Source organism: Xenorhabdus anantnagensis (genome assembly GCF_028598555.1).
GTDB lineage: Bacteria > Pseudomonadota > Gammaproteobacteria > Enterobacterales > Enterobacteriaceae > Xenorhabdus > Xenorhabdus anantnagensis.
This window is the reverse complement of sequence record NZ_JAQRFN010000009.1, coordinates 1-57,671: the sequence shown is the minus strand read 5'-3', so window position 1 is coordinate 57,671 and position 57,671 is coordinate 1. Positions and strand designations below refer to the sequence as shown.

Below are 57,671 nucleotides of genomic sequence, written 5' to 3'. Positions count from 1 at the left end.
GATAACAACCGTACGGGGTCCTCTTTCTTTCGCAGCTTGAGTCAGCTGTTTTTTTGCACCTTGCTCATGGCGATTAGAGACTGGCTTAGTTTCTTTTCCTGTTTCTTTTCCCGTCATTGACGCATTACTTGTAAGTAACCACTTACTTTCACTTTGTGATACGTGTTTATTGGATACAGATGAGTTTATCCCTGCGCCATTGGCTTTCAGCGTCATTACTACTTGCGATTTATTACCAACATGTTTCACCGTGGAAGTGGTCGTGGCCTTATGTGCCAATTCCAGCACCAGCCGCTGATGATGAGCATCAGGTGACTGGCTGGAACGTACAAGTTTTACCAGATTCCGATCAGATAAACGCATCGGCAACCCAGAAATTTTACTGGCTTGGCGAATGTCCACCACCACTCGTTCAGGAGAATGCAAAGGAAAGAATCGATAATCAGGATACCCGCCAACGAATTCCAACGTCACTACGGTCTCAGATGGACCATTACTCACATGAATATTCGACAACGTAGCCGCTGATGCTGCTGCCATGACCAACGGGTTCAACATGAAAAACAAAACACAGGCCATCACCCAACGGGCACGCCAATTTTTTATCACATTCACGAAAATATTCACGAAAAAGGCATTCATCATGGTCGGGTATTCCTTCATAAGGACTTCAAATTATCCAACAGATTTTCACCATATTCAGATAACGCAACAAAACAAGCCTGTCGCCCTTCACTGTCATAACTCAAGTGCAACTCAATATCAGCGTCAGGCAAAACACCCGCCCCCTGCTGAGGCCACTCCACCAAACAAATGGAGTCCTGATGAAAATAATCACGTATCCCCATAAATTCCAGCTCTTCAGGATCAGCCAGACGGTAAAGATCGAAATGATAGACAGGCCGTGGTTGTAAGGTATAAGGCTCGACTAGCGTATAAGTTGGGCTTTTCACATGCCCCTGATGGCCGAGAGCTTGTAAGAAACCACGACTGAACGTAGTTTTCCCCGCGCCAAGATCGCCGTACAAATAAATAACATAGCCGCGATCGCCAACTGCCGCCACTGCATTACCTAATGCGACTGTGGCATCTTCATTTGGAAGTGATAAAACGAGTTCTTTCATCGAAAAATATCTATTTTGATTTATTGAATTAGAGACTAATCAGGCAGACATATCAGTTAAATAGCTTAACCAATAACCATAACATAATTCAGACATTACCATTTAGCATCTTCTACACCGCCGTAACGGCCACATACCACATTTTTTGTATTCAACCCCCACTGTGTTAAGCTAAATGCCCTCTTTCAGCAGTAATTTGATATCCCATGACAACCCCCCTCGATCTGAATCTTCTAGCAACAAATATCAAGCAATGGGGCCTTTCCCTTGGCTTCCAGCAAGTCGGCATCTGTGACACCGATTTATCGGCAGAAGAGCCGAGACTACAGGAATGGCTTGATAAGCAATATCATGGCGAAATGGACTGGATGGCGCGTCACGGCATGATGCGTGCACGCCCTCATGAACTTCTGCCGGGAACTTTGCGGGTTATCAGTATACGCATGAATTATCTGCCCGCTAAGGCCGCGTTTGCCAGTACACTTAACAATCCGCACATGGGTTATGTCAGCCGCTATTCGCTGGGCAGAGATTACCATAAACTGCTGCGTCAGCGTCTCAAAAAACTGGGTGACAAGATTCAAGAATATTGTGACACTCATGAATATCAGGGAACTCTGAATTTTCGTCCTTTTGTCGATTCCGCCCCTATTATGGAACGCCCACTCGCAGAAAAAGCAGGGCTTGGATGGGTTGGTAAACACTCACTTATATTGAACCGTGAATCAGGCTCCTGGTTTTTCCTGGGCGAATTGCTGATTAACCTTCCCCTACCTATTGATGCTCCACAAGATGAGCAATGTGGACGCTGTGTAGCCTGTATGACAACTTGCCCAACGGGCGCTATTGTCGAGCCTTACACTGTTGATGCCCGACGCTGTATTTCTTATCTGACCATTGAATTGGAAGGTGCCATTCCGGAAGAATTTCGTCCACTGATGGGCAACCGGATTTATGGCTGTGATGATTGCCAGCTTATTTGCCCCTGGAACCGTTTTTCTCAATTAACGGATGAAGCCGACTTCAGCCCACGTGCAGCACTGCATACTCCTGAGCTACTGGATCTATTCAATTGGAGTGAGGAAAAGTTCCTGCGTATCACAGAAGGCTCAGCAATTCGCCGTATTGGATATTTACGCTGGCTACGCAACATTTCCGTCGCGTTGGGCAATGCGCCGTATCAAGCTGATATCGTGTTGGTATTGGAAAAAAGAATGGGTTTAAGTGAAGTTTTGGATGAACATATCCACTGGGCTATAGCTCAACAAATGGCTCGCCGAAATGCTAATACAATTGAAGTTCAAACCTCACAACAAAAACGATTGATACGAGCAATAACCAAAGGATTACCGCGAGATGCTTAATAATCAATCAGCTTAATTTATTGTCAAAAAAATCTTTTATCTCCTTGTGAATAAAATAGAAATACTTTTCTAACCAACTAAAAAACAGAAAATGAACATTGATAATAATATTTTAAAATCAGATCAATTATTTCAATTAATCAATAAGTTAAGTTTTAACTATTATTTTAATACATAAGTTAGAGAAGCCAAATACGAAATAGTCTCCTGTGGATAACTCTGTGTAATAAGACGAGCATCATCAGGTGACTCAATAGAGCGGTAATGTTAAATTCTGTGGATAAAAAACAAGGATTGAATTCTAGTAGAAAACACCAGAAATCAGCAGCGAAGTCATAGTCCACTCATCCATTCTAGACGCTAATGGAGAAATTTTCCTCTGCCTCTTCAAAAATGAGGCGGCATTATGGGCTTGTTGAAGCAGGATAGCAAGCGCTTTATTGACAATTTTTTTTGAGTGAAATTGTATTTTTAATAGGGGGTTATATTTTGGGTGAGATTAAGGTGATTATGTGAATATAAACCCGTTGAAATATAATATATTGCTTGCAATAAGTGCCAACATCTCCACGCTGGCACTATTTATTACTAACTACTTTATTACTAACGACTTTATTACTAACTACTCGCTACCAACTACCCCTTACCAACTATTCCCACCGACAATGTCCCATAACCAAGGTCAGTAGGTTTAGTAGATAAAAAGCCAGATTAAAGCATTCTTATTTGCTCAACCAATGCCTTTGATGCTTCCCAATCATATTGTTTGTAAAGGCTCCCTAACGTCTGATAAGGAGCACCTGCATAAAACAATTCATATTGGTGATGCCTTGAAGCACACTCTGACCCAACCGCATCCCACACTAGCCTCATTAACCTGACTCTTTCGACAGGGGAAACAATTGACGAATACTGGGTTTTCTCAATTATTTCTAAAATTTCATTATTTTCTAAATCTGCCTCGCCTGATGGCAACATCAAAATACCGCCACCAGCCAATTTCCTTATCGTTTCCAATACATTGGGATATATTGACTGCGAAATAACCCGATATGTACAAAGCAGAGTTGTATCCGGCAGATAAAACCCGTTATAAACTTTTGGGCAATGGAGTGCGCTATTTAACAGCCCCTCAATATTCATTGCATAACAGGCTAACTGTGCAAGTGATTCCTTCACTGCGGGGAGCTGGGCAACACCGTTTGTTTCAGCCATAGTTTGAGCCAAACCGGCTAAAAAATGTAATTTGACAGCATAACGGGCCAGACTTTGGATATCCATCATCGTTTCTGCAGCAGTTGAGTCTATTTGCTTGAGACACATTTCAATGTCTTCGAAAACAAATACCCTTTCCCAAGGCACCAGCACATCATCAAAATAGAGCATTGAATCATTTTCATCAAACCGGGACGATAGTGGATAATCCTTGGGATTTGCGCCTAATTCGTAAGATTTCCTTGAAATGATTTTGATACCTTGCGTATTAAGTGGCATAGCAAAAGAGAGAGCATATCGCTCATCCACTCCCTCTTTGAAGGGAAAATACGTACCAATCAAAACTTCATCTGCCAGAGCTGCTCCCGTTGCCAGCATTTTTGCTCCTCTGACAACAATCCCCTTCGCATTCTTTTCCACCACACCGAGAGTGTGATAAATATTTTTAGTGTGTTCACCAGGTGTTTTTGAGCGATCACCTTGTGGATTAACCAACGCATAAGTCAAATAAAGGTCGTTCTCACTCACATAGGAAAAATAATTCCGCAAAGCATTAGCCCGTTCCTGTGAATAAGATTCAAACAATTCAATATGCGTTATCATTCCGGTAAGAGCCGCTGCGACATAATCGGGGCTTCTTCCAAGCCAACCAACCGTCTGCTTCGCCCATTCATAAGCAGCATGACCACGAGCAATTAATTTTTCTGGTGTAGACGGTAATTGCCAGTACAGAGAAATCGGCTCACCTGTCCCCGTCTTAAAAGTCATACTGTCGGTATGCTTAACTTTATAATCATACAATTTCGCAACCGACCTAATAGCATTTCTGAACGCGGGATGATCCACATGATTTGTGATTTTCTCCCCATTAATAAAAATAGTTCGTCCATCACGCAGATCATCAAGATATCTTTCTCCGGTTCTTATCATCTTTTCTACACTCCTATCCTTAACGACGATTTTTGAAAGGCCAAGAAAAGAAGTTTTTTAATCAGCACCGGCGATTAATAGACAAAGATAATTGTCGCTATTTAAGGCAGACATAACGACAATGCATATACATATCATCAGAATATCGCTGAAAATGAGGATCTACTAGTTAGTGCCACCGATACCTACAGTGATTATCCTAAAACCGCAGGTTTCCAATGATGATCATGGAGATACATTACCTTCCCAGTGCAAACAAAAAAGAACTTACTTTTCAACACACTGGGATATATTCATGTGGATTGGCCAGAAAAGCGATATCAAATTCCGGCATCATAGTGATAACGAATAACAGATGGATTAACTTAATCAACAGAAGTTATGGTTTTAAGCGAGGTTTATTAAAATTTCACGGACTGAAAATATAGGAAATAAATAATATAGAAAAAGAGAATGAAGAGAATTGGAGCGGGAAACGAGACTCGAACTCGCGACCCCAACCTTGGCAAGGTTGTGCTCTACCAACTGAGCTATTCCCGCATTTGATGGTTAAGATTATTAACCTGAGATGCAACCTGCATATCAGGAATGGGCGCCATTATGAACATGTTCAAATAAGATGGCAACCCCTTTGCATCCACTTCCGCGCCAAACGCTCAAAAGATATTCGTCCGAGTTTGATACAAAAAATCCATACCGTAACGCCAGTAGTTATCTTAAATACCCAACAGCCAAGAATTAACATTAAATAAACAACTAACTAACATCTAATAAGATTTATGGTTGTCGTAAGTATTTTGTAGAAATAGATTAGCATCGATTTTGGTTGTTACTTAGATGATTATTCTCCTGAGAGAGGGTCAAAAATTATGGCTCGATATTATCAATCTAAATTTGTCACGGGCACTGAAGCGCTGGTTGACCTTCTACTCGCTCAAGCTGAGCTAGATGAAATCCATAATCTCAACACAGCAGGGTTTGTTTCGGGCTATCGTGGTTCACCTTTAGCCCGTTTAGATCAAACATTATGGCAACACAGCAAAGAACTTATCCAAGCCAATATTCGTTTTCAGCCTGCTGTCAATGAAGATCTTGCCGCCAATGCATTGATAGGAACACAAAAAGTCGAAACAGATCCTGACAGGCAGGTTAACGGTGTTTTTGGGATGTGGTACGGCAAAGGGCCCGGCGTGGATCGTTCTGGTGACGCGCTCAAACATGGCAATGCCTATGGTTCCTCTCCGCACGGAGGTGTGCTTGTTATCGTCGGGGACGATCATGGTTGTGTCTCTTCTTCCATGTCCCATCAATCTGATCTCGCAATGATGGCGTGGACTATGCCCATTTTACATCCTGCATCAATTGCTGATTATCGTGATGTCGGCTTATGGGGCTGGGCGGCATCACGTGTAAGTGGTGCATGGTTTGGTTTTAAGGCAATCAGTGAAATTGTGGAAAGTGGTGCTGTCATAGAAAGTAAGCCATTCCCTGATTATAAAATTCCGCAGGTTGATCCTGGCCCTGATGGGCTGCATTGGCGCTGGCCTGATCTCCCCGGCCCGCAAATTGAAAAGCGCTTGTCTTATAAACTGAAAGCCGTTGAAAATTTCGCTAAACTTAACCCCATTGATTACTTACTCGCCCCTTGCGGGCATCCACACGCTTTATTAGTCACTGTTGGCAAGGCTCACAAGGATGTTATGGAAGCCCTGCGTGCCGGAGACTTAACGCCTTCAGAACTGGCCCAACAAGGCGTTGCCCTTCTCCATGTCCGTTTGGTTTATCCTTTATCACCGCTTCTCTGCGAACTCGCCACTCAAGTCAATAATATTTTTGTCATTGAAGAAAAAACCGCCATTGTTGAAATGCTGCTAGCACATCAATTGGTTAAATTACAAAAAAATACCAACCTGATAGGTAAGCATAACCATCTTGGTGAGAAATTGTTGCCCACTGACGTTGAGTTACGCCCCTCACGGGTTGCCGTTCCACTTTCAGGATGGTTACAGCAATTCAATCTATTTCTTTCCGTTCCTCCTGAATGGTCCATAAATCCCATTCAGCACGATACCTCTTTGCCAAAACGCACACCTTATTTCTGCGCCGGGTGTCCTCATAGCACTTCAACGCGCTTACCGGACGGTAGCCAAGCCCAGATTGGCATAGGATGCCATGTTATGGCAGCGTGGATGGATCGCAACACAGGAAGCGGCCTCTTGCCAATGGGGGGAGAAGGTATCGACTGGATAGGACATGCTCCGTTTGTGAATCGCTCCCATGTCTTTCAAAATCTGGGAGATGGCACCTATTTCCATTCTGGTCACTTAGCCATTCGCCAATCTGTCGCTGCGGGGAGCCATATTACTTACAAATTGCTGTTCAATGATGCCGTGGCAATGACAGGTGGGCAGCCGCTGGATGGAAATATTACTACATCGCAAATTGCTTCTTTGATGTTGGCAGAAGGTGTGAAAGAAGTGGCTATCGTGACGGATGACCTTGATAAATACAAAGGTAAAAACAACCTTCCTGCCAATGTGAAACTTTATGAACGGGATTATCTCGAAGATGTGCAAAAACGTCTTCGAGATATCGTTGGCGTGACAGTAATCATCTACGATCAAGCCTGTGCCACAGAGCTACGCCGCAAAAGAAAGCGGGGCTTGGTGCCAAAAGTGACGAGCCATGCCATCATCAATGAATTGGTTTGTGAAGGATGTGGAGACTGTCAAATACAATCAAATTGCCTCGCCGTCATTCCGGTTAAAACGCTTTTAGGCACTAAGCGCAAGATAGACCAACATATTTGCAACTCAGACCTCTCTTGCCTGAAAGGATTTTGCCCCAGCTTTATCACGGTCGAGAATGCCAATCCACGGGCAGATCTCAGTAAAATCATCCCGCATACTGAGTTAGACAAAATTATCCGCAAATTGCCACTACCAACACTGGCTTCTGCTGAAACTCCTTATGAAATCCTGTTAGTCGGTATCGGCGGTACAGGAATCATTACCGCAGGGCATCTGCTTGCAAATTCTGCACAATTGGATAATTGCTTCGTCAGTTTGCTGAATTTTACTGGTTTTGCTCAAAAGGGAGGGGAAGCCATAGCTCATGTTCGGTTATGCCATGATCAGGACAAACTACACCAAGTCAGGATCGATCGCGGACGTGCCAATTTGATCATCGCCGCTGATTTAGTGGCAGCAACAGGGCAAAACTCACTGGAAGTGATGTCGAGAGGATCAACAAAATGCATACTGAACACCCATGAAACCCAAATCGGAACTATGCTTCGCGCCCCTATGCTGGATTTGGATCATCGCAAAATGCTAGATACCCTTAGTCAACACACACAGACATTGCGCTCCATTGATGCAGAAATGATGGCTGCCCAGCTAGTTGGTGACAGGGATCAAACAAATATCATATTAATTGGTTACGCTTGGCAGCTCGGTAAAATCCCAATCACATTATCTTCCATTGATAATGTCATTCAGGAACTAGGCCCCTCCGCCGATAATGCTCGGCGAGCTTTCTATATAGGCCGAATCGCGGCAGCACAACCAGATATTCTGCAAAAAAAACTCAATATGGCTTCGTCAGAAAATATAAAAAGTCTGGACGATCTCATTATGCATCGGTATCAATTTCTAGTGGATTATCAAAATGAAAGATATGCGATGCATTATCTTAGTCGTGTTGCCCAAATCCAAATGGTGACTCAGCAGATCGATGCAGAAGAAATCACTAAATCTGTTGCTGAAAATTTATTCAAATTGATGGCCTATAAAGATGAATATGAAGTCGCCCGGCTCTATGTCAAAACCGATTTTTTCGATAAGCTCCGCTCGCAATTTGATAATACGGATAATATCCGCTTTCATCTCAGCCTTCCGCTCTTTAATCGCAAAGATCCCCGCACAGGCCAACGAGGAAAAAGGGAATATGGCTCGTGGATCATTCCTTTATTGCGTTTCCTTGCTGCATGTAAACCACTGCGTGGTACTGCTTTCGATATTTTTGGCTATCAGGAAGAGCGTAAGCAGGAAAGAAATTTGCTGCTTGAATATGAGCGATTAATTGATATTTTGATCGAAAAAATGGATCGCTATAATTTGATAACCTGTCAGCAACTCGCAGAGCTTCCCAATCAAGTCCGTGGTTTTGGTCATGTGAAACAAAAAGCGATAAAAAACATGATGGAACGTAAGGAAACATTGCTGAAAGAATTGCAAAAAGTGATGTGATAATACGTGTTGGACATTATTGATAATAATGTCCAACACTTTTCGAGATTCTGCTTTTCTTCATAATCCATTATTTCCAGCAATTTTCATTCCTCCCAACTATTCATTTTTTCCAACTATTTATTTTTCCAACCACTCATTTTTTCCAACCACTCATTCCTTCCAACAATTGTAATAATCACGTAACCGCTTTGTTATCTGCTCGTCATGACAAGAAAATGCAACTAAATCAGGGGGAGGAGTATAGATAGCATCAATAGATTCAACTTGCGCACGATACTTATTAAGTAAACATTCATGGATTAATTCATTCCACCCCGGTCTAATATTCCAGAGACATTCATAACCCATCGCTGCCGTTTGCTGTGCCGCCTCCAAAATGGTCATATCTCGGTCAAGTCCGATTAAGGGTCGACGAATCGGTGTAAAATCCCCTAAGTCAATCTCCAGATTAGGTAGCCCCATGAGTGCATTCGCAGCATAATCCGCCAAAAGCGGGGATTGGTGTAGACCATCCCGATATGTCCCAGTCACAAGCCACAATCCATCTATGCCACACTCCCCAATCAATGGAAAACCATCAGCGGAGATGGGCCTATTGCCAACCTGAATTGCAAGAACCTCTGCTTCAAACAAATCAACGTTTATCTGATTGTAAGCGCACTCCACAAGGAACTGTATGGTAGCAACTGTCGCATGTGTACGAGGTTGATTGGACAAAAGATTGGTCGCGCCGACGTAAAGAACACCATCACCACGCGGAACACAATGTAGCCCACAAGCAAATGCACGATTAGGTGTACGAATCACTGATGTTGGTAATTCATCGGGATTTTTAACTTTGAGTAAAACAGACACTCCATAGCCGGCAAAAAGCGGAGGAATTTTCTGCACGATAGAAAGTTGGTCTGATAATATATCGAGTGACTGCACTCCTGCCGCAATAACCACTTTATTTGCGGTAAAGCGCGCTCCATCGACAGTTTCAACGCCCGTTATGGTTCCATTTTCTGTGAGAACGCGTTTAACATTGTTATCGACAATCTCTCCCCCTTCCCTGAGAAATGCAGCATCCAACATTTCAAGCAATATGTGGGAATTAAGGGCATGTTCTTCTGAAATATAAAGTCCTTTTAGCGAACGCACCAAATCATTAGCTTTCATTCCCTTAATCGATTGCGGATCAACAACCTCATAAGGTTCATTATACTCACGAAGAGTACTCTCTATAGCATCATAATTAACACTATCAACAGCAGCCATTCCTGCGGTATTAAGAATGACATGAGTGCCTTTTGCGGTAAACAGAGGGCGGGTATCCCCCGAAGATGCGACCAAACGCTGCGCCCATATTGACCAGCGATCCTTCGCAATACGATCCATTTTGAGTTTCAGTTTTCCATAATCGCTCGCGACAAGCCCGCTGGTCACTTCACCAAAACAACCATTCATTGCCCCTGCGGCTTTTGACGCCGCATTACTACGATCAAGACGTCCCAACCTGCATACTTTCAATTGGCGACTAGCAAGTTCATACGCAATCGAACCTGCAATAGCCCCAGATCCTACAACAATGACATCATAGTTCATCGGCTCTACCTCTTCACATTGATAGATAAACGTCCCTAAGAAACTCTTAGAGACAGATTAAAGATGCTTTGCAGACCAGCTCGGTTATGGAGAGTGCTTCCGTTATGAGCTTATTTTCACTTTAGGGAGAGTACGACAGATTTGTTTCTTATAGTGATTATATCGAATGATTTAATCTACCAAAGGATTTTAATCTTGGTCAACATCAATATGACGCTTACGAATAGATATAAATTTATCCATATATCAATGAATGTACCACTGAGTATTCATGTGGCAGTTGGCTTTGGTTAGATAGTTTGAAAACAAAAAAAGCGCCGATGGGCGCTTTTTTTGTATGACTTGCAGACTCTTATAAAAATCTACCGTCCTGAATTTGGAGCGGGAAACGAGACTCGAACTCGCGACCCCAACCTTGGCAAGGTTGTGCTCTACCAACTGAGCTATTCCCGCGTTTATCATGGCTTCTGTCAGCCAATTCTTTCACACCCAAATAACTTTGAATTTGGAGCGGGAAACGAGACTCGAACTCGCGACCCCAACCTTGGCAAGGTTGTGCTCTACCAACTGAGCTATTCCCGCATATATTTGGTGTGCTTGTACTGTTGAAATTCTTCATCGGTACGGGGAGCGCATTATACGAGGAATTATTCTTCTGGCAAGTCCCCAAAACGTAAAAAATTGTGTTTTTTCTCTGATTGATGATTAAATCAGCAAATAATCCGTTTAACCATCAACTCAGAGAACATTTTACGTACAAGCTATTTGTATAAGCCAATTATGTACAAACCAATTACGTACAAGCCATTCACATACAAAGAATATACTAATAGCTATTGTTTATTGCTGGATATATCTATTTTTGAATAAAGTGCTCACGGTAATACACTAATTCAGCAATAGATTCTCGAATATCATCCAATGCCTGATGAGTATTTTTCTTGCTGAACCCCGACAACACCTCTGGCTTCCAACGACGAGCCAATTCTTTAAGTGTACTGACATCCAAATAACGATAATGAAAATATTTTTCCAATTCAGGCATATAACGGAATAGGAAACGACGATCCTGCCCCACACTATTACCACAAATTGGTGATTTTCCAGCCGGAATCCATTGTTCCAGAAAAGCAATGGTTGCTTTTTCAGCTTGCACATCATCAAATTGGCTCTGCTTTACACGTTCCACCAACCCACTGGCGGTATGCGTCCGTACGTTCCAATCATCCATCAATGCCAATTGCTCATCCGACTGATGAACCGCAATGACAGGCCCTTCTGCAAGGATATTCAATTCCGCATCGGTGACAATGGTCGCAATTTCGATTATGCGATCATGCTCGGGATCTAATCCAGTCATCTCTAAATCTATCCAGATAAGATTGTTCTCGCTTTTTGACATGATATATCCTAGTTTCCTTCAAAAGAGGTAGTCTGTATCCGTGATGTATCATAACGTTTTTGAACATTCACAGCGATAATCAGCAAGATAGGTGAAAATAAGTGAGGTTCGGTGGCTAAAAGTAAACTTTCCAAAGGGCAACAACGCCGTGTGCAAGCCAATCATCAACGCAGGCTGCATAAAGTTGATACCAGTAAACCAGAGATGGATGATAGCCAGTTTGGTGAGCCACAGGAAGGGCTGGTAATCAGCCGATTCGGGCAACATGCCGATATTGAAGCAGCAGATTCTTCCATACAGCGTTGCAATATCCGCAGAACAATACGCTCATTGGTCACAGGGGATCGCGTTGTATGGCGCCCTGTGCTGCAACTCCAGTCTGATGTCAAAGTTAATGGTATCGTGGAAGCGGTTCATGAACGCACTTCCGTACTTACACGTCCCGACTACTATGATGGCATCAAACCAATTGCATCAAATATCGACCAAATCGTGATTGTTTCCGCTATCTTGCCTGAACTCTCATTGAATATTATCGATCGCTATTTAGTCGCATGTGAAACACTCAATATCGAGCCTTTGATCGTACTCAATAAAATCGATCTGTTGGATGCCGAAAGCCGTGAATGGGTCAATGATGTCATGAATATCTACCGCCATATCGGCTACCGCGTACTGGAAGTTTCCAGCTATACTGATGAAGGTATCCCTGAGCTTACCTCTCTGCTGGCTGACAAAATCAGTGTCTTTGCGGGGCAATCCGGTGTCGGGAAATCCAGCTTGCTCAATACCCTGCTACCTGACAATGAAAAAGTTATTCTGGTCAATAATGTCTCAGATAACTCTGGTCTCGGTCAGCATACCACCACCGCCGCGCGCCTTTACCATTTCCCTCAGGGGGGAGATGTGATCGACTCTCCGGGTGTCCGTGAGTTTGGATTGTGGCATCTAACACCAGAACAAGTTACACAAGGCTTTGTCGAATTCCGTGAATATCTGGGAGGATGTAAATTCCGTGATTGCAAACATCAGGATGATCCTGGATGTGCCTTAAAAGAAGCGTTGGAACAGGGTATCATTGCTGACGAACGTTTCGAAAATTATCACCGGATTCTAGAAAGCATGGCACAGGTTAAACCACGCAGAAATTTCACAGACGGTCAAAAATAAGACAATAATTAACGATACCCTGACATTCAAAATAATGGCAGGTACAATAGTCGCCTTTTGTCCAATTTGCCAAGAAAAGATCCAAGAGGTTCACGTGCTGGATAATTTTAAAATCAGGCTACAATATTTACTTCCAAAACAATGCATTACCAACCTAGCAGGTTGGTTTGCCAATAAAAAGGCTGGCTGGCTGACACAGCTTGTAATCAAAGCTTTCGCCAAAGCCTATAAAGTGGATATGAATGAAGCCAAAGATCCTTCATTTACTGCTTACTCAACATTCAATGAGTTTTTTGTCCGTCCCCTCAAAGAGGACATTCGCCCTATTGTCAATGAAACCCACCAATTGGCTCAGCCAGCAGACGGCACAGTAAGCCAGCTTGGGGCGATTCGCGAAGATCAGATTATTCAGGCCAAAGGCCACTATTACACGATAGAAGCACTACTGGCAGGACAGTATCAACTGGCCGAACAGTTCCGCAATGGTCAATTTATCACGACTTACTTATCGCCAAAGGATTATCATCGTGTTCACATGCCATGTGACGGCGTTCTTCAAGAGATGATTTATGTTCCCGGCGATCTGTTCTCAGTTAATCCATTGACAGCAGCCAATGTACCAAACCTGTTTGCACGTAATGAACGTGTTATCTGTTTATTTGAGACGGCATTCGGGCCAATGGTACAAATTCTGGTTGGTGCTACTATTGTGGGCAGTATTGAAACCGTCTGGAGCGGTTGTGTCACACCTCCGCGTGAAGGGATCATCAAACGCTGGACCTACCCAACAGAGGGCCAAGAGGGTGTGGTTTCCCTCAAAAAAGGAGAGGAAATGGGACGTTTCAAGCTGGGTTCAACCGTTATCAACCTGTTTGCGGCTAATCAGATTAGTTTTGCCAACAACTTATATAGCGGTTCACAAACCCGCATGGGAACTATGATGGCGCAAGCCATCACATCAGAAGAATCCTCAGTGAATATTGATGAATCAATGAATAAAGATATCGTCAGCTAATTTTAGATCCATGGAGCCCCTTATTGTGCGCCTGATTATCAGTTTACTGTTCAGTCTCTTAATTACGAATTCGGCTTTTGCCTCTGTAATGCCGTTGGATGAAAACCAACTGAAGCAAGAATTAAAGAAAATTGAAAGTAGCAAAAGCTTACAAGGCTCTGAAATCGCTCAAGCACGTCAAGGGGTTGCCAGTTGGGTTAACAAGGCCAAGACCGCCAATGAGAATACCCAGAAGTACAAAAAAACGATTAATGAATTTCCTAATATCACCCAAAAATTACATCAGGAAATTCTTGCTGAAAGCAATACCAACATATCCATACCAGCCAATCAGACTATCAGTCAGTTAGAGCAAAAAATCACCCAGACAAATAACGAATTACAGAAGCAAAAACTCCAATTACAGAAAGAACTGGACAAATCCAAAAAAATCAGTGAGTTCATAGAAAAACTGCCTGAACAACAGACTGAGGCAAAGCGTTTGCAGGCTGAAGCGGCTTCCCGGCTTCAGTCTCTGAGCTCACCTTCCTCGCCACTGGACTTGACGCAACTGGAACTAGCGCAAGCAGAAGTCAAGGCTCATAACGCTATAATCAATGAGCTGAATATAGCTCAACTTTCTGTCAATAATCGTCAGAAAATTGTGCACATGCGCACCGATTTATTCAAAAAACGCTCTCAACGACTGGAGACTAAACTCCAGCAATTACGCCATCAGTTAAATATTCTACATCAGAAGAAAACGGAATCTGACTTAGAGAATACAGAAGTGCTGGCAGAACAGAGTGGAGAAAACATTCCAGAATTCTTGCGGGATGAAGTCCAGAAAAATCGCAGATTGTTGCAATTAACTGAGCAGCAAAGGGAGAGCTTGGATGACATTCGCTCACAACATCATCATGTAACCAGTTCTATTCTGAAACTTCACAATATACTCAACACAATCCGTGAACAAGCACAATGGCTAAGCTCTTCCGCTGCATTTAGCGAAACTTTTAGAGCTCAAATCGCGTCTATCCCCAAGATGCAAAAAATCCAGCAAATTGACAAAGATATTGCCGAATTGCGTCTCAGCAAACTGAAATATGAAGGTATGCGGGAAGACATACAACCCTCAAAATTATTTCTCTTGCAGACATTACCTTCAAATAATTCACTGACGCCAAAACAAAAGGAAACCTATAACTCATCTATACTCAAACAGGAAAAGCTATTAACTTCTCTACTCTCAATATATGACAGTAAAATACTGGAACTGACAAACCTCAAGATAAGCACCAGCCAATTAAATGATACTTTAAAAGAAGTAAATGATGCTACCCATCGCTATCTGTTCTGGGTAGTAAATGTCGATCCCATATCGCTGAATTATCCGCTATTGGTAGTACAAGATCTGACGCGCCTATTGTCTCTGGATACGTTCTCACAGTTAGGTTACGCAATCCGCGACATGTTGACCACGCAGAATACTCTGCTTTATTTGCTAGGCACTTTGCTACTGGTCTTTTTCAGTATTAGCTCACACCGCCAATATCATGCTTTTCTTGAGCGTTCCAGCAATCGCATTGGCAAAGTGACACAAGATCATTTTTCTCTGACTGTGCAAACCGTTTTTTGGTCTATTGTCGCGGCATCACCGCTACCCATGCTCTGGTCAGCCATTGGCTACGGCCTGCAAAATGCGTGGCAATACCCGATAGCTGTAGCAATAGGCGACGGTATAAATGCAACAACCCCGATTTTGTGGGTCTTTATGCTCAGCGCAGCATTTGCCCATCCCAATGGTTTATTTATCGCACATTTTCGCTGGCCGGAAGAACGTATAAAGCGGGCTATGCGTTTCTATCGTCTTTCCATTTTCCTGATCGTGCCTCTTATGATGGCAATGATCGCCTTTAATTATTACGACGACTCAAAATTTATCCCAACCCTCGGCAGGCTGTGTTTTGTCATGCTGTGTATTGCACTGAGTTTAGTCACCAACAGCTTAAAGCGGGCCGGTGTTCCACTCTATCTGGACAAACATGGTTCAGGCGAAAATATCGTTAGTTCTGTTCTATGGTGGATTCTGCTCTTTGCTCCAATCCTGGCGGCACTTGCTTCTATCCTTGGTTATCTGCGAACCTCACAAGCGCTATTGGTGCGTCTGGAAACTTCTGTCGCCATCTGGTTCTTCTTGCTGGTCATTTACCATATAGTGCGTCGATGGATGCTGATCCAGCGCCGCAAAATCGCTTTTGAACGGGCAAAACAACGCCGTGCGGAGATATTGGCCCAGCGTGCTAAAAGTGAAGAAGATTCAACCAACATCAATAGTAGTGTAGAGGGTTCAATCGAAGTTGAGGAACCCGTCATTGATTTGGATGCCATCAGCGCCAAATCATTAGGATTGGTGCGTTCAATTTTGGCAATGATTGCGCTAGTTTCTCTGATCCTATTGTGGTCTGAGTTACATTCAGCCTTCTCTTTCCTTGAAAATATTCGGCTCTGGAACGTCAGTACAACCATCAACGGTGTTAATAGCATTCAGCCAATAACCGTAGGCTCAGTGTTAATTGCAATTTTAGTTATTGTCATTACTACGCAACTTGTCCGTAATTTGCCAGCCCTGTTGGAACTTGCTCTATTACAACATCTGGTGCTGACACCGGGAACAGGTTATGCCATTACGACACTGACCAAATACAGCATTACGCTCATTGGCGGTTTGGTTGGTTTCTCTCTGGTGGGAATTGAATGGTCGAAACTACAATGGCTGGTTGCTGCAATGGGGGTTGGGCTTGGTTTTGGCTTGCAGGAAATTTTCGCCAATATCATTTCCGGACTGATCATCTTATTTGAAAAACCGATCCGCATTGGTGATACCGTGACTATCCGTAATCTGACAGGCAGCATCACAAAAATCAATACGCGGGCAACAACGCTGTCTGACTGGGACAGGAAAGAGATTATCGTTCCCAATAGGGCATTTATTACAGAGCAATTCATCAACTGGTCACTGTCTGACACAATTACCCGTATCGTCCTGACGATCCCAGTGCCGGCTGATATTGACTCCGCCTATGCCACCGATATATTAACGTCTGCCGCCAAAAGCTCACCATTAATTCTTGATAACCCGATGCCGGAAGTGTATTTAGTGGATTTGCAGCAAGGCATTCAAATTTATGAACTGCGTGTCTACGCCGCAGAGATGGGGCATCGTATGCCTGCCCGTCATGAAGTACATCAACACATTTTGCAGGAATTCCGCAAACACGATATCACTTTGCCATTCCCACCATTTCAGGCACGTGTTGATATTTTTGGGCAAGAAATCCGCAGTGCGACAACTAACTACACGGGTCGTAATCCTCCACGTAAACCGGGAGCACTGTAACCTTACAGCAACATGACCAGACGCATACCTTTTCAGGTTAGTGGATTATTGGCATTAAATGGTGTTTCTATTTTGGGAAACGCCATTACCGAAATTGCTATTCCATGGCTGATTTTGGAAATATCAGGCAGTCCACTATTGGTTGCCTCCGTGATGTCTGCAAAAATCCTTCCTCTGCTCTTTTCTGTTTTTTTTAGTGCACAATTGGTGGATAAATACGGGGCATACCGTATTTCTCTGTTATCTGATTTAGTGAATTTTCTCAGCGTGTTGTTGATCCCTGTATTTTATACCATGGATATCCTGCACTTTTACCTGCTGGCTGTCTTACTAATATTCTCCACTATTTTGGATGCTCCAGGACGTTTGGCAAAAGACGTCATGCTGGCTAAAGAGATCAAACAGAATAAAAGCGAGCATGAGTTAATCAATGGGATCAATAGTACTGTTGAAAATATTTGTGATCTAATCGGCCCCATCGTTGGTTCTTTGATTATTGCTATGCTTGGTACAATCAACGCCTTGTATTTCGATGCGATCAGTTTTTTTGTCGTGGCATTGGGACTGATCATCCTGAAAAAACATTTTGTCACCAATATCAATGAAGTGACTAAAACTCCCTCTCTACCACACCATTATTTTCTTGAAGCATTCAAATACATTACATCTGAGAAAGAGATTTGCGCCGTACTTCTAATTAGTGCAATAGTGAATTTTGTGATTACACCGTTTTTGATCATTTATTTGCCATATGTGAATAAGCAAGAGTTTAATTCTGTTTTAAGCCTCGGTGTCTCAATAACTTGCTTTGGTGTGGGAACAACGCTTTCTTCATTACTATATAGTGTTTATGGTAGATATTTTTCCAGCAACCGCATTATCATTACTGGTTACAGCTTATTTATACTGAGCCTGATATCTCTGAACCTATTTAACGGACAATATGCCTTATTCACTCAGCTTTTTGTTATTGGCATTTGTATTGGTTTTACTGGGCCAGTCGAAGTCACTCTGATTCAACGTCAAGTACCCGAAAATTTGTTTGGCAGAATAATGACATTATTTTCCTCCACGCGATTCCTTGCAGTGCCTGTTGGATATCTTGGTTTTGGTACGCTGCTGGAATCCAGTCTTGCCAGACAAACGCCATTGATAATGGCAGCTATAATAATAGGGGGATTAGTGGCTTATTGGTTGATGCGTAAAAGAGCCAAATAAAACATATCTTCTTTTTCTTTCAAGTTGCAGCTTTATTGGCAGCACTGCAACTTGAAGCCTACCGGATATATTGCAGAATGAATAACATCACATTACTGACGCATTCCGATTGCAAGCCGATTCATCCCATTCATAAGCGCAATAGCAAAGGTCAAATCAGAAATTTCCTGATCCGTGAAATAATCTTTCAAGGGGAAATAAGCATAATCGTCTGCGTGTGTTGTCACAATATGAGTAAGAGCTTCCGCCCATTCCAACGCTGCCTTTTCACGAAGGCTAAACTGACTACTGACTCGCCATCCAGCTAATTCAGCTAACCGACGTTCTGTTTCTTGGTGTTCCCGCAAAGCTTGAGAATGTTTATTTAAACAGAACGAACACCCATTGATTTGGGATACTCGCAAATAGATCAGTTCAATTAACGGTAAATCTAGCGAGCTTTTTTCCAACCCTTCTTTTACCGCACGGAACCCCTGCAATAGTTCTGGAGATAAATTGTAGTAAGCAAGGCGTAAATCATTCATAAATAATATTCCTTATCTTGAAATCGCAAGAACTATATTCCAGATAAATTATTTATGCAAAGAACATAATTATTTTTTTATAAAAAGTCATTTCCCCAAAAAGAAATCAATGAAATAAATTATACAATTAATAAAAATCAAAAAACGCCACTAAAGGATGAAGTGGCGTTTTATATTACATGGCAAACTAAATTTTTAACTCATACTATATACCCTGAGGCATTAGGATAACTTTTTCGGATCTTCTCCGTAATCATTATCGCCAGCCGTTCCCTCCAGGCAGAAAAATATTAATAAAATAATATTGGCAAATGGAATCAGTAACATCAATAACCACCAACCAGAATGATTAGTATCATGAAGGCGGCGCACTGCTACAGCCAGACTTGGAATAAAAGTGAGAATCCCATAAATAACCAACAATCCAAAACCAGCGCTTTCATCAATGACTGTTCCCAATACAAATAAAGCTATAGAGATAATAATATCAAATAAACGGAACATCCAATATTCTTTACGACGGGCACGCCCTGAAAATTCAGCATAATTTTTTAAAACACTAAAATACCAATTCATAATATCACTTGATTGTAGTTAATTTATGTAAAAGAGAAAGAGCAAACTATAAAGGATGACGGATCTTACACTTACTTATCTTTTAAAGTCTACATCCCATTGCTGGTTGATTAATCCTTCATTATTTATGCCATTATTAGATAATGAATTAAAAAACACTTACAAATGCAAAATTAAAAATAGAAACAACATAAATATCTCTAACGCATATCAAAGTTACGTATAAATCGATCAGTAAAATAAAACCAATTGTTCTATTATTAATCTAGATTAGATTATGATTTATTTTCATAAAAGTAATTAATTATGTTATTTATGAAAAACCATTAGTATAGATATGAAAATATCTATTTTACCCTCTAAAAATCAAAAAATGCTTTGTTATTAGCATAATAATTTACATAAACTCAACATAAAATTATCATCCAAGAATAAATTACCAATATTCTCAAAACCCTTACCATTCGAAATGACATGAAAATTTTATCCGGTCGGCCTTGGTTTCTGATAGCATTTTTTTTGATATCCAACTTCTTTTCATCAAAAAGGGATAGCTAAACCTATAAACGCAATAACTTACTTGTCATTCATACCGCTGGTGGTGGCATATCTATTACTAACATGGCAAGCGGATCGTGTATAGGGATGAATGAAGCGGGTGATGTATTCCACAATGCTACAGGTGATTTTTTCTTAATGTGGGTGGAAAAACAACAGTGAGATCTAAGGGAGAAATAGTATTTGAGAGCGATGAAGGATTCACAGCGAAAGCGCCTGCATTTAACTTCTCACAGTAATAATGTTGTATGACACCTACCGATCAAATACATAATATATGGAGTAGTGGCGGGTAGCTGCAATAACCGCCAACGTTTAAACGGCCACTTCTAATGGGTAATTAGTTAGGGGTTGATTTTTGTATGAGTTACAAAATAGTATTCAGCAATAAATACCATTAACCAACTCTTTAATGAGGCTGAACAAATGGGAGATTTTGTCAACACTGATACGTGAAATAGAAACAGGGCTACAGACGCCCTGTTTCAAATACCAATAATTCCTGTAATTAGTATAGTATTTTTGCTTTCTTAAACTATAACTATCCATCTTTACCTCGATGCCCATCAAGCCCACCGTTTTCACCGCCTTTACCACCCTTTCCACCTTTACCACCTTTACCGCCATTACCACCATTTCCCCCATTTCCAGAGCCGCTTCCGTTTCCTCCTTTACCGCCGTTTCCTCCGTTATACCCCCCATTACCACCATTACCACCATTGCCCCCACGCCCACCAGAAGAGTTATTACCATTTCCCCCATTTCCCCCTTTTGCCCCATTTCCTCCAGAGGATTTTGAACCTCCACCGCTATCACCACCTTTACCACCATCACCGCCGTTAGAATTATTTCCTGAACCTGCATTACCTCCATTACCTCCATTACCTCCGTGGCTTCCTTTTCCTCCATCACCTCCATTACCTCCATTACTGCCATTTGAAACAAGGAGGTAGTTATTAATATGGGAAATTTGTTTTGCTAATGAAATGGTTGAAGCATGTGATGCTTCTGAGATAGCTAATGACATTAGAATAAAAAATGATAATTTTAGATTATTCATAATCCATCTGCCCCTCTGCCACCATTGCCACCATTAGCATTGCCATCACCGCTACCAGATGCACCGTTACCACCATTCCCACCTGATTGCCCTGGATATATCCCATCCCCACCATTGCCTCCATTTTTGCAATTGCTATCAGGTATCCCGTTTTTACCGTTTTGACCAAACTTTCCATCCAACTTATTACAATCATTAGCATTGCCATCACCACTACCAGATGCACCGTTGCCGCCATTCCCGCCATTCCCGCCATTCCCACCAAGTGCACCGTTACCGCCATTCCCACCTGATTGCCCTGGATATATCCCATTCCCACCATTGCCTCCATTTTTGCAATTGCTATCAGGTATCCCGTTTTTACCGTTTTGACCAAACTTCCCATCCAACTTATTACAATCATTTATTTTTATAGGAAGTTTACTTTCAGCCTTTGCATGCGATGGTACAAAAGGAAAACTGAATATAGATACAGCTATAATTATTGTTCCTAGTTTCATTTTTAAATTCCTCTATGAAATAGAATTTATTCTCACAAGTAGAACAACGCAACTTATACCTTTGAATAATAAGCTGCGTTGTTTTTTATTTAAGCCTTTTTATTTCCATTACCATTGCCTGTTCCATTAGCATTACCACTTCCATTTCCATTGCTACTTCCATTTCCATTATTACCACCATTACCGCCATTACCGCCATTACCGCCATTACCGCCATTACCGCCTGGAGAATTATTGCCATTTCCACCGTTACCACCAGGTGAACCATTGCCTCCATTAGCATTACCACCCCCATCACCTCTTTTACTATTATCTCCTTTATTATTACTAATGAGTATATAAGGTGATATCGTTTGTTGTTTTTCTAATGTTTTTACAGGACGTTTATATGATAATTCAACTGCTTTTGCTGCTGATATTGTTGGAATTAATGCCAGTGTTGATATTGCTATAATTATTCCTGATAAGTTTTTTGATTTCATGATTATTCCTTTTAATAATTTATATTCAATATTTTTTAAATTTGGAAATTATTTAAAATAATACAGTGCAGTGAAGATTTTCTATTGCAATATAAATGTGACATGTTTTCGTTAAAAACAAGTAAGAGAAATGTAAATTAATCAAAAGTATATAAGATATTAATTTTTATTAATGTGTTTAATTGTTATTTATAAATTTTTTAGTTTCCAACTTTGATCAAAGTCTAATGGATTAAATTTACATAGGATCATCAGTAACATGCCGAAAACTCCGTCGCACTGAGATATCTCAAATCAAAGATGATGTATTCCAAGAGCTGTTACCACGAGCATTTACGAAGTGAAGTGCAACTCAAATATGGATCGATATAGATAACGGTTTAATCTCAATTGACACAATCTCCCCTCGCATAGCAGAAAATGCCCTGGCACTTTTGCGCCGTACTGCCCGTTGTGCCTATTGTAACAAAAAACCATTTGAACAGATTATGACTGACTGGCTAAAGGACGCGAGTACCATTCCGGCAAAATTACGTCTGAGTGAAAAAATCCGAGCTAGTTTATGAAGATGGAGAAGTTCATTTTAACAAAGAAGATATCCTTACCAACATGGATAGAAAAAAACCAACTGGTGAGGTTGGCTTTTTGTTTCTTCTCATTTAAGTTCTCTACGCTATGACGTAACTTTATAGCTTTGAAATTCAGTGCGAGCCTTCATAAATAACTACTACCTTGATTAAGTCAGATCAAACTTTGAGTTGGAAATAATCTCGTTATAAGCAAGAACAATCTGAATTTATTGATAATCACTTTGTAATACGGGCATTTCTAGGGCGTGTTGTCGGGGTCCGCTTGGAATTCGGAAATTATCCCACGTTAAGAGTTTTAAGCTTAAAGGGTGATTGCATCCCTATGAGCGCAACCCCTTACCACAAAGGATGTACGTAACGATCAGCCTGTCCTTTAATGGTTTTGCTTACTTTCGGACACTCGGTCAGCATGGTGTCCGTAATAGTTCGGTTTCGGACGGAAAAACACTACGGTTTGATAAATCAGGTAGTTGCTAGTGTCAACTTGGCTAAAAAATAGCCTTGGCGTGGTTTATTTTCCGTTTTCTAAGCGGACCCCATATAGGTGACCATAGTTTTTATGCTCTCGTGTGGATGCTGGTCGTTTGATTCGTGTTGGTGCGAAGAAAGGAGGCTATTGGCGGGTTGGATAAACAGGAGAATGGGCCATGTATTTTATAAGTGCTTATTTTCAACTTATTAAATACATGACCCACTTAAGCTGGTATGAAAATAATAAAATGATCCAAATAGGTTTCGTGTAATATTTCATTATGGAAATTTTATTTACTATCAATGGCATAATTTATTTATTAAATTCAATTAAAATCATTATAAATCAGAACGCTTATATTTATAAACCAGTAAATCATTAATTTATTATAAATTAAATTCAGATGGTTATTTAAAAATTAATCTAAAAAAACTATTTTCTCTATTTAAATTAATGCTGTAGTTTCCAATATCACATCTACGTATTTTGTACATTCTGAGTTACCGTGTGATGGAAAATACCTCATGTCAAAGCTAAATGGAAAATTTTTATTTTAAAATAGGAAACAATGATGAAAAAATTATTCGTCGTCATTCTGACGATCTTTTGTGTGGCATTCGGTTCGCTGTCTCATGCAGCTTCTTCGGCAGACCACTATAAAAAATCCTGTAAACATAACGTTGTTAATGAACTTAAAAAATTTAAAAGCAAAACATTCCAGTTTGGAAACAATACTTTTAAACTAGAAAAGAGTGGGATGAAACATATTCTTGAGCGGCATCACCCTTATTATTGGGATGGTTCAACGAAGCCTAAACAAAGTTACTTCACTTGTGATATGACAGTAATAAACATTGCTGACGCTATTTATAGTATAATGAAGCAAAATAGAGATACCTTAGTAAAAAAAGGTCATGTTAGGCGTTTGCAAATTATAGGGACGTACAAAGGTAAAATATATACCGTAGGGTTTAAACGTGGAAGAGTAGGACAATTTTATCCTGAGAAAAAAGAATGACAAATATAAACATAAATACATATATAAAAGTTAAAGATGAATTCATTGATTTTTATCAATATGAAGGAGATATAAAAAAAAGTGATTATGTTGATGGAGTATTGGAATTAACCATCAATGGTAAACCTCTTATAGATAAATCTATGTGGGATGATATAATTGATCTTTGGAGCTATTTATCTGAGGGTTTATTTTTAGTCTATGAGAATAAAGAATTTAAATGTTATTTCCCAGATCAGCCAATAGAAGTGAAATTTATCCCATTAAAAGGGCATCGACGAGTGTGTGTAAGTGTAAATTGCCACTCTGAGGTAAAAACATCTATTGAGAAAAATGAATTTTTAATTGCGATGAGGGATCACGCAATCAAGTTCTTTGAAAGGCTAGAATATTTAAAGCCATCAGAAATGGGCGAATGTGCATATAGCATAAAGCTGTTAGAAAAAATTAAATTATAAATGTTCTTAATACAAGGCTTTGACCGTTATCGTGACGGTCATTTTTTTATCTGAGATTGTCTAAATTCGTGTTTATAGGTGTTTGCCCGAACGCTAAAACTAAATTCCGTTTTCCAAGCGGACCACTGTATCGTCTCGTCCGATAACCAGTCTAGCATAAACGGCGAGTAAATTAGAGTTATGCATAATAAGGGTTCTGTCGCATTAAATGAATCATCCTGAGCGATAATGAGGTATGTTTGTTCTTTATACTGACAAACGATAAAATTGTTCAGCCGCGGATAATCGTTCACCCTCCTCTTGCCGATACTGGTCTTTTCGAAGCATGGCAACGAGTTCGATCCCCGCCAGTCACGTTTGTGCCCGGCGGAACGATTTAAATCCCAGTATAGGACGTGTTCGCCGTTTGACGTGACGATGATCTTGTTCGATAAGATTATTCAGGTACTTATTTTGCCGGATTTCAATCCCCTGCTGAGGCGATCCTTCCGCATTGAGGAGGGTGAGCGCGGCGGTATTGGCCCCACTTTTATCGATAGTCATGACGGCGGGGCTGCCGTTGCATCGCGGCGAGCGGTCAGCAGGAAGTCAATCGTCTGACCATCAGTATCGACCGCCCGGTAAAGGTATTTCCACTGACCTTTCACTTTGATATAGGTTTCATCCCTCCGCCATCGGGAGCCAACGGGCTTTTTGCGTTGTCGAAAAGCCTTGCTGAGCAGGGGCACCAGACGTAACACCCAGCGATGTATCGTCGCGTGGTCGACGAAGAGCCCCCGTTCTGCCATCATCTCTTCCAGATTGCGTAGGCTCAGCGCATAAGCGAGATACCAACGGACACCTTGGGCAATGATATCGACAGGATAATGGAGGCGTTTAAACGCGTTTCGGATCAGGGACACCGTTCTGGACTCGCTCAAAAACAGGGAAGCTTACCTGATTTCCGCTAATACGACAGAACCATAATTTCACCCTTCTCAGCCTGGAAACACACCACATCACCAGGGCATTAGATTCAGACGATTAGCGTCAAACTTGATACATTTCCCGCAAATAACAAGAAACAGCATCATCAATATTGGAACCAATAACTTCCATATCAGGTAGGATGTCTTTCAAGCGCTGGTGCGCTCCCTGCATAATGCAGCCCTTGCCTACCACACTCAACATTTCCCGATCATTCATACCATCACCAAAAGCAATGCAGTTACTCAATTGATATCCAATCGATTGACAAACTTGCTCTAACGCATGCCCTTTAGAAACACCACCAGCCATCACCTCCAAGCAATTTCTCAGTGAAAAGCTGACATTGACCCTTTCCCCCCAACGCGCTTTAATTCTCTCTTCCAAATCCAATAAATAATCATGATCTTCGCTGGTGTAATAAACCTTGCACACGCCATCAGTGAGAAAATTATCGCGTTGAAAAAGCTGATAATGGAAAACTGACTCCTGAAAAAATTCTTCCTGTTCAGGGGCTTCCCTATTCATTAACCAATCATCGTTATTGAAGTAATTTGTCAGGATATTGGGATTATCAAACTCCAATAAACATAAATCATGGGCAATCTCAGGATCTAAGTTATGGCTGAATACCAATTCATCCTGAATATTGTGAACTCTTGCACCGTTAGATGTGATCATATAAGCATCAATGCCCAATCCATCACGGATCTGCCCCACATCAACATGATGGCGCCCTGTTGCAAAAATAAAATGAATTCCTTGCTCCGTCAGCAAGTTCAGCGTTTCCTTGGTATACGGGGTTAATTTATGGTCGGGAGACAACAAAGTGCCATCTAAATCTGAAGCAACAACATGGTACATGGTTATGGTTCCTAAACTGGATCAGTTCTGGTCAAAAAAATCACAAATTGCATTGAGCGCCTGCGCCCGCAATGCATCTTCTTCGAACAAGATTTCGTGATGAGCCCCTTGGATAATTAGAGGATTTTGTTCTTTTTTTCCTGTTTCTGCTTTTTGGCGTGACTCACAAAAAGCCAATAGCTCCCGATTACTCACTACCTTATCTTCACTCGCTTGCAAGACCATGAGTGGGTTCTGAATTTTACCTGCATTTTCAATCAGATTATCCCCCATCAGCATACTTTCACGCATCCAATGATAAGTCGGCCCTCCAAGGCGCAATTCAGGATAATCAGCACAGTAACGCAAATAACGCTGGTAACGCGCATAGCTGTGCGTTAATAAATTAATAAAATAAGGTAATGGTTGCCATTGCCCCGTTGATAGAGCATAAGCAGTACGCCTTTTGAAATAGGGTTCCGCCTGATCAACCAGAATATTGGCCAACCAACGAGGCATCGGTAAATGAATACCAAACATTGGTGCACATAGCACCACAGCACGAAAAATCGGCTCTTGGTAACGCATCAGAAAACGGCTCAAAATCGCACCGCCCATTGAATGGGCCAGTGCATAACAACGATGAGACTGACGGGGAGCCACTTCAAGATCAATAAATTTAGCTAAGTCATCTACATAATGATCGAACTCTTCGACATGGCCTTTTTGTCGATCATCCAACATTCGCCCAGAACGACCTTGCCCGCGATGGTCAATAATAAAAATATCGTAACCCAAGTGATAAAAATCGTAAGCCACTTCAGGATATTTCACATAGCTTTCACTTCGGCCGGGCAAAATCACGAGTGTTTTGTCGTGGTAGGGGGAGCAAAAGGAGACATAATGGATGGGAACATCATCAACCCCCATAAATTGCCTTTCTTCCCTCGTTAACCAAAAATCCAGCAATAATCCATTTGTAAAGGCAGAGAACTGAGATTCACGGTTTAACCAGCTTGCTTTCAATATCTCAGGCACCATTCATCATCCTCTGTTATTATCCTTTGGTTACTCAAATCCTTCAAAATGCTCACTGATCAACGCCATAAATGCATCTCCAAAACGTTCCAGTTTCCGCTGCCCTACACCATTAATCAGCAAAAGTTCATTTGGTGTTATTGGACACTGTTCTGCCATCTCAATTAATGTGACGTCATTGAAAACGACAAAAGGTGGAATGTTGTTTTCATCAGCAATGGATTTACGTAATTTGCGCAATTTGGCAAATAATTTGCGATCATAGTTCCCACTGTATGATTTGTTTTGCTGATTGCGGCTTTTCAAGTTCTGGATGCGTGGAACGGCAAGTTGTAGAGGCATTTCACCGCGCAATACAGGCCGTGAAGCCTCCGTCAGTTGTAGCGCAGAATAGTTGGCGATATTTTGATTAATCAGCCCCAAATGAATGAGCTGACGCAAGACACTCATCCAATGTTCCTGACTCTGCTCTTTACCAATGCCATAAACAGGCAATTTATCGTGCCCAAAATCTCTAATGCGTTGATTATTCGCGCCGCGCAGCACTTCTACAATATAGCCAATTCCAAAACGTTGTCCAACGCGATAGATGCAGGATAGCGCTTTTTGTGCCTCCAGCAGACCGTCGTAACGCTTGGGGGGATCAAGGCAAATATCACAATTGCCGCAAGCTGTTTGGTGGCTTTCCCCAAAATAATTCAGCAACACCAGACGCCGGCAAGTCTGTGCCTCTGCAAATGCACCCATCGCATTGAGTTTATGACGTTCAATGTCCTGTTGTTCACCAGCCGCTTTTTCTTCCAAACAGCGACGCAGCCACGCCATATCGGCAGGATCGTAAAACAAGACTGCTTCTGCTGGTAAGCCATCTCGCCCAGCCCGGCCAGTTTCTTGATAATAAGATTCAATATTGCGGGGAATATCAAAGTGCACAACAAAGCGCACATTAGGTTTGTTAATGCCCATACCAAATGCTACGGTTGCCACAACGACCTGCAAATCATCTCGCTGAAAAGCATCCTGTACCCATGCACGTTGGTTGTTTTCCAGCCCCGCATGATAAGGTGCAACACTTAGCCCCCGCTTTTGCAAACGCTCCGCTGTTTCTTCCACTTTAGTACGGCTATTACAGTAAATAATGCCGCTTTTGCCTTGCTGGCTACGGACAAATACCCAAAGCTGATCAAGCGGTTTGTATTTCTCCACTAAAGTGTAGCGAATATTGGGACGATCAAAGCTGCTGATATGGATAATCGGCTCATGCAACTCCAATAGACGCACGATATCCTGGCGGGTAGTTTTATCTGCCGTCGCCGTTAGTGCAATCACAGGAAGATCGGGGAAATGGCGGCGAAGTTGCCCTAATGCTCGATATTCTGGACGAAAATCATGTCCCCATTGAGAAATACAATGGGCTTCATCAACAGCCAGTAAAGCGGGTTGCCAATGGTGAAGCTGATCAAGAAAGTTATCCGTTACCAACCGTTCAGGGGCGATATAGAGCAACTTGATGATCCCTTGGCGGCAACGTTGGATGATATCAAATTGCTGTTCACGACTTTGAGTTGAGTTCAGGCATTCCGCTTCAACTCCATTCGCACGTAGCTGATCAACCTGATCTTTCATCAATGAGATTAATGGAGACACAACCAGAGTCAGCCCATTTTTAACCAATGCGGGAATCTGGTAACACAGCGATTTACCGCCGCCCGTTGGCATAATTACCAGACAATCGCGCCCATCAAGAACGGCATCGATAACCTGCTGCTGTCCCGGACGAAATTGCTGGTATCCGAATGTTTTTCGTAATGCTTGTTCAGCCAGCGATGCCGTGCTGATGAGTTCTGCGGTAGACACGCCTTTCCTCGATCGTTAGAAGCTAATCCCTGAAAAAGCCTAAAAATCAGGCTATAAAAAATACAGCCGCGATCCAATCGCCTGTATATAATGCAATTTCACTGTAAGAGTCATTACAGTATAAAGAGTCGTTACAGTATAAAAAGCAGTTACAACATATCATTTAGCATGACACCGATACCAAAGCGGGTCTGCTTGAAATTGTAGTCAATCATTGATTCGCCATAACCGCTGAAAAACTGGGTATAAACACGAACATGTTTCGATATTGGATAACTCCAACCCAGCTCTCCACTACCATAACCGCAGTTCCAGTTATAGCGCCCTTGAGCGGTAAACACTCTCTCTCCCCAGGTATAACCCACTTTCAGTCGGTAATATCCCATATAGCGGTTCATGTCCAAGTTATCGTCACGACGGGAGCTTTCGGGTAGCCGATACCACGATTTCAAATCCACCTGCCAATTGCCATTCTGTGCCATGAAGCGCGAGTAAAGCCGATTCCAGCTACGGGAAGTCGCTTCTGGCCGCCCGTTTGATTGATGATTAAACCCGGCCTCAATTTCCCGCAAGTGCCAGCCAGCAAATTCATAGTCAGTTAGCCATGCCAGAAAAAGTTGTGGTTCATAATTCGTTTCACGAAACGGAGACGATTCCGGTTTATTACTGAGCTGCCACCATGAACGCTGTGTATAAGAAGCGCCAAGCAACGAATTCTCTCCAGCAATTCCCCGCCACAATGGAAAGCCAAAACTTATCTGAAAACTGACTTCATCTTTGCGGGCGTGATCTGCCCAATTATAGCTATGAATAGCCGGTTTATTAATATGGCTCCCGTAAGTATAAATAATGTAATTCGTATCATAGGGATAGAGCATTAACGTAGACTCTTGCTCACCCAACATCATCGAGAGCACGCTCCCTCTCACTTCACCAACCTGATTGTCTGCTGCATGAGCCAATGGCGATAATAAACCGATAATAACCAGTATATTCCATAACAAGCGCATTTCTGGTTTTCCTATTGTGGTAATTTCAAACTAAAAAATTACTGCTTATTCTACACACTATATGGTTATTTTTTGTAGTCTGTTTTTTTTCCATGAATTGTTTTTCGAAGCGCTTCACAGACTGGCAAATTCGATAATGAAAGCATAAACTTAACAAGTTATTAACCATAAAGATCCATTTAATATCAGTCGGTTTTACTTTCATTATCAGGAAATCCACCATGGAAAATATACAGCAAACAGACACAACCTTAACTCCAGAAGAAGCCCGTAAATTTATTGGTGAAGTGTTTGTTTATCATATGCCATTCAACCAACTGTTAGGTCTCGAACTGCTCCGCTTCGAACAAGACTACGTAGAATTGCAATTTCGCTATCAGGAAAAATTGGTTGGTAATATGGTGCATAAAATTCTGCACGGTGGTGCGATCGCTTCCATCTTAGATGTTGCAGGAGGGCTGGTTTGTGCAGGCAATGCACTGACAGCAATCGAAACTCTCACAATCGCAGAGATCCAAAAACGTCTCACGACATTGGGCACTATTGATTTGCGCGTGGATTACCTGAGACCCGGACGTGGTGAAGTATTTACCGCCAGTTGCAACATTATCCGCGCTGGTAATAAAGTCTCTGTCGCCAGAATTGAATTACATAATGAGAAACAAGTGCATATTGCCAGTGCAGTGGGCACTTATTTGGTTGGTTAATGTTTTTTAATCATTCCAAACAGCCATATTTACAAACACTAATATCCATCAAACACTAATACCCAACATATTGATTTAAATTAAAGGAATGTGCCAGCAAAACACATTCCCTTTTCATTGATACTGACAACTGCCAAACCCACCCATTTCCATCCCCATCATTCGTTTATAATTTATTGATTTACATAAATTATTAGGTGATTTAAATCACATTAGACAGATCATCTATCATATAGTTTAAAGGAGTGATATATCCTTCTTTGTGTTATCTGAACGACAAAACGTTGAAGTTTTTGAGGTAAGGACATATGGATAGTCGCTTTCGTTGTCGGTTCAGGCAAGAATGCCGTATCCCTCTGCCAGATGATTATCAAGAACAGACCGTCAACATTCTTATCGTCCTTAATGTCCCCCCGCATTAAACACTTTCCGCTACCACTCTAAAAAAGCACAACTGGTAGCAGAATAACGCGCTCATGATAGCGCTAAATATGGGAGAACATATGTCATTGAACATGATAGCGCTAAATATGGGAGAACATATGTCATTGAAAAAGGGCAACCTGTCTTCTAGCGGCCTCCTGTTCACGCTAAGTGCAGGTGGCCTATCGCCGAAAACCTTTGTAGTTACTGATTTCACACTGACAGAGAGCCTATCGCTCCCCTTCCAGCTTGATGTTGGACTGGCGAGCGCCAACCCTGCCATTGATTTTTCAGAGATACTCGACCGCTCAGCAACACTGACCATTTTGCAGGAAGGAGTCGAACAACGCAGCATCAGCGGTATGGTATCCCGTTTTGAGCAAGGCAATATTGGCTTGCACCAAACCACCTACCAGATGAGCATTCGTCCTGATCTGTGGCGTACGACATTACGCCAGAACTCGCGCATTTTTCAACAACTGGATATTGAAGCTATCGTCACCACCATTTTGAAAGAACATGGCATTCGGGACGTGGTGTTCAGCCTACGCCGTCCACATCCAGAACGGGAATTCTGCGTTCAATATCAGGAAAGCGACTTTATTTTTCTCCAGCGTTTGACTGCCGAAGAAGGCATTTTCTACTTCTTTGAGTGCAGCAATGGACGCAACACTCTGGTATTTGCCGATGATGCAGGTTCAGTACCACTGGGGATCGAACTCCCCTACCAACCCAGCGAAAACGGATCTACAGGGGAAATCGGTGTCAGTAGTTTAACTAGCAGCGCACAAGTTAAACCTGCACAAGTTCAGCTCAAGGATTACACCTTCAAAAATCCAGCCTGGGCAGCAGAATTCAGCCAGCAGATGAAAGAAGACAATCTGCAACAACTCTATTACGAACACTACGACTATCCTGGGCGTTTCAAAGACGAGCAACACGGCACAGACTTTACCCGCTACCGCCTCGAAGCACTGCGCAATGATGCCATGACAGGACAAGGCAGTGGTCGTGCCATTGCTGTACAACCGGGACGTTTATTCACGTTGAGCAACCATCCACGCGAAACATTGAACCAACCGTGGCAGGTGATCACAGCCATCCATACAGGCGATCAACCACAAGCTTTAGCACAAGAAACAGGAGGAGATGGCACTACACTGCATAGCCAATTTAATTTTATCCGTCAGACCCAGACTTGGCGCCCTTCACCGCTACCAAAACCAATTGTTGATGGCCCACAAATCGCCAAAGTTGTCGGTCCCGTAGGTGAAGAGATTTTCTGTGACCAATATGGTCGCGTCCGCCTCCAGTTTCCATGGGATCGCTATGGTCATAGCGATGACCGAAGCTCCTGTTGGATTCGAGTGACTCAGCCATGGGCGGGACAAGGCTGGGGCATGCTCGCCATTCCCCGTATTGGCCAAGAAGTTATCGTCGATTTCCTGCACGGCGATCCCGACCAACCTATTGTTATTGGCAGAACCTACCACGCCAGCAACATTCCACCGGGTGGATTGCCGGGCAGCAAGACCCAGATGTCTTTCCGTTCCAAAACACATAAAGGTGAAGGCTATAACGAGCTGTTGTTTGAAGATGCAAAGGGAAGTGAGCAACTGTCCCTTCATGCCCAGAAAGATATGAATACCACCGTCCTCAACGATATGAACACTACAGTTCTTAACGACCGTACCACACAAGTGAAGCATGACCACACTGAAAGTATCGGTAACAATCAGGTGATATCGGTGCGCAAAGATCGCATCAAAGAAGTTACCGGCGAGGAAATCAGCACTATCCACGGCAACCGACAAGTTACGGTGGAAAAAAATAGCCAGTTAAGCGCCAAAGACAACATTTCTATCAAATCCGTCAACGGTGGCATTGAGATTAGCACAGCCGGAGCCAGCATCACATTGGACAAGGAAGGCAACATCCATCTCACTGGCAAAAATATCATCATCAACGGTAAGGATCAGGTTCAGTTGAACTAAGCCATGACGATTCAAAACAGACCATATCAGCCAATAAACACTCACAGAACACGATAAAACAGAGTGATAAAGGAAGACTCCCATGAATAAACCAGTCTACCAGATGAACGAAGGAACCCTTGCTATTCCAGTTAACTGGCGTGATGAATCAATGCACGTGTTTGTCCTGCCAGACGACAGTGGCATCAATTTGGTGATTAACCGCACACCTGTGCCAGTGGGTTCCGACCACACCGCTTATTACGCCCAAACATTGGCACAGTTTGAAACCCATCTACCCGGTTATAAAGAACATCAGAGGCTGGAGATAGAACTCAGCGGTGCACCAGCCTGGCGGCTGGATTATCAATGGCAAAGCCCTGAGGGCGAGATGCACCAGACTGTAGTGTTACAAATACGGGGGGATTTGCTGCTGGCTTTTAACCTGACTTCTCCACAGCCGTTTGAGGAAGGGCAGCGTAACGCTCTGCTGACAGTTGTCAGTAGTTTCCAAGCGACCTGACTGGAGGTCAGTATGGGACTGATGGATGAAATTGTTACTCGCACCGCACGGGTAGGTGCAACCCATGCCGGCAAACACCTTCTGCCTATGGAGCGAGAACTGGGGCCTGCTGCGGCACGTGAAGGAGATCCTATTCAGCACAGCAGTTTTTTAGGGGCACTTGCAGGTGCTGTCGTAGGTGCGCTGATCGGTGCTGCGATCTTTGGCGCAGCAGCATTGCTAATAGGTGCAACTGGTGGGCTGGCTACGGTAGCTATTATGGCGCTTGGCACCCTAGGTACATTCGCATTTAGCGGTTTGATAAGTCGAGCCAGTTCAGCAGTCACGGATGCAGTAAATAGCTGTAGTCCGCCAGATGGTGTTCTCGCCAGCGGTTCACCTAATGTCTTTATTGAAGGTAAACCAGCGGCACGGGCAGAGCTGGACACAGCAGATTGTAAAAAACATTCAGCACCACGCATCGCTCAGGGCAGTGAAAGTGTGTTTATCAACAAAAAGCCTGCCGCGCGGATCAACGATAAGTTGGAATGTGGCTCGACTATCAAAGGTGGTGCAAGCAAAGTATTTATTGGCTCAGGTCAAGGTACGTATCTTGATATACAAGAAGAATTCTCATTCTGGCAGCGTGCATTACTCGTTGCAGTGGAGTTTCTCGTTCCACCATCACGGGGCGCGGCAAAAGGCTTTGTAAAACTGTTCACTAAAGCAGGTCGGCAAGCTGTTCTCAAGGGCGCTCAAAAAGGTGCTCAAAAAGCTGCAAATATCGCCAAGGGTAAAACAATAAGTTGCGCTAAAGCTGCTTTCAAACAAAATAAGGGGCTGAAGCGTTATACGCAAAGTACCAAAAAATTTTTTACCGGCGATCCGCTAGATGTCACCACGGGTTTTCTGTTTGACCAACGCACCGATATCGAATTGGGGCAAACAGTGCCACTGCAATTTATACGCAGTTGGTCACCCGGACATCGTGGGTTGTTGGGGGAAAACTGGCTGGATAACTTCTCTGAATGTGCCCTTGTCATCGGGGATCGGATAGAAATTCTGACGACAGAAGGCGCCTCACTCCACTTTGCCCTACCAGACAGTTATGACCACAGCATTAACCCCGAACACCCTAATTTCAAACTGAGCCGACATCAACAGGGGCTTATCCTGAGTGATCGCGACAGTTCAATCAGTAAATATTTTACCTTTCCCACTGCTACAGAAAATGCCACAGAGCAAAACGATACCCTGTGTTTGCGGCTGACTGAACACCGCGACCACAACGATAACAACATTTGCTTCCATTACAGTGAGAAACAGCAACTAATAAAAGTCATCCATAGCGATGGCCCCGAATTAGTTCTGCTGTACCGTGAAGATGGGTTACTGGAAGAAATTCGTCGTATTGATAATGGCCTTAATGAAGTGATGGCTCGTTACGGCTATCACAATAACGGCCGGCTGGCCGATGCAGACAGTACACAAACATATCACCTGTTTTATGAATACAATCAGCAAGGGTTAATTAGTCGCTGGTCTGACAATGATCAGACTGCGGTGGATTACGTCTACGATAAACAGGAACGTTGTACCTATAGCGTGGGTTCTGGTGGCTTCTATCCCGTCCATCTGTCCTATGAACCGGGTATCACCCATTCAACCACGCCACAAGGCCATACGACCACCTGGCATTACAATGATCAGCAACAAGTTACACAGGTAAAAACACCGTGCGGCAGCATCACACGTTATGAATACGATGCGTGGGGAAATTTGCGCCGACAGATTTTACCGAAAGGTGAAATTATTACCCTCGACTATCTCTCAGATACCGGATTGGTGACCGCCTTTACCAATGCCATCGGCGCAACTTGGCATTATCACTATGATGATGCCGATCGTCTTATCAGCATGACTGATCCACTCGGGCGTGTTTGGTGGCAACAGTACGATGATAAAGGCAATCCTGAATGTTTTATTGCACCAGATGGACACAAAACTACCCTGACCCGTAATGAATTTGGGCTGGTGATCACCGTAGAAGATAGTGACGGGAATACACGCAGTTGGGAATATGACCGCAATCAACGTCTGACTAAATTATTCGATGAAGAGAATCGCAGCCTACAACTGGGTTATGACAGTCAGGATCGCCTGCGACGGATGACCACTGGCGGCGGAGCACTTTGGCGCTGGGATTACGACCGCCATCACCGAATCTCCTTAAGTGACCGTCCTAATAATAGCTTTGAGCGTTTCCGCTATGACCGCCACGCTAATCTGACCGAATGGACAGATGCCCACGGGGTAACATGGCAGATTGAATACGGGCCATTTGATTTACCTGTATCACGCGTAGATGGCGAGGGTCACCGTTGGCAGTACCGCTATGATCTCGACAATTTGCAATTGTTGGAAGTCACCAACCCACAAGGGGAAAGCTACTGCTATACGCTGGATGCAGACGGGCGGGTTATTACCGAAACCGATTATGCTGATGCCCAATGGCATTATGCTTATGATCTCAACGGTAACTGTATTGAAAAACGCGACGCCTTAGGCAATATCACTCGCTATGAGTACGATGCCGCACAGCGGCTGACAGCCATACAGACGCCCGAAGGAACCACCAGCTACTGCTATGACATTATCAGCCGCCTGCTGGAAGTCACAGCACCTGACACAATCCCGCTGACATTCGAATACGATGAGCAAGACCGTATTATCCGGGAAATTCAGCCACACGGAGAAATTCGCCACGAATATCCTGATAACACGACAACAGAAAGGCAGCTCCATACACCAGATGGCCGACTCTGGCAGGCAAAAACAGAAGTAAATAAGGTTGGAGAGCTTAATTTACTGACTATTAATGGTAGTCATACCCTGACGCTCGAACGGGATGAGGATGGGTACGAATGGCATCGCCAGTCCGATAAGGGTTTTATCCTGCGTCAGGAGCATTCGTTAATGGGGCAGCTCACTTCCCAGCGTGCCGGACGTAACACGCAAATTTTTGCAGCCCATGAAGTGGCCGATATCCCGCAACCCACATTGGCGGGGCTAGATCGTGAATATCGTTACGATGATGTTCTTAATTTAATAGCAGCGAATGATGATCGGCAGTGGCTACGTTATGTAGTTAATGGTAATGGACAAGTAACTTCAGTCAGTGACGGTGAACGGTTACGGGAACATTATCAATATGATGCCTGCGGTTACCCATCCCGCCGCTTTGACGGCCTTAATGAGATAGACGGGGAACGGCTCTACCAGAAAGGGCATCGGCTGAGGCGTTTGGGACAACATCTACTTGAGTATGACGATGCAGGCCGGATGACGGCAATGCAATTATGGGAAGAAGGCCATCGTCCTGCTTTGACCAAATTTCGCTGGAACAGCCAAAATCAGTTGATTTCGGTACTGACGCCGGGCGGCCAGCAGTGGGAATATCGCTACGATGCCTTTGGGCGGCGCACGGAGAAAGTGTGCGAACAGGCAGGACTGCGCACGACGTATTTGTGGGATGGTGATGTTCCGGCTGAGATTCGTGAGTATCGTCACCACCGATTGCACAGCATCCGCCATCTGGTGTTTGATGGCTGGCAATTGCTGGCGCAGCAGGTTCAGTTTTTTACCCCGAATCCTGAAAACCGTGATGAGCTGATTTCTGGGGAGATCCAGACACACTATGCGGTATGTGCCCCGACAGGGGAACCACTGGCGCTGTTTGATTCACAAGGGCATCGGATCTGGCGCCAATCCGTGCATTCTTTGTATGGTTTACGTCTTGGAGTTGTGGGAGAAAATTCACAATTTGATCCCGGACTGAAATTTGCCGGGCAATGGCTGGATGAGGAGAATGGGCTGGTCTACAATCGGTTTAGGTATTACTCACCGATAGCAGGCTGCTACCTGACGCCCGACCCGATTGGGTTGGCTGGGGGTGAGAATCCGTATGCTTACGTTGAAAATCCGACGGATTGGATCGATCCACTGGGGCTAGCTGGATGTCCAAAAGCTTTTGGAACACCCTATAAGCAATTGTCACAGAAAGCCAAATCAGGATTCACTAAGAGGATTAAAAACGGAGACCGATCAATTACGAAGCAGGAATGGAAAAGATTGGAGTGGAATAAGCGCTTAGATGCTAGAAGGCAAAAAGGAATTGATGATTTTTGGGCTATCGAACGCTCAAAACTGAGTCAAGGTCTGCCCGGATCTAGAAGTTGGAATGAAGCAGCTAGAGATACAATTTTAGCAGGTGGACAACCTAAGGGAATATTCTCTCATCACAAGTATAGTGTATCGAAATATCCTCAGTTAGCTAACGATCCAAATAATATAGCTCCTGTCACGTTCTATGAGCACTTCTTTAAATGGCATGGTGGAGCTTGGTGGAAACCTTCACACGGTGTTCCTTTGAATCCGAATATTCCAGACTCTTTTTAGAGGAATGAGATATGGCTATTGCATTAATCATTAGAAATAATGGGGATAATAAGGCACGTTTAGTCAACGTTATCCGTAACTGTGTAAATATAAGCATAAATTCGATCCTATCTACAGTTGGTAGTGATGCCCCTGTTTTTGTTAAAGAATTGTTTGATGATATACATGAACCAGAGTTCCCAGAAAAATTGATGGCAATGATGAAAGGATTGGATCAATTAAATGTAAATTATTCTATTTATGAATTAGTTAGTGATCAAGAATATGTAAATGAAGGCATATATTACGAGATCACAATTGATAGATTAAAAAACATGATATCTACAAGGAAACGTACCATTAACCAACCTTGGAATTAAAAAATTAAACGTCCGGTAATTTATATTACCGGATACCTGTTCTATTTGATTCTTTATCCTGCCTGATAATCCCCGATTAGTTCCCGCATCCTGAGCTTAATCTCACAGAGCTGATCTTGCTGGCACGGGTGGTCGCTGTCGGGGATCAGCACCAGACAGCCGTCCATAATTTAAACGGGGTCAGAGAGCCGCCAATATCAAAGCCTTCTGCTTTAAGCCACTGCCCTTTAAGATGTATTGCTGGCGGCGGGTTGGGCCTGCCGTTCTGCGGCACATATCCCACGGTGTAATAACGTTCGGTTTTGGCGGTTTTTTAAATAAAACCCCAGACTATATTATCGATATAAGCCAGCATAAATAAACCAATCGCCAAAACATTCACAACAACTATTAACAGCTCGCCACTTTGGGTATATGATGCCCAACTATAGTAAACAAACTTCCAACAGCAGCTAAGCTGAACCTATCTTAACCATTGTCAAAAATCAATAACCCGAAAATTCTCTCAATATATTATTTTTAATATCAATTAATCAACATGAGAACAGGTTATGAATCCAAGAACTAAAGTAGAACAAGAGATCCTCGCAGGTAAACCTGTCTCTGCCGTTGTCTATATCTGGTATCCCTGCCGGAGTTTCCCTTTTGGACATGCTTCTATTTATATAGGTGGAGTGCCACAATATCCTTCGACCGATTTCAGTTCAGATAATCCATGCCCCTCAAATATGCCGCGGTGTTCAACAGGAACAGATGATAACTATGTTAGTTTCCTTGCAGAACCAGATATACCGCGAGGAACTTTATCATGTGCAGGAACCCTTAATAGTTTTCAAGCTGATTTTGTAGATACCCCCCATTTGGAATATCGCCTGATTGGTTTAGATGTTGAAAAAATGCAATACCAAAAGCGCGAAATCTATAATGGGAAAATACATGGCACTTGGCGTATAAGCCACAGCTATAATTCCATTAATAAAAATTGTTCAACAATGGTTGCTAAAATATTAAAAGCAGGTGGAGTGGAACGTTTATTAAATATAGTTAAAAGAATAGGTTATGCCAAAAATTTATATTGGACACCTAAAGATATCGCTCAATTATGTAATGAGTTAAGAAATAATGGTAAAGCAGTTAAAATAAGGGGATTAGATTGCCCAGATAAACTGGAATCACCATTTAAGACGTTAATGGGATTTAGATAGATATAATAAAATACATTTATCTATTACCTCACCAATAGCATGATTAAAATTAAAGGAGATTAATTCAATGCGATGCTTTAAAAAGAAAACTCATAAAACTCCCTATATAAGTGAACCTATACATTATGTTGAAGATATCGAAGTAGCATACCGTTGGGATAGTAGGCCTCCCGATGTAATACAGAAGGTTGGATTCCAAGGTTCAGGAAGGCTGTACTTTAATAATATTTTTGGTCATAGAACTGTTTTTGTTGCATCAGATGAAGAGGGCGCCGAATTTTACTTCAAAGAGCTTGAAAAAGGCATGTCAAAATATAGTTTATCTAACATATATTATCTATATAAAATTAATATATTAGGCATACCTGCTGTCCCCGTTTATGGAAATGAAAATAATTTTGGTTTTGCGCAAAAATTTGCTACCAGATCTCCTATTATTGAATCAAACATAGTGGATAAAGAGTATGCTACTCCAAGATTTTCATTGATTTCCCGGTTTTCCAATTATCTTTCCGGAAAAGCCAAGCATAATCATGAAATTCAACTTCTAGGGCCGATCTCACCGGATAGGATACGTTTTTTGTCTCAAAGAACCCTTCGAGAAAACTAAAAGAAATTTAATTATGAATAGTAGGTGAGCACTCTTCGCCCTCCCTTAGTACAATACTCACAAAGACATCTACAAAAACACCCATAAAAATGTTTACTTTTTAAACGATTACGATGCATGCAAAATTTGAGATGAAACAGGAACCAGATTGTATAAATATAGTTAACCATTTCACCCAATCACAATAATTTAGCGTAAAGTGCTATTTTGATGAGCAAAAAAATTTAATTTATTACTCATGCTATTAACTACTTGTAAATCATTCATCCCAATGACACATTGTATAGGTTTATGAGCTATCATCTTATTAACAAGCTCCTCTGATTTTTTTCTGAATACTCTCTAAACATCCAAGGATATTATGACTAACCAAAATACGACCCAAGGTATCCTATATGCCTTGGGGGCTTATCTTATTTGGGGTTTGGCTCCCATTTACTTCAAGGCCATACAATATGTGCCACCCGATGAAATCGTGTCACATCGCGTTATATGGTCAGCTTTCTTTATGGTACTGATGCTGATAGTGACTCGTCACTGGCGTCAGGTTTGGACTGTCGCCCGCCAACCTAAAATCCTACTGCTGTTAGGCATCACGGCTTTCACGATTACCAGTAACTGGCTGACTTATATTTGGGCGGTGAATAATAACCATCTGCTTGAAGCAAGTCTGGGGTATTTTATTAACCCTCTGGTAAGTGTACTGTTTGGCATGGTTTTTCTTGGTGAGCGCTTCCGTCGTATGCAGTGGATTGCAGTAGGATTGGCCTTTACTGGCGTACTGATCCAACTATGGCAATTTGGCTCTGTACCGGTGGTTGGTTTGTATTTAGCGACGACATTTGCTGTCTATGGGTTAATCCGCAAAAAACTGGGAGTGGATGCACAAACAGGTATGTTGATTGAGACAGTCTGGGTGTTCCCTGTCGCTCTGACTTACCTGCTGTTCTTCACCCATAGCCCGACAAGCAATATGCTGGATAATACGTACTCTTTGAACCTTATGCTGATTGCTGCCGGTATTATTACAACTGTGCCACTGTTGCTCTTTACCGTAGCAGCCGCGCATTTGCGATTGTCCACGCTGGGCTTTTTCCAATACCTTGGCCCAACATTGATGTTCTTGCTGGCAACACTGGTTTATGGCGAGGAAATAGGCCCCGATCGTTTGATCACTTTTGGCTTTATCTGGGCTGCATTGATTCTGTTTACGCTGGATGCGCTTTATACTCAACGCCGTTTGCGTAAAGCAGCCAGACACCCTGAAACGAGATAAGTCGCTATCATACGTTTGAACTGACCCAAAACATTATTAATAAATCGGGTCAGTTTTTCCGTTAAGTCGTGCGTGGTTTTATTGATAACTGATGAAATGACTACAGCCAGTTTTTTCGCTTGAAATAGAGATAAGGAGCCAAACCCGCTGCGATCATCAATCCAATGGCAGCAGGATAGCCGAATGTCCAGTCCAATTCCGGCATAAATTTGAAGTTCATACCATAGCTGGACGCTACCAACGTCGGTGGCAGGAATACTACAGAAACAACGGAGAAGATTTTGATAATGCGGCTTTGTTCAATGTTGATAAAGCCCATCGCCGCCTGCATCAAGAAGTTTACTTTCTGAAACAGGGATTCATTGTGCGGCAGCAAGGATTCAATATCCCGCAGGATTTCACGAGCCTGTTCCAATTGATTAGCAGGCAAACGGGCACGGCGCACAAGGAAGTTCAAGGCGCGTTGACTATCCATCAAACACAAGCGGACTTTCCAGCCAATATCTTCCTGCTCAGCAAGGTTAGATAAAGCAGAATCAAACTCATCTCCCTGCTTGCCTTCCATAATGACCCGGCTCAGGGATTCCAGCACGCTGTAGATATTTTCAATGACATCAGCCAATTGTTCGATTTTAGTTTCGAACAAGTCCAACAGCAGTTCATAGGCATTCCCGTCAACCATCGTCTGGTTACGGGCGCGCATTCGATATAATCGAAATGCAGGGAGTTCACGCTCTCGCAATGTGTAGAGACGACCGTCACGGATGGTAAATGCGACTGTCGAGTTGCCAGCATGGTCTTCGGCATCTTCAAAATAGAAGAATGAATGGACATGCATACCATCTTCATCTTCAAAAAAACGTGCCGATGCCTCAATGTCATCCAATTCAGTGCGGGTCGCCAAGACTTGTCCCAGCTCGTTCTGGACACGGAGGCGATCATTATCCCCCAGACCAACTAAATCTACCCACATGGAGTCAGATAACTTATCACCTTCTTCAAGTTCAAGACGGAGCAGGCGATTATTCTCTAATTTAAATGCGTTCAGCATGTACCATAAGTCTCCTTATACTCCCTACGCTTATCGTAAGGCGCGAATGTTACGCCCAGAAGAAAAAGCCTGTCAACATTCGACCGGATTATTGGCCCGTTTCGAGTCTGGCATAAGCGGCCACCAGCCACTTAATTCCTTCATCTTGAAACGCAATTTGCAAACGGCAATGCTCCCCACTGCCTTCTATATTGATAATCGTCCCTTCACCAAATTTGGGATGGCGTACACGCTGTCCAAGTGCGTAACCACTATCGTTGGCGCTGATAGGCGTGCCCAGCCGTTTGTGACTGACCGGACGGGATACCGTTGCTCGCAGGCGAACTTCTGCCACGCACTCCGTCGGTAGTTCCCCAATAAAACGAGATGGACGGTGATTCACTTCCTTACCGTATAAACGACGACTTTCTGCATAAGTCAGTGTCAGTTTTTCCATCGCTCGGGTAACCCCGACATAGGCCAAGCGGCGCTCTTCTTCCAATCGGCCGCCTTCTTCAATGGACATCTGACTCGGAAACATGCCCTCTTCCATGCCCACAATAAAGACTTGCGGGAATTCCAGACCTTTCGCTGAATGCAGTGTCATCAATTGCACGGCATCCTGATAAGCATCCGCCTGACCTTCTCCTGATTCAAGCGCAGCATGGGAAAGAAAAGCCTGCAACGGCAACAGGTTTTCGTCTTCATCCTGATAGCTGAATTGGCGGGTTGCTGTGACTAATTCTTCCAGGTTTTCGATACGCGCCTGTGCCTTTTCGCCTTTTTCCTGTTGATACATCGCCCATAGGCCAGAATCACGGATAATGCGATCGGTCTGCACATGCAATGGCATTTCGTGCGTTTCCGTTTCCAACGCTTCAATCAGTTCAATGAAGCGCTGCAATGCGGATGCCGCACGACCAGCCAGCACTTTTTCTTGTATCAATAACAGGCTACTTTCCCACAAGGTTTTTTGCTGATCACGCGCCATTTGGCGCACAACATCAAGTGTTCTGTCACCAATACCACGTGTTGGTGTATTCACCACACGTTCAAAGGCAGCATCATCGTGACGGTTTGTCACCAAACGAAGGTAAGACAAGGCATCTTTGATTTCCTGACGTTCGAAGAAACGCTGACCACCATAAATGCGGTAAGGCATGGAAACCTGCAATAAGGCTTCTTCCAAGACTCGAGATTGGGCATTGCTGCGATACAGGATCGCACACTCTTTCAGTGCGCCGCCATTATCCAGCCAATGCTTGATACGACCGACAACATAACGAGATTCATCCAGTTCATTGAAGGCGCAGTAAAGTGAAATCGGCTCTCCTTCACTCCCTTCTGTCCACAAATTTTTGCCCAAACGATCACTGTTGTGGGCAATCAGGGCATTTGCAGCCTTGAGGATATTACTGGTCGAACGATAGTTCTGTTCCAGACGGATTGTCTCCGCTCCCGGAAAGTCCTTGAGAAAGCGCTGGATATTTTCTACCTGAGCGCCACGCCAGCCATAAATGGACTGATCATCATCCCCGACAATGATAACTTTTCCACTCTCGCCAGCCAGAAGACGAATCCAAGCGTATTGAATACTGTTAGTATCCTGAAATTCATCCACCAGAATATTAGTGAAGCGTTCACGATAATGTTGCAGGATCTGTGGCTTGTTCAGCCAAAGTTCATGGGCGCGTAGCAACAATTCGGCAAAATCCACCAACCCGGCTCGGTCACACGCCTCCTGATAGGCCTGATAGATTTTCAGCCACGTCGCTTCTACCGGATTGCCATAGCTTTCAATGTGCTGTGGACGCAAACCTTCATCTTTTTTGCCATTGATGTACCACATCCCCTGACGGGCCGGCCACTGTTTGTCATCCAGATTCATCGCCTTAACGATACGTTTGATAAGACGGTGCTGATCTTCGCTATCAAGGATCTGAAAATCCTGCGGTAAATTGGCATCAAGGTGATGGGCACGCAACAAGCGGTGTGCAAGGCTGTGGAACGTACCGATCCACATTCCGCCCTGACTGGTGCCAATCAGGTTTTCAATTCGATGCCGCATCTCAGCAGCAGCTTTATTGGTAAATGTGACCGCCATGATAGAAAACGGAGAGGCATTTTCAACTGACAGTAACCAAGCGATCCGGTGAACCAGCACGCGCGTTTTACCACTGCCAGCACCAGCCAGCACCAGCATGTTACTGCGGGATGCCGCGACCGCTTCGCGTTGTTTATCATTGAGACTTTCGAGCAGATAAGAAACGTCCATAATTACCATCAGTTGTTAGCAATGACTTATTTTTATTCATCATCAGGTTTTGTAATAACTGGATTTTGTAATAACTGGTTCTTGTAATAATCCAGCGTTACAACACCCCTATTCTGTAGGATAAATAAGCAAAGCTGTTTTTTTATATAGATTGCAAGCTGAAATTATATCAGTGCTATCAAAGAAGCCAAATCAGAAATCTCAACATGTGGCACCAGACGTCCTTCAGGTTCCCGCATCAAGTCTTTATTTTCGATGTTGAGCCAACAAGCCTGCATACCGCTGCAAAGTGCCCCTTCTACATCCGTATTCAGGTTATCTCCCACATGCAGGATCTGATTTATAGGCAAATTCAGGCGCTCAGCCGCCAAGTGGTACATATCAGGCCAAGGCTTGGAACGCCCATTAACGCCAGCTTTCAAGACAAACTCAAAATAAGGCGCAAGCCCACATGCGGCAGGTTCAGCGTTTCCATTGGTAATTGCCACCAACGGCATTTTTGCTGCCAATACGGTTAAAGCCTTATGGGTAGATTCCGGAACCGCGATTTGGTTACGCCAGTACGTAAAGCAAGACATAAGTTCATCCGTGCCACGTACTGTCTCTTCATGATTGAAGCCATGGTGGGTAAACATGAGTTCTGCGGACTGTCGGCGCCATGATGTGACATCATGGTAAATATCCGGCTCCCGTTCAAGGACGGTCTGACGGTATAAATGCAGATCTTCATGCCCAAAGTGATCGAATCTGGCGTCGTACTGCCTGATAAAACACAATACTTCTTTTTCGGTTCTATCGATTACAGGATAATTATCGTAAAGCGTATCATCCAGATCGAATGTCATCGCAGCAAACGGCGCGAGAGGCCGATAAAAACGCATTATGATTTCCCTCGTTTAGCTCTGGGGTGGGCCACATCATAGACTTTGGTCAAATGTTGAAAATCCAAATGGGTATAGATCTGAGTCGTCGACAGATTCGCATGACCAAGTAATTCCTGCACTGCACGCAGATCACCGCTGGACTCAAGAATATGTGTGGCAAAAGAGTGACGCAATTTATGGGGATTGATGTGGCTGTTAACGCCTTGTCGAATCCCCCACTGTTCAAATCGTTTCTGTACGTTACGGGCAGAGATACGTTTCCCGCTCTTGCTGGAAATGAAAACCGCATCATTTTCCGGCTCAAACAATTCCCGCATTTCCAGCCAACGCCGGAGCCATTCCTGAGCCATGCGACCAAACGGTACTTTGCGCTCTTTGCTGCCCTTACCATGTACCCAGACTTCCCCCCCCTCCAAATCCAAGTGGCGACAATCAAGGCCCACCAGCTCAGATAAACGCAAACCCGCTCCATACATGACTTCCAGCATGGTTCTGTCGCGCACTGACAGAGGGTCATTCAAATTAATATTGAGCAGCTGGCTAACTTCGTCCACATCCATATTTTTAGGTAAGTGGCGTTTTTTACGGGGAGCACTGACTGTTTTAGCAGGATTGGCAGCCAATTTCTTCTGCATCACCATCCAGTCAAGAAAGCTACGCAAAGAAGAGAGGCGCAGGGCAAGGCTGGCGGACTGCAACCCAGCGCGACGACTCCGGGAGGCAAACATTCTGACTTTCGCAGGATCTAGTTCCTGCCACTCACGTATTTCCATCTCCAGTGACATTTTCGCCAACACCGCCAAATGGCGTCGATAGTTCGTGATCGTGACGGGGCTTAAACGCCGCTCAACCCGCAAATAGTGTAAAAAGTCTTCCACAGGCGCTAGCAGTAAATCAATCGGCTGAGTCATGCGCGTTCAATCCAACGGGACAATAAGCCCGGCAACAGCTTAGCTAACTGGTCGAGAATGTTAGTTCCCATGTCTTCGTGATAGTGCTGTTTATCATGGCTATTGAAAATCACCATGCCCAAATCCCCCTGCGATCCTAAAAGGGAAATCGCCACTGAACCAACATGGCGTGCCTGTGGCATCAACAATAAAATCTCTGGGCCGTGCAATCGACCAAGATAATGATTCTTTTCACCAAATCGCTTAATGCGGACGGATTCAAAAGCATAACGGGAAATAGCCAGCTCCGGCGAATTCAGTGGTGCGCCAAGATGCCATTTATCACTGAACAACCGAATATAACTGTTACTCAACCCCAGTGTTTTTGACCATGAACTCAGGCAGGAAAGAAAGCTCTGCAAACTCTTGGCACCAGAAAGATCTGACAGCAATTGCAATAAGCTGCTGAACAGCACTTCATTCTGTTTCGCCTGCTCAACCAAATGGTTCAGATCATCTTCCAAATAACAGATGCGATTCCTCTGGCGGTTCATATGCCATTCCATCAAGGAGACACATTCCCGCACCGGATGGGGAACCCTGATCTTATCGACCATATTGGCATTACGGATAAAAAAATCTGGATTATTCAACAAATAATCCACTACCGCTTGGTCATTCAATCTGTTTTCGATGTGCAATGGATCGTTTTTTTTATCCATTTTCCAATGCCCCATATTTTCAAGAGTGACTCAGTAAACACAGAATCCATCACAAATGAATCGTACCATCATAAACGTGGCTTGCAGGCCCAGTCATAAAAAGTGGTTTGCCCGATCCATCCCAGCGAATTTGCAATGTCCCCCCCGGAAGATCAACCCGAACCTGCTTATCCAGCAGATTCTGCTGAATACCAACGGCTACTGCGGCACATGCGCCACTGCCACAGGCCCGTGTCTCACCTGCACCACGCTCAAAGACACGCAATCGAATATGTTCCCGATTGATGATTTGCATGAAACCAATATTAGCCCGTTCAGGAAAACGTTCATGGCCTTCCAGCACTGGTCCCAATACTTCCACTTCGGCAGTGTCTACATCTTCAACCTGTATGACACAGTGAGGGTTTCCCATCGACACAACGCCACAAAGCACCGTACGTTCGATGGCACGGATAATGTAGGTTTTCTCAGCCTTATTGGCACGAAAGGGAACCCGCTGCGGCTCAAAGTCCGGCTCTCCCATGTTCACACAAACTTGATCATCATTTGTGATGCTCAATACCATCCGACCGGCCTGCGTACTGACCTTGATATCACGTTTATTAGTCAGCCCCTTGAGGCGGACAAAACGGGCAAAGCAACGCGCTCCATTGCCACACTGAGAAACTTCACTGCCATCAGAATTAAAAATGCGGTAGTGAAAGTCTAAGTCAGGATCATAGGGCGCTTCAACAATCAAGAGTTGATCAAAACCCACCCCAGTATTCCGGTTAGCCAGACGGCAAATTAACTCCGGAGAAAAATAAACATTTTGGGTCACTGCATCAACAACCATAAAGTCATTGCCAAGACCATGCATTTTGGAGAACTGCATATACGACTCCAAGAGAAATCATATTACCGAATCACTATCATGCATCCATTGATATATTGTCTTTTAATAAACTGTTTTTTGACAATTTTTCTGGCTGCGCCTTATCCGCTTTGTGCATAGGTGCCTGTGTCGCAGATGTTTCCACAGGGGGAAAATAGAGAGGTCCTTTCAAGCCACAACCTGCCAGAGAAAGTAATGTTATGATAGCCAGTGACCAATGGAGTTGTTTTTTCATCATATTAATGCCTGTGATTCATGCGCCAATACTCTCTATAATCGCAGCTAGGCCCTGAAAAGCAAATAGGAAAATAAACATGAACGATAGCGAATTTCATCAATTGGCCGATCAATTGATGCTTCATCTTGAAGAGCAACTGGATAATTACGATGGGGATTCGGATATTGACTATGAAACAAACGGTGGGGTGATGACGCTGAGTTTTGAAAACGGCAGCAAAATCATTATCAACCGCCAAGAGCCTTTCCATCAGATATGGCTGGCAACCAAAAGTGGTGGTTACCATTTTGATTATCGGGATAGCCAGTGGATTTGTGACCGTAGTGGTAATGATTTTCTTTCCATGCTGGCACAAGCCATGACTGAACAGAGCGGTGAACCATTCCAACTTTCGTGAATATCTTTCACACACCTTATAAAAACAATTACCCAGTAGAAATAAGCGCCTAATAAAATAGGCGCTGAAAGTGCTGGGAATATATAGTTGAAGAGGGGAAAATAAAATAAATCCACTGATTGATAAAAAACAATGGACATCCTACCTAGCGGTCGTGCATTGCATATACCGTCTAATTCATCTAATACCAAAAAAGTTTAATGAATAGATAAGTAGTGTTGGAAAAAAGACATGAACTAAAAAGAAAATAATAGAAGCCAATAACGATAATATTAGCGTTTTTTTCAGGTTTTTGTCTAAGATAAAAAAATAACTAACCATCGCAAATAATGGAAAAAAAACAATAATGTCAATTAGCCTTAATAAGAGGAAGATCATTTACCAATCCTTTGTTGAAACATTTCTCCTTTTAACTCTACAATAAATTTAACTAATTTTGAAGTTTCATAAGTTGGGATTTTTATTGATATCTTTGGTAACAGGCTACCATATGTTTTTATAACTCATTGAAATTATAGACCGTTAATAAATTGCAATTGTTAGTCATCAAAATAGTGGCTTGCAACACAATTATCAATTATTTTCAATTAATTTTGTTGGATTCCAGCCTTCGTGGCCTGAGCGCCTGATAAAATAGGCGCTTAAGTTAATGTGTTGGATACAATCACGTTTATCAATAATGATACAGCGAGCGATAAGACGTATGCGCCCCGCATGTTTCATTTAATTGTCCATCAACAAATTGCCCATCAACATCAAGCCTGACATCATTCGTTTCTAGATTATCCAATGGGAACACTCCATCTATAAATGGAGTAACATGGGTGCGCTCGCCTTTCTTAACGATTTGATAGAACTGCGGCAGGTTGAAGTTGATAAAACTGGAGCCATAAGTAAAACGATCATGCGATGATGAATAAAATCGGCTGATATCTCGCACTAATTCTTCTTTGCTGCCTTCACAATGAGAATAAATTTCCACCCGGTTCGATTCATCAAGAATATAAATATTGAATCCTTGTTCCTCTTCGATATCCTCGAAAAAAAACTGAATCATTCCTTCACAGGCAAAGCCGTCTATTACAGGCGGTAAGTGCTTTTCTTTGTTATCAATTTTGACAGGCAAACCATGCAATTTGGTATTGGAAATCGCACCATAGAATTCCACTGCGTTTTCCAATTTTTGCACCGAAACATTGAGCCGCTCGAAGAATAGCCCCCATGTTTGCCCTGAAATTCGTAACGCTTTGAAACGATTTGGATCTTGTCGGTTGCTGGACAGGCGCAACTCTATACATTCCGACACTAATTGCTGGATACGTGTACAAATCAACCCACGCAAATGTTCGCTATAACAAAATACTTCAACGTCAGATGGCGGCGCTGCATCTTGATGCATTTTACCCAATATGGTCTTCAATGCTTCCAGTACCGACTGTTCCCCACTGAAATGTAAGGTTCTCACTTCATTCCATGAATTGCGATAAAGCAAATCGATGCTACCTACCAGACATTGCTGCGACTCACCAAAACTGAAAACATTCAGGTTTCTTAAATCAAAATGCACAACTTGATTGGAAAATGCAGTTGTTGGATCTTGCTCTAAATTAACAATGATCGCCAAGTGACGGATTTCACAAGGGCTGTATAACGCTTTTGGTGTGGGTGCAGATAAGCGGATCGGGAAATGAGTAGCAATGTCATCCATCAAATCACACAGTTTCTGCCTGTCACACTGAGATCTCCCGTGATGCATATGAAGCCGGGTTTCTTTGGTCAGCAGGCCATTGAAATAAGTCCAGGAAACTAATTTATTCAGATAACGATTGTATTCCAATGGTTGGTGACCAACGATTGATTCGATCGTTGGGGCATGGTTGTAAAGATACCAGCCACTGCGGTTTACCCGCCCCGGAGGAACATAAATGAAGGTCAGATCCTTTTCTGACAAATCAGGTGATATCTGAGGATTCACCAGAGTCACTTTACCGGGCAATGCTTCAAAAGCTGCATACAATTTACGGGTTAATACACCAATATCTTGCGGACTGGCACTCACACTTAAATTATTACGGCGGGCAAAGCGGATTAGATTGCGATAACTTTGCATCATGGTATCAAGCAATTCATTATGAGCATCACGCACCTGCTCAATTTTCCATGAGTTACGATTATCCAGCATGGCCAGTTTACTCTTATCCCAGCCCCATTCACGCACCAACTGGGATATAACCTGACGACGCCAGCCTATACAGCCTTTGTCATCTTGGCTTTCCAGTAATTTTTCGCATACCTTCAGGTAAAAACAACGACGCGCCAAATCAAGGCGCGTAAGATCGTTCGTGGCAGTAAGATAACGAGTTACACGCTCCAGCATCATGCTATAGGCATCAAGGCCAAAGGAAACAATCGAGCCGTCATGAAAATATTGCTTCATTTCCATCGCCAGAAGTTTTCCATTGGGATATTCCCATGAATAAGCTTCCAACAGCAGGCTTTTCAATACTGCCTTATAAGGAGAGTCCACGCTCTTGTAAAGCTGCCAGAGACTCGCCCCAAAATATTCTTCTGCGGACAATTCACCCAAGCCGCCCAAATCCAACCATTCATTTGGCGTCAATACCCCTTGGGCATAGAGAGAAAGGACATATTCATCATAATGCGCTTCCTCTTCCACTGGAACCATTGCCCATAGCAAGCGTTTACCCGCCATGCAGACCGCTGTGCGATAAAATTCATCAAGCAGAAGGATATGTTGGGTAGAACCACAGTCTTCACCATTCAAACTGCCACAGGCATTATGTCGAAAACGGTTTTCATCAATCAGAAAAAAAGTCACCTCAATTCCCAGCGAGGACGCCCACCCTTCTATCAAGGCACATTTTTGTTCCAGCAAGGCTTTCTCATCGCTATCCAACCAAGATTGATGACAAACCCAGACATCTACGTCAGAAGAACAACTTTGCCCTATAGAAGAGGTACTACCCATGGAGTAAATCCCCGTAATCGGCAATTCACCATTGGGGATATGTGAGGATATATCTGGCAAGACATCAATAAGCTGACTGCCCAGTGCATTAATCCAAAACTGTTGTGATTCATCAGGCATAAAAAAGCAAACGCCATGAGGAACACCATTTTTGATATAGCCCGGCATCATTGGATGATTATGATGTAATAATACTGGAATTAAACTATAAACTTGCTTGAAAGCGTCTCCCATTAAGCTGGTGGCGCGTTCTAATCTAAGTTGGTTAATTGCATCCAGTCGCTGCTTCAGCGTTTCAATATAGAGATACAAGAGTTTCGCCTGATATCAGTTCCAGTGCCTAAAGTAGTCCCCTGTTTCCGATCATGCGTGGTATTACAAGATTATTTAAAATAATTTTTACAAACTTATTGTCGGAAACGTGATCAATCTAACACCTTGCAGTCAAAGCGTAAAGTACGCATTAACATTTTTTTCCTTGCCATGCAATAGCCAAATCACATTTAACTCTTTGTAAAATATTAAGTTAATCACGAAATAGACATAATAATATGTTTTTTAAGAATCACTTTTATAGTTGATTATTTTTCATATCGTAGATGTAAAGAATCGAAAATACATCAGCCTCCCATAATTATTTCAATCTAGTCATATTTTATTATTGTTAAATATTTTCACTACTTTTTATCAGTAGTCTAAACATAAATGTCAATTTGCTTTTAAATCAATCTATTTGTTTATTTTCTCCATTCAAATAAAATATTATTTTAATATTTAAAAATTATTTTTATCTTATAACCTGTATATCCATATACTATTTCGATTTTTTCTGGTTTTTTCGTAACTGGAAAAAAAATCATTGAAATGTTAAAACTGACACCATTTCTCGCTAATTGGTAACTAACCAGTAGCTAAAAGCTATGACTCCCAATCAACGTCAAATTGCCTAGTAGGCAATCAAAGCAACAAATTGAAAGGGAATGGGTTAAAAACCATTAGTTAATACGACTATCCAATATACTTATCCATGACAATGAAAATCATTCGCATCGCTACCCGCCAAAGCCCGTTGGCTATGTGGCAAGCGCAATATGTTCAAAAACAACTGAAACACTTTCATCCAGACCTGCAAGTAGAGCTGGTTCCAATGGTTACACGCGGCGATATTATCCTTGATACGCCATTGGCAAAGGTGGGAGGAAAGGGGCTATTTGTGAAGGAATTGGAGCTGGCTCTGCTGGAAAAGCGGGCTGATATCGCCGTCCACTCCATGAAAGATGTTCCCGTCGAATTTCCTGATGGTTTGGGGTTGGTCACAATCTGCGAACGGGATGATCCACGGGACGCTTTTGTTTCAGTAGAATACGCCTCGCTCAATGACCTACCCGCTGGCAGTGTTGTTGGTACATCCAGTTTACGCCGCCAATGCCAAATCCGTCAGCTACATCCCGATCTTGTGGTTCGTGACTTGCGCGGGAATGTTGGTACCCGTCTGAGCAAGCTCGATAACGGCGATTATGATGCCATTATTCTTGCAACTGCTGGCCTGAAACGGCTTGGGCTGGAAGAACGCATTCGTATGCCATTAGAACCAGAATTATTGCTGCCAGCCGTCGGTCAAGGGGCGGTAGGTATTGAGTGTCGGCTCGACGATTATCAAACCCGTGAGCTGCTGTCCCCCTTGAACCATGCAAGAACAGAAGTCTGCGTTCTCGCAGAACGAGCCATGAATACCCGTCTTGAAGGAGGCTGTCAGGTACCGATTGGCAGTTATGCCATCTGGCAGGAAGACAACATTTGGCTACGTGCACTGGTCGGCGCTCCTGATGGCACGGTGATTGTGCGTGGTGAAAGAGTGGTATCACCAAAAGAAGCCCGCCAAGCTGGTATTGCATTGGCGGAAGAGTTATTGGAGAAAGGCGCACGCCAGATTCTGGCTAGCGTATACCAGAGGAATTCACCGGAATGAGCATTTTGATCACCCGCCCTGCCCCCGCAGGAGAGGAATTGGTCAAGCGGCTGCGAGATATTGGAAAATCAGCCTTCAGCGCCCCTCTCATCGAAATTCACCCGGGGGCAGGTTTGCCATTACTGTCACAAAAACTGCAACGGCTATCTGCGGGAGATCTGGTTTTTCTATTATCAAAAAATGCCGTCCATTATGCGAATAAGCAGCTTACTCAAGAAGGCCAGTTATGGCCTGATCAGCTATCTTATTATGGTATCGGTAAATCAACTTCCCTGATGTTTCACCAATACACAGGGCTGGAAATTCTCTGCCCAGAGCAAGGTGAAACCAGTGAAGATCTACTGCAACTCTCCACGTTACAGAAAATGAGCAATAAAAAGATTTTATTGCTCCGCGGCAACGGTGGCCGCGAAATAATTGCCTCGACATTAAGGATTCGGAGAGGTGAAGTAGATTACTGTGAATGTTATTCACGCCAGCCAGTCAAATATGATGCAGCCGATTTCAGCCGTCACTGGCAACAATGTGATATAAAAACCATCGTTGTAACAAGTGGCGAAATGCTGCAACTGTTATATAACTTAGTAACTCATAGCGATGGAAAAGCGTGGTTATTAGGTTGCGACCTGATTGTGGTCAGCGAGCGCCTTGCTAATATCGCCCAGACATTGGGCTGGCAAGCAATAAAAGTCGCTAAGAGTGCAGATAATGACGCCTTAATCCAGGCGCTGGAATAAATTAATATGGGATGTCCATTATGACGGAACAAAAGCAATCCACTGATGCTGTTGAGACGAAACACCCTCAGCAGCCTGCAACGCCTCCCCATAAGCCCAAGAGTTATGGATGGGTGGGCAATACACTCTCAATTGCCATTTCGCTGGCGATAGGTGTTGGTGTTCTTTATCTTTATTATCATGGCCAACAGCAAAATGCGGAATTAAGGGCTAAAAATCTCGCGCTTCAACAAGAAGTTACCTCTCTGACACAACAGCAATCTGCCGATAAACAAAGCCTTGATGCCAAACTCCAAAATATGGGGGCTTCCTTACAACAAGCCAGCTCACAAGGCCAATTGCTGGATAACCGCATATCTGATCTTCAAAACCGTATTTCAGCGTTTTCAAATACTGATATCGAAAACTGGCGACTGGCACAGGCAAGCTCTCTCGTTAAGATGGCTGGCCGCAAAGTATGGAGTGAACAGGATATCACCACTGCCATCGCCTTGCTGAAAGATGCTGATCAGAATCTCGCTGAAATGGATGATCCCAGTCTGCGCTATGCCCGTGAAGCTATCATGACTGATATTGATTCTCTGACCAAAATCAAACAAATTGATTTAGATGGCATTATCTTGATGCTGAATCAGCTATCAAATCAAATCGATAACTTGCACCTCGCCAATAAAGTAGAACAAGCCACATCGAAGAAGGCAAACAGTCATGAAATCACGGCTTCGCTCTCTGATTGGCGTCAAAACCTAAGCAATAGCTGGCACAGTTTTATGGATAATTTCATTACCATTACCCCGCGTGATAACAGCAAAGAGCCGCTGTTGGCACCCAATCAGGGCGTTTACCTCCGCGAGAACATTCGCTCAAAACTGTTGATTGCTGCGCAGGCGGTTCCGCGCCATCAGGTTAAAATTTATCAGGGCGCATTAGAAGATGTTCAATCTTGGGTGAAGGCCTATTTTGATACCTCCAATCCGGATGCAGAAAACTTTTTAGAAAATGTTGATTCACTGAAAAAGAGACCGCTTTCGATTGATGTACCTGAACAACTGAGCAGCCAGCCAATATTGGCAGAGCTAGTACGTAAGCGTATCTACAATTTACCGCATTCCGCGCAGTCATCTAATTCTAAGCAATCCCAAACTGGTGCCCAACCAGAAACACAGCCTGAAGCTCAATCACTGTCAACAACAGACACAGCCGATCAGGCAAAAACATCCGCTGAGGAGATCTGAACATGCTAAAAGTATTATTGCTGTTCATTGTCCTTATTGTCGGGATCGTACTTGGCCCCTTGATGTCCGGCCATCAAGGGTATGTTTTGATCCAGACGGATAAAAACAATATCACCACCAGCATCACCGGGCTGGTGATCATCTTCCTGCTACTGCAATTCCTGCTGATTTTCATCGGTTGGTGTTATCGTCGGTTAAAGCGCACCAGCACGTCCACCCACAGCTGGATCTTTGGGGGATATAAACGCAATCGTGCTCGTTCACAGACTAAGCAAGCGTTGCTGAAACTCGCCGAAGGGGATTTCAAGCAAGTTGAGCGTTTGATGACCCGCAACGCAAACCATGCAGAATATCCTGTCGTAAACTATTTGCTGGCAGCCGAAGCCGCTCAGCGACGCGGTGATTATTTTCACACTAGCCAATATATTGAACAAGCGGCGGAAGTTGCTGATAAAGACCAGCTACCCGTTGATATTACCCGCGTCCGTATCCAATTAGCTCAAGGTGAAATTTATGCCGCACGCGAGGGCGTAGATAAATTACTGGATCATGCTCCTCGTCACCCTGAAGTGTTGCGATTGGCTGAACAGGCTTATTCTCTTTCAGGTAATTATCAATCTCTGATTGATATCTTGCCTTCTATGCTGAAAGTTAATCTGCACAATGAAGAAGAAATCCTTAAATTGCGCCAGCAAGCCTATATCGGATTAATGAATCAGGTTATAGCAGAGAAAGGTGACACTGGGCTGAAAGTATGGTGGAAAGATCAAAGCCGCAGGATTCGCAATGATATTGTGCTGCAAGTCGCAATGGCCGAGCATTTGATTGAATGTGATGATCACGAGACTGCTCAGCAAATCATTTTAAATGGATTAAAACAGCAGTACGACGAACGTTTCCTGCTATTAATTCCACATCTTCAGACAAGCGATTATGAAGCCATACAAAAAATGCTCTCTCAGCTATTAAAGCAACATGGTGCAACTCCATTGCTCAATAGTACACTGGGACAGGTTGCCTTGCGCCATGGTGAGTGGGCGAACGCTGAGTCGGCATTTAAAGCCGCTCTTGTGCAGCGACCGGATGCCCATGATTATGCATGGCTTGCCGATGCATTGGACAGATTGCAAAAACGTGAAGAAGCCAACCAAACCCGTAGCAAAGGCTTTATGCTGACCTTGAAGCGTGATAATGCCACTGAAGCATAAAAGCACATGACTTCACCCCTCAGTTAACGATGATATATGTATGGATGCCATTGAATCGCTAACTGAGGTGCATGACATAAAATATCAATTTTTCTACAGAC

General features: G+C 43.2%; 45 protein-coding genes, 3 tRNA genes and 2 pseudogenes (1 of these 50 running past the window's edge). 23 read left to right on the top strand and 27 right to left on the bottom strand.

Features of this window, described 5'->3' with window-relative positions; genetic code table 11:
- A protein-coding gene (amiB, locus tag PSI14_RS08820; RefSeq protein WP_273575563.1) for an N-acetylmuramoyl-L-alanine amidase AmiB crosses the window boundary here: on the bottom strand, positions 1-645 show its beginning. It extends 696 nt beyond the left edge of the window; only the first 645 of its 1,341 coding nucleotides appear in the window; its start codon is at positions 643-645; the stop codon falls past the left edge of the window.
- Between the two features lie 14 nt (positions 646-659).
- Complete coding sequence (gene tsaE, locus PSI14_RS08815) at positions 660-1,124, bottom strand: tRNA (adenosine(37)-N6)-threonylcarbamoyltransferase complex ATPase subunit type 1 TsaE (RefSeq protein WP_273575562.1); 465 nt, start codon at positions 1,122-1,124, stop codon at positions 660-662.
- A 206-nt stretch (positions 1,125-1,330) separates the two neighbouring features.
- On the opposite strand from tsaE, the gene queG reads away from it, so the two are divergent.
- Both queG and PSI14_RS08805 read left to right on the top strand, forming a co-directional pair.
- Positions 1,331-2,488, top strand: coding sequence for a tRNA epoxyqueuosine(34) reductase QueG (gene queG, locus PSI14_RS08810; protein ID WP_273575561.1), 1,158 nt, complete (start codon positions 1,331-1,333; stop codon positions 2,486-2,488).
- A gap of 512 nt (positions 2,489-3,000) precedes the next feature.
- Positions 3,001-3,177 (top strand): hypothetical protein, encoded by a 177-nt coding sequence (locus PSI14_RS08805; RefSeq protein ID WP_273575560.1) that lies wholly within the window; start codon positions 3,001-3,003, stop codon positions 3,175-3,177.
- A 22-nt stretch (positions 3,178-3,199) separates the two neighbouring features.
- Here the strand turns inward: PSI14_RS08805 and PSI14_RS08800 are convergent, their stop codons facing one another.
- Both PSI14_RS08800 and PSI14_RS08795 read right to left on the bottom strand, forming a co-directional pair.
- Positions 3,200-4,633 carry a 4-hydroxyphenylacetate 3-hydroxylase family protein gene (locus tag PSI14_RS08800; protein WP_273575559.1) on the bottom strand — a complete coding sequence of 478 codons (1,434 nt, stop codon included), beginning with the start codon at positions 4,631-4,633 and terminating at the stop codon, positions 3,200-3,202.
- A 464-nt stretch (positions 4,634-5,097) separates the two neighbouring features.
- Positions 5,098-5,173, bottom strand: a tRNA-Gly gene (locus PSI14_RS08795).
- Positions 5,174-5,502: 329 nt separating this feature from the next.
- On the opposite strand from PSI14_RS08795, the gene PSI14_RS08790 reads away from it, so the two are divergent.
- Positions 5,503-8,883: an indolepyruvate ferredoxin oxidoreductase family protein gene (locus PSI14_RS08790; RefSeq protein ID WP_273575558.1), complete on the top strand. Its 3,381-nt coding sequence runs from the start codon at positions 5,503-5,505 to the stop codon at positions 8,881-8,883.
- A 153-nt stretch (positions 8,884-9,036) separates the two neighbouring features.
- Here PSI14_RS08790 and PSI14_RS08785 read toward each other — a convergent pair whose 3' ends face one another.
- From PSI14_RS08785 to orn, 4 genes are all read right to left on the bottom strand, one after another.
- Entirely contained in the window at positions 9,037-10,473 is a 1,437-nt protein-coding gene (locus tag PSI14_RS08785) for an NAD(P)/FAD-dependent oxidoreductase (RefSeq protein WP_273575557.1), read from the bottom strand.
- A 377-nt stretch (positions 10,474-10,850) separates the two neighbouring features.
- Positions 10,851-10,926: transfer RNA gene (locus tag PSI14_RS08780), tRNA-Gly, on the bottom strand.
- A 53-nt stretch (positions 10,927-10,979) separates the two neighbouring features.
- Positions 10,980-11,055: transfer RNA gene (locus tag PSI14_RS08775), tRNA-Gly, on the bottom strand.
- Positions 11,056-11,329: 274 nt separating this feature from the next.
- Positions 11,330-11,875, bottom strand: coding sequence for an oligoribonuclease (gene orn, locus PSI14_RS08770; protein WP_273575556.1), 546 nt, complete (start codon positions 11,873-11,875; stop codon positions 11,330-11,332).
- A gap of 111 nt (positions 11,876-11,986) precedes the next feature.
- On the opposite strand from orn, the gene rsgA reads away from it, so the two are divergent.
- From rsgA to PSI14_RS08750, 4 genes are all read left to right on the top strand, one after another.
- A complete protein-coding gene (gene rsgA / locus PSI14_RS08765; RefSeq protein WP_273575555.1) occupies positions 11,987-13,045 on the top strand; it encodes a small ribosomal subunit biogenesis GTPase RsgA in 1,059 nt (352 codons plus the stop codon).
- A 94-nt stretch (positions 13,046-13,139) separates the two neighbouring features.
- Positions 13,140-14,060 carry an archaetidylserine decarboxylase gene (gene asd / locus PSI14_RS08760; protein ID WP_273575554.1) on the top strand — a complete coding sequence of 307 codons (921 nt, stop codon included), beginning with the start codon at positions 13,140-13,142 and terminating at the stop codon, positions 14,058-14,060.
- A 25-nt stretch (positions 14,061-14,085) separates the two neighbouring features.
- Positions 14,086-17,439 (top strand): miniconductance mechanosensitive channel MscM, encoded by a 3,354-nt coding sequence (gene mscM / locus PSI14_RS08755; protein ID WP_273575553.1) that lies wholly within the window; start codon positions 14,086-14,088, stop codon positions 17,437-17,439.
- A gap of 12 nt (positions 17,440-17,451) precedes the next feature.
- On the top strand, positions 17,452-18,657 hold the full coding sequence (locus PSI14_RS08750; protein ID WP_273575552.1) for an MFS transporter: 1,206 nt from the start codon (positions 17,452-17,454) through the stop codon (positions 18,655-18,657).
- A 92-nt stretch (positions 18,658-18,749) separates the two neighbouring features.
- Here PSI14_RS08750 and PSI14_RS08745 read toward each other — a convergent pair whose 3' ends face one another.
- From PSI14_RS08745 to PSI14_RS08725, 5 genes are all read right to left on the bottom strand, one after another.
- Entirely contained in the window at positions 18,750-19,181 is a 432-nt protein-coding gene (locus PSI14_RS08745) for a carboxymuconolactone decarboxylase family protein (protein WP_273575551.1), read from the bottom strand.
- Positions 19,182-19,403: 222 nt separating this feature from the next.
- Positions 19,404-19,757, bottom strand: coding sequence for a DUF805 domain-containing protein (locus tag PSI14_RS08740; RefSeq protein WP_273575550.1), 354 nt, complete (start codon positions 19,755-19,757; stop codon positions 19,404-19,406).
- 1,099 nt (positions 19,758-20,856) lie between these two features.
- Positions 20,857-21,375, bottom strand: coding sequence for a hypothetical protein (locus PSI14_RS08735; RefSeq protein WP_273575549.1), 519 nt, complete (start codon positions 21,373-21,375; stop codon positions 20,857-20,859).
- A complete protein-coding gene (locus PSI14_RS08730) occupies positions 21,368-21,778 on the bottom strand; it encodes a hypothetical protein (RefSeq protein ID WP_273575548.1) in 411 nt (136 codons plus the stop codon). The genes PSI14_RS08735 and PSI14_RS08730 overlap by 8 nt, the downstream gene beginning before the upstream one ends.
- 186 nt (positions 21,779-21,964) lie before the next feature.
- Entirely contained in the window at positions 21,965-22,357 is a 393-nt protein-coding gene (locus PSI14_RS08725; RefSeq protein ID WP_273575547.1) for a hypothetical protein, read from the bottom strand.
- Between the two features lie 236 nt (positions 22,358-22,593).
- Here PSI14_RS08725 and rdgC point away from each other — a divergent pair.
- The 3 genes and pseudogenes from rdgC to PSI14_RS08715 all read left to right on the top strand — a co-directional run bounded on the left by rdgC (position 22,594) and on the right by PSI14_RS08715 (position 24,895).
- Positions 22,594-22,923: pseudogene (gene rdgC, locus PSI14_RS20155) on the top strand (recombination-associated protein RdgC).
- Positions 22,924-23,987: 1,064 nt separating this feature from the next.
- Positions 23,988-24,437 carry a hypothetical protein gene (locus tag PSI14_RS08720; RefSeq protein ID WP_273575546.1) on the top strand — a complete coding sequence of 150 codons (450 nt, stop codon included), beginning with the start codon at positions 23,988-23,990 and terminating at the stop codon, positions 24,435-24,437.
- Positions 24,434-24,895, top strand: coding sequence for a hypothetical protein (locus tag PSI14_RS08715; RefSeq protein WP_273575545.1), 462 nt, complete (start codon positions 24,434-24,436; stop codon positions 24,893-24,895). The genes PSI14_RS08720 and PSI14_RS08715 overlap by 4 nt, the downstream gene beginning before the upstream one ends.
- 246 nt (positions 24,896-25,141) lie before the next feature.
- On the opposite strand, the pseudogene PSI14_RS08710 reads toward PSI14_RS08715, so the two are convergent.
- From PSI14_RS08710 to pldA, 5 genes and pseudogenes are all read right to left on the bottom strand, one after another.
- Positions 25,142-25,797: pseudogene (locus PSI14_RS08710) on the bottom strand (IS6 family transposase).
- 127 nt (positions 25,798-25,924) lie between these two features.
- A complete protein-coding gene (gene yigL, locus PSI14_RS08705; RefSeq protein ID WP_273575544.1) occupies positions 25,925-26,725 on the bottom strand; it encodes a sugar/pyridoxal phosphate phosphatase YigL in 801 nt (266 codons plus the stop codon).
- A gap of 21 nt (positions 26,726-26,746) precedes the next feature.
- Complete coding sequence (gene pldB, locus PSI14_RS08700) at positions 26,747-27,745, bottom strand: lysophospholipase L2 (protein ID WP_273575543.1); 999 nt, start codon at positions 27,743-27,745, stop codon at positions 26,747-26,749.
- A 27-nt stretch (positions 27,746-27,772) separates the two neighbouring features.
- Positions 27,773-29,599, bottom strand: a complete 1,827-nt coding sequence (gene recQ / locus PSI14_RS08695) for an ATP-dependent DNA helicase RecQ (protein WP_273575542.1) — start codon at positions 29,597-29,599, stop codon at positions 27,773-27,775.
- A 149-nt stretch (positions 29,600-29,748) separates the two neighbouring features.
- The gene (gene pldA, locus PSI14_RS08690; protein WP_273575541.1) at positions 29,749-30,609 is read right to left on the bottom strand and encodes a phospholipase A; all 861 of its coding nucleotides are present in this window, start codon (positions 30,607-30,609) and stop codon (positions 29,749-29,751) included.
- Positions 30,610-30,830: 221 nt separating this feature from the next.
- Between pldA and PSI14_RS08685 the strand changes: the two genes are divergently transcribed.
- The 5 genes from PSI14_RS08685 (at position 30,831) to PSI14_RS08665 (ending at position 39,031) form a co-directional block, all read left to right on the top strand.
- Positions 30,831-31,316 carry a thioesterase family protein gene (locus PSI14_RS08685; RefSeq protein ID WP_273575540.1) on the top strand — a complete coding sequence of 162 codons (486 nt, stop codon included), beginning with the start codon at positions 30,831-30,833 and terminating at the stop codon, positions 31,314-31,316.
- 515 nt (positions 31,317-31,831) lie between these two features.
- Positions 31,832-33,733: a type VI secretion system Vgr family protein gene (locus PSI14_RS08680; protein ID WP_273575655.1), complete on the top strand. Its 1,902-nt coding sequence runs from the start codon at positions 31,832-31,834 to the stop codon at positions 33,731-33,733.
- Between the two features lie 82 nt (positions 33,734-33,815).
- The gene (locus tag PSI14_RS08675) at positions 33,816-34,235 is read left to right on the top strand and encodes a DUF1795 domain-containing protein (protein WP_273575539.1); all 420 of its coding nucleotides are present in this window, start codon (positions 33,816-33,818) and stop codon (positions 34,233-34,235) included.
- 12 nt (positions 34,236-34,247) lie between these two features.
- Positions 34,248-38,672: an RHS repeat-associated core domain-containing protein gene (locus PSI14_RS08670; protein ID WP_273575538.1), complete on the top strand. Its 4,425-nt coding sequence runs from the start codon at positions 34,248-34,250 to the stop codon at positions 38,670-38,672.
- An 11-nt stretch (positions 38,673-38,683) separates the two neighbouring features.
- Positions 38,684-39,031, top strand: a complete 348-nt coding sequence (locus PSI14_RS08665; protein WP_273575537.1) for a hypothetical protein — start codon at positions 38,684-38,686, stop codon at positions 39,029-39,031.
- 145 nt (positions 39,032-39,176) lie between these two features.
- On the opposite strand, the gene PSI14_RS20150 is transcribed toward PSI14_RS08665, so the two are convergent.
- Entirely contained in the window at positions 39,177-39,314 is a 138-nt protein-coding gene (locus PSI14_RS20150) for a SymE family type I addiction module toxin (RefSeq protein ID WP_370688838.1), read from the bottom strand.
- A 268-nt stretch (positions 39,315-39,582) separates the two neighbouring features.
- On the opposite strand from PSI14_RS20150, the gene PSI14_RS08655 reads away from it, so the two are divergent.
- From PSI14_RS08655 to rarD, 3 genes are all read left to right on the top strand, one after another.
- Positions 39,583-40,236 carry a hypothetical protein gene (locus PSI14_RS08655; RefSeq protein ID WP_273575536.1) on the top strand — a complete coding sequence of 218 codons (654 nt, stop codon included), beginning with the start codon at positions 39,583-39,585 and terminating at the stop codon, positions 40,234-40,236.
- 67 nt (positions 40,237-40,303) lie between these two features.
- The gene (locus PSI14_RS08650; protein ID WP_273575535.1) at positions 40,304-40,846 is read left to right on the top strand and encodes a hypothetical protein; all 543 of its coding nucleotides are present in this window, start codon (positions 40,304-40,306) and stop codon (positions 40,844-40,846) included.
- Positions 40,847-41,207: 361 nt separating this feature from the next.
- Positions 41,208-42,122 carry an EamA family transporter RarD gene (gene rarD, locus PSI14_RS08645; protein WP_273575534.1) on the top strand — a complete coding sequence of 305 codons (915 nt, stop codon included), beginning with the start codon at positions 41,208-41,210 and terminating at the stop codon, positions 42,120-42,122.
- A gap of 100 nt (positions 42,123-42,222) precedes the next feature.
- Here the strand turns inward: rarD and corA are convergent, their stop codons facing one another.
- The 7 genes from corA to lptM all read right to left on the bottom strand — a co-directional run bounded on the left by corA (position 42,223) and on the right by lptM (position 49,032).
- Positions 42,223-43,173, bottom strand: coding sequence for a magnesium/cobalt transporter CorA (gene corA, locus PSI14_RS08640; RefSeq protein WP_273575533.1), 951 nt, complete (start codon positions 43,171-43,173; stop codon positions 42,223-42,225).
- An 88-nt stretch (positions 43,174-43,261) separates the two neighbouring features.
- Positions 43,262-45,427, bottom strand: a complete 2,166-nt coding sequence (gene uvrD / locus PSI14_RS08635) for a DNA helicase II (RefSeq protein WP_273575532.1) — start codon at positions 45,425-45,427, stop codon at positions 43,262-43,264.
- A gap of 164 nt (positions 45,428-45,591) precedes the next feature.
- On the bottom strand, positions 45,592-46,308 hold the full coding sequence (yigB, locus tag PSI14_RS08630) for a 5-amino-6-(5-phospho-D-ribitylamino)uracil phosphatase YigB (protein ID WP_273575531.1): 717 nt from the start codon (positions 46,306-46,308) through the stop codon (positions 45,592-45,594).
- Positions 46,308-47,222, bottom strand: a complete 915-nt coding sequence (xerC, locus tag PSI14_RS08625) for a tyrosine recombinase XerC (RefSeq protein ID WP_273575530.1) — start codon at positions 47,220-47,222, stop codon at positions 46,308-46,310. The genes yigB and xerC overlap by 1 nt, the downstream gene beginning before the upstream one ends.
- Positions 47,219-47,923, bottom strand: coding sequence for a DUF484 domain-containing protein (locus tag PSI14_RS08620; RefSeq protein ID WP_273575529.1), 705 nt, complete (start codon positions 47,921-47,923; stop codon positions 47,219-47,221). Before PSI14_RS08620 ends, xerC begins: the two co-directional genes overlap by 4 nt.
- 49 nt (positions 47,924-47,972) lie before the next feature.
- Complete coding sequence (gene dapF, locus PSI14_RS08615) at positions 47,973-48,797, bottom strand: diaminopimelate epimerase (protein WP_273575528.1); 825 nt, start codon at positions 48,795-48,797, stop codon at positions 47,973-47,975.
- Between the two features lie 37 nt (positions 48,798-48,834).
- Positions 48,835-49,032, bottom strand: a complete 198-nt coding sequence (gene lptM / locus PSI14_RS08610; RefSeq protein ID WP_273575654.1) for an LPS translocon maturation chaperone LptM — start codon at positions 49,030-49,032, stop codon at positions 48,835-48,837.
- A 79-nt stretch (positions 49,033-49,111) separates the two neighbouring features.
- Here lptM and cyaY point away from each other — a divergent pair, with 79 nt between their 5' ends.
- Entirely contained in the window at positions 49,112-49,432 is a 321-nt protein-coding gene (cyaY, locus tag PSI14_RS08605; RefSeq protein WP_273575527.1) for an iron donor protein CyaY, read from the top strand.
- 673 nt (positions 49,433-50,105) lie between these two features.
- On the opposite strand, the gene PSI14_RS08600 is transcribed toward cyaY, so the two are convergent.
- Positions 50,106-52,733: a class I adenylate cyclase gene (locus PSI14_RS08600; protein WP_273575526.1), complete on the bottom strand. Its 2,628-nt coding sequence runs from the start codon at positions 52,731-52,733 to the stop codon at positions 50,106-50,108.
- A gap of 715 nt (positions 52,734-53,448) precedes the next feature.
- Between PSI14_RS08600 and hemC the strand changes: the two genes are divergently transcribed.
- Genes hemC through hemY form a run of 4 tightly spaced genes read left to right on the top strand, consistent with a single transcriptional unit; the run spans position 53,449 to position 57,570 of the window.
- Positions 53,449-54,390, top strand: a complete 942-nt coding sequence (hemC, locus tag PSI14_RS08595; protein WP_273575525.1) for a hydroxymethylbilane synthase — start codon at positions 53,449-53,451, stop codon at positions 54,388-54,390.
- A complete protein-coding gene (hemD, locus tag PSI14_RS08590) occupies positions 54,387-55,127 on the top strand; it encodes a uroporphyrinogen-III synthase (RefSeq protein WP_273575524.1) in 741 nt (246 codons plus the stop codon). The genes hemC and hemD overlap by 4 nt, the downstream gene beginning before the upstream one ends.
- Positions 55,128-55,147: 20 nt before the next feature.
- Positions 55,148-56,362 carry a uroporphyrinogen-III C-methyltransferase gene (gene hemX, locus PSI14_RS08585; protein ID WP_273575523.1) on the top strand — a complete coding sequence of 405 codons (1,215 nt, stop codon included), beginning with the start codon at positions 55,148-55,150 and terminating at the stop codon, positions 56,360-56,362.
- Between the two features lie 2 nt (positions 56,363-56,364).
- Complete coding sequence (gene hemY / locus PSI14_RS08580; RefSeq protein WP_273575522.1) at positions 56,365-57,570, top strand: protoheme IX biogenesis protein HemY; 1,206 nt, start codon at positions 56,365-56,367, stop codon at positions 57,568-57,570.
- Positions 57,571-57,671: the final 101 nt, after the last annotated feature.

Bases quoted from the DNA above. Each gene is read 5' to 3' on its own strand.
- PSI14_RS08735 (WP_273575549.1), bottom strand. From the start codon at position 21,375: ATGAATAATCTAAAATTATCATTTTTTATTCTAATGTCATTAGCTATC.
- PSI14_RS08745 (WP_273575551.1), bottom strand. From the start codon at position 19,181: ATGAATGATTTACGCCTTGCTTACTACAATTTATCTCCAGAACTATTG.
- hemC (WP_273575525.1), top strand. From the start codon at position 53,449: ATGACAATGAAAATCATTCGCATCGCTACCCGCCAAAGCCCGTTGGCT.
- orn (WP_273575556.1), bottom strand. From the start codon at position 11,875: ATGTCAAAAAGCGAGAACAATCTTATCTGGATAGATTTAGAGATGACT.
- PSI14_RS08680 (WP_273575655.1), top strand. From the start codon at position 31,832: ATGATAGCGCTAAATATGGGAGAACATATGTCATTGAAAAAGGGCAAC.
- PSI14_RS08685 (WP_273575540.1), top strand. From the start codon at position 30,831: ATGGAAAATATACAGCAAACAGACACAACCTTAACTCCAGAAGAAGCC.
- cyaY (WP_273575527.1), top strand. From the start codon at position 49,112: ATGAACGATAGCGAATTTCATCAATTGGCCGATCAATTGATGCTTCAT.
- rarD (WP_273575534.1), top strand. From the start codon at position 41,208: ATGACTAACCAAAATACGACCCAAGGTATCCTATATGCCTTGGGGGCT.
- PSI14_RS08620 (WP_273575529.1), bottom strand. From the start codon at position 47,923: ATGGATAAAAAAAACGATCCATTGCACATCGAAAACAGATTGAATGAC.
- PSI14_RS08665 (WP_273575537.1), top strand. From the start codon at position 38,684: ATGGCTATTGCATTAATCATTAGAAATAATGGGGATAATAAGGCACGT.
- PSI14_RS08670 (WP_273575538.1), top strand. From the start codon at position 34,248: ATGGGACTGATGGATGAAATTGTTACTCGCACCGCACGGGTAGGTGCA.
- xerC (WP_273575530.1), bottom strand. From the start codon at position 47,222: ATGACTCAGCCGATTGATTTACTGCTAGCGCCTGTGGAAGACTTTTTA.
- hemY (WP_273575522.1), top strand. From the start codon at position 56,365: ATGCTAAAAGTATTATTGCTGTTCATTGTCCTTATTGTCGGGATCGTA.
- PSI14_RS08790 (WP_273575558.1), top strand. From the start codon at position 5,503: ATGGCTCGATATTATCAATCTAAATTTGTCACGGGCACTGAAGCGCTG.
- tsaE (WP_273575562.1), bottom strand. From the start codon at position 1,124: ATGAAAGAACTCGTTTTATCACTTCCAAATGAAGATGCCACAGTCGCA.
- pldB (WP_273575543.1), bottom strand. From the start codon at position 27,745: ATGGTGCCTGAGATATTGAAAGCAAGCTGGTTAAACCGTGAATCTCAG.
- PSI14_RS08675 (WP_273575539.1), top strand. From the start codon at position 33,816: ATGAATAAACCAGTCTACCAGATGAACGAAGGAACCCTTGCTATTCCA.
- PSI14_RS08740 (WP_273575550.1), bottom strand. From the start codon at position 19,757: ATGAATTGGTATTTTAGTGTTTTAAAAAATTATGCTGAATTTTCAGGG.
- lptM (WP_273575654.1), bottom strand. From the start codon at position 49,032: ATGAAAAAACAACTCCATTGGTCACTGGCTATCATAACATTACTTTCT.
- PSI14_RS08750 (WP_273575552.1), top strand. From the start codon at position 17,452: ATGACCAGACGCATACCTTTTCAGGTTAGTGGATTATTGGCATTAAAT.
- uvrD (WP_273575532.1), bottom strand. From the start codon at position 45,427: ATGGACGTTTCTTATCTGCTCGAAAGTCTCAATGATAAACAACGCGAA.
- hemX (WP_273575523.1), top strand. From the start codon at position 55,148: ATGACGGAACAAAAGCAATCCACTGATGCTGTTGAGACGAAACACCCT.
- PSI14_RS08720 (WP_273575546.1), top strand. From the start codon at position 23,988: ATGATGAAAAAATTATTCGTCGTCATTCTGACGATCTTTTGTGTGGCA.
- PSI14_RS08730 (WP_273575548.1), bottom strand. From the start codon at position 21,778: ATGATTGTAATAAGTTGGATGGGAAGTTTGGTCAAAACGGTAAAAACG.
- yigL (WP_273575544.1), bottom strand. From the start codon at position 26,725: ATGTACCATGTTGTTGCTTCAGATTTAGATGGCACTTTGTTGTCTCCC.
- yigB (WP_273575531.1), bottom strand. From the start codon at position 46,308: ATGCGTTTTTATCGGCCTCTCGCGCCGTTTGCTGCGATGACATTCGAT.
- dapF (WP_273575528.1), bottom strand. From the start codon at position 48,797: ATGCAGTTCTCCAAAATGCATGGTCTTGGCAATGACTTTATGGTTGTT.
- PSI14_RS08800 (WP_273575559.1), bottom strand. From the start codon at position 4,633: ATGATAAGAACCGGAGAAAGATATCTTGATGATCTGCGTGATGGACGA.
- queG (WP_273575561.1), top strand. From the start codon at position 1,331: ATGACAACCCCCCTCGATCTGAATCTTCTAGCAACAAATATCAAGCAA.
- PSI14_RS08785 (WP_273575557.1), bottom strand. From the start codon at position 10,473: ATGAACTATGATGTCATTGTTGTAGGATCTGGGGCTATTGCAGGTTCG.
- pldA (WP_273575541.1), bottom strand. From the start codon at position 30,609: ATGCGCTTGTTATGGAATATACTGGTTATTATCGGTTTATTATCGCCA.
- hemD (WP_273575524.1), top strand. From the start codon at position 54,387: ATGAGCATTTTGATCACCCGCCCTGCCCCCGCAGGAGAGGAATTGGTC.
- PSI14_RS08650 (WP_273575535.1), top strand. From the start codon at position 40,304: ATGCGATGCTTTAAAAAGAAAACTCATAAAACTCCCTATATAAGTGAA.
- PSI14_RS08655 (WP_273575536.1), top strand. From the start codon at position 39,583: ATGAATCCAAGAACTAAAGTAGAACAAGAGATCCTCGCAGGTAAACCT.
- corA (WP_273575533.1), bottom strand. From the start codon at position 43,173: ATGCTGAACGCATTTAAATTAGAGAATAATCGCCTGCTCCGTCTTGAA.
- PSI14_RS08715 (WP_273575545.1), top strand. From the start codon at position 24,434: ATGACAAATATAAACATAAATACATATATAAAAGTTAAAGATGAATTC.
- PSI14_RS08725 (WP_273575547.1), bottom strand. From the start codon at position 22,357: ATGAAATCAAAAAACTTATCAGGAATAATTATAGCAATATCAACACTG.